Genomic DNA, 42,294 nt, shown 5'->3' with positions numbered 1-42,294 from the left:
CCACCCCGCACCCAGCCCGACGCCCCGCCGCCACCGCCGGAAGCCGTGTTGCCACCGAAAGTGGCGGAGCTGACCACCATTCCCGCCGAAGACAAGGTCTCGCGCATGGTGCAATCGTGGGAGCTGGACCGTTCGGCCAAGCGCGGCGTGTTCAATTTCCGTCCGCACCGCGACAGCTACCTGCTGCTGGCCAACTACAGCAGCGGCAATAACGACCAGCCGTTCCAGGAATTCTCGCCTGATGGCCTGAAGGCGCAGCACGTGGAACTGATGTACCAGATCAGCTTCAAGATGAAAATGATCGAGCAGGCGTTCGGCTATCCGATCGATTTATGGTTCGGCTATACGCAGGAAAGCTTCTGGCAGGCCTATAACCGGTCCGAGTCGAGCCCGTTCCGTGAAACCAATTACCAGCCCGAACTGATGGTCACCACGCCGCTGGCGCTCAATCTCGGCGGCGTCGATGTGCGTTTCCTGACCCTGGGCATGGTGCACCAGTCCAACGGCCAGACGTCCACGCTGTCGCGCAGCTGGAACCGGATTTACGCCCAGATCGGCGCAGAAAAAGGCAACTTCGCGGTCAACTTCCGCCTGTGGAAGCGTCTCGACAACTCCCGCTCTGACAATGACAACATCGACATCACCGACTACCTCGGCCATGGCGACATCAATGCCAGCTACCGCTGGGACGGCCACGAGATTTCGGTACTGGCGCGCCGCAACCTGCACACCAACCACGGCGCGCTGCAAGTGGGCTGGGCGTTCCCGGTCGCCGCCAACCTGAAGGGCTATGTGCAGGGCTTCAGCGGCTACGGCCAGAGCCTGATCGACTACAACTACGCGCAGAAGTCGATCGGCGCAGGCGTCAAGGTCGATTTCTAGGCTAGCGGCGCACGCCGCCACCGAGGATGCGCGCCGGCAGCATGACCACGGCGCGCAGCAGCTCGAACACGCCCTCCACGCCGATGCCGATCAGGCGAAATGGCAGCGTGAGCAGCCAGCACAGCGGATAGGCTACCAGCGCCAGCAAGGCGAGCGGCCAGCAGACCAGCAGCAAGACCAGCCACAGCAAAAAGGTGAACATGTAAAACTCCCGGATCGGTGTCGATGGTGACACTGTAGTGACCGGGAGTTTTTGCTGCAACGATGGTGCGACCAGTTGCAGTCAGGCGGGGATAAAACGGGGAAAACGACGGACAAGCGGCAAATAAAGAGCCAAATCGTCGGCAGACAGATTACTGGCCGACACAGATGATCTTGGTGATGTACTCGTGCGCATTCGGCTTTTTCTTGGCCGACCACGCAATCGCCTCGTTGGCCTGGTCGATGGTCAGCACCGAGGCCTTTTCCTTCGATTTGATGAACGAGACGCCCTCGAAGGCGCCTTCCTTGCTGCGCATCACCTTGGCAAACACCGGCGGCTTGGTGTCGCCGTCGGCGATCTTGTTTTGCTGGACGAGGTAGCGCTGGTCGATCTGTTCCATCTTCTTCAACTTAAAAATGTAAAAGCGGCAGTATACGCTGTTCCCGCCCAGGGAACACTACGACATCAGGCAAATGCCGGCATCTTGACCAGCGGCTGCGCCGCCGCCTCAAAAACCAGCTCGGCCTTGAGCGACGCTTCCAGCGACGGAATCGACCCGCCGGCGCGGTACTGGAAGCTCACTTCCAGCACATCGCCCTCGCGAACCTTGACCGGCACCGCCAGCGGCAAGGTCATGTAGTGATTGAGCCAGTCGATCGTGGTGCCCCGTTCCTGCACCACGGCCAGCACGTTCTTGGTGACAAAGCGCATGGCGTTGATCTCGCCGGTACGCTCCACCACGAACTTGCCCTGCCATGCGTACGACAACTGGCAGGGCTGGCTGAAGTCGATGATGTTGTACACGGCCGGGTGGGCCATTTCCACCGTGCCCGGGTACACCGCCTGGGTTTCCTGGAATTGCACGATCGGCGCATAAAAGCCTTCGAAATCGTATTCCTGCTGCAACGGCTGCACCGCCATGATCACTGCCTCGGGCAGGAACACCGGCAGCGGGCCGCCGAAGCGCTCCAGGTAGCGGCGCTTGAACGATTCGATCACTTCCACCTGTTTTTCACGCAGCATGGCCACGTGGATCATTTCGCAGATCACCACATCGACCGGCTCGGGCGGCAGGTATTCGAAGGCGTCGGCATGGATCACTTCCACCTTCTCGCCATTGGGGTTGAGCGCCAGCATCTTGCGGGCCTCGCGCACCATGTCCGGATTGAACTCGACGCAATACACCTTGGCTGCCTTGGCTGCCGCAAACCACGACAGCACGCCGGTGCCGCCACCGAGCTCGAGCACCTTGGCGCCAGGCCGGACCGCGTAATCGATCGCCGACTTGAAGCCATGCATGCGGTTTTGGTCCATCAGCATATTGTGATGGTAGTGAACTGGTATGAATTGCCCCAGGTAGCAGCTTTCGATCTCGCGTTCGTTCAGCATGGATGTCCTCTTGGCTATAAATCGCACTGTCTCTGGATGCAATGCGCATGGGCTCATTATCAAGAATTTCTCTTCGACATGATGTTAAGAGATGGACAGGAAATACCCGTCAATTCTCCCCATCGAGCTCGGGTTTAAATCACGTGCCAACTTACTTTTTAGTCACCATTACCGTATACTTTGCTCTGCTTCCAGGGAGATCGTCATGTCGGTGCAGCAACGCAACAACGTCCATTGCCACGGTGATGGGGACCACACCATCATGTTTGTGCACGGCTATGGCTGCGACCAGACCATGTGGCGTTTTATCCACCCCGCTTACAGCCGCCGTTACAGGATCATCCTGCTGGACCTGACCGGCAGCGGCGCATCGGACTTGTCTGCCTACGACCGCGCCAAGTATGCCGACCTGCACGGTCATGCCGAAGACATGCTTGAGATTATCGAACTCTACGCGAAAGGCAAGGTGATTTTCGTCGGCCACTCGGTGAGCGCCATGATCGGCCTGCTGGCATCGATCCAGCGCCCGGAATGCTTTGCCGCCCAGGTGATGGTCGGGCCGTCGCCCAGCTTTATCAACGATGGCGATTACGTCGGCGGTTTCAACGCGGAAGACATCGACCAGCTGCTCAAGCTCATCGACGACAATTACCTGGCCTGGACCCGGCACATGGCGCCGGCCATCATGGGCGCGCCCAACCAGCCGCATCTCACGCGCGAGCTGCTCACCCGCTTCGAGCAGAACGATCCCGAGATCGCCCGCCACTTCGCCCGCGTGACGTTTACCGCCAACCACCGCGACGACCTGGCCAAATCGACGATACCGTCACTGGTCCTGCAATGCAGCGACGACCTGGTGGCGCCGCGCGAGGTGGGCGATTACTTGCGCCACCACCTGCCACACGCCACCGTGAAGGTGATCGGCAATGTCGGCCACTGCCCGCACCTGAGCTCGCCCGAAGACAGTTCGGGCTACATCGATGCGTTCCTGCAGCAGATCGGCTATTGACGTTTGCTTTGGGCAGCCAGGTGGGCGTCGATGGCCTTGGCGATCCACGGCTTGTCGGCCTTGAGCGCAAAGCCCGAGGCAGTCATGTGGAAGCCGCCATCCTTGAGCGCGGCATTGGCGCCGCGTGCGAGCAGCACTTTTACGGCATCTTCCTGGCCTTCGCGCGCGGCCATCATCAACGGCGTCATGCCCGATGGCGATTCGGCGTCGATGGCGGCCTTGTGGTCGAGCAGAAAGTTGGTGACCTCCACGCTGCCGCCCGCCGCCGCGTAGTGCAAGGCGCTCCAGCCGGGCTGATTGATCCTGGCGCCACGCCGTATGATGTCTGCCACCAGCGCCAAGTTCTTGCGGTACGCCGCCATCATCAGGGCCGTGTTGCCGTTGGGTGCCTTGGCTTCGAGGTCGATGCCTTTCTGGTCCATCAATATCGCGGCGGCAGCGTTGGCATCATTGCGGATCGCCACGATCAATGCTGTTTCGCCACCCAGGTCGCGGGCGTTGGGATTGACGCCGGCCGCCAGCGATTTCTTGACGCTGGCCGCGCGGTCCTGCTCTACCGCGCGGAACAGGTCAACTTCCGCCGGCGGCAAGGCTGCAGCCAGCGCAGCGCCGGAAAGCATCAAGGCCAGGCTGGCTATCAGCCATTGGTGACGTAATGGTTTCATCAGGCGGCTTTCTCGACGTTGAACAGTTTGAAGAAATTGGCCGAGGTCTGTGCTGCCACTTCCTCCACCGGAATGCCTTTGAGCCTGGCGATGTATTCGCCCACGTGGGCGACATAACCCGGCTCGTTGGTGCGGCCGCGGAAAGGCACCGGCGCCAAATACGGCGAGTCGGTCTCGATCAGCATGCGTTCGAGCGGCACCTCCAGCGCCACGGCCTGCAACTCCTTGGCGCTTTTGAAGGTGACGATGCCCGAGAACGAAATATAAAAGCCCAGCTCGATGGCTGCGCGCGCCACTTCCAGCGACTCGGTAAAGCAGTGCATCACGCCGGCCACGCCGCCGGCTTCCGGTGCGGCGCCCTCCTCGCGCAGGATGCGGATGGTGTCTTCGCTGGCGCTGCGGGTGTGGATGATCAGGGGCTTGCGGGTAATGCGCGAGGCGCGGATATGGGTGCGGAAGCGCTCGCGCTGCCATTCCAGGTCGCCTTCCAGGCGATAGTAGTCGAGGCCGGTCTCGCCGATGGCGATGATCTTCGGATCGTCGGCCAGTTCGACCAGCTGTTCGACGGTCGGTTCGGGCGTGTCTTCATAGTCGGGATGGACGCCGACCGACGCATAGATGTGCGGATACTGGTGGGCCAGCGCCAGCACTTGCGGAAAGTCCGGCAGGTCGACCGACACGCACAAGGCGTGCGTAACATTGTTCTCCGCCATCTTGGCGAGAATCTCGGGCATTCGAGCAGCCAGCTCGGGGAAATTGATGTGGCAGTGGGAATCGATATACATGGTGCGATTGTAACGCTTATACCGCTACCGCCGCTACAAGGTGTGGGTGGCGCGGGCCGAGCGCAGCGCCGGCCCCAGGATATCTTCGATGCGCTGGCGCAGCTTCTGGCCGCCTTCGTCGTCGGGAAAGTGGATGCCCACGCCTTGCGCCTTGTCGTGGTGGGCGCCCGCCGGCGTGATCCAGGCGACACGGCCGGCCACCTGGTATTTGTCGGGCTCGTCCATGAGGGTCAGCAGCAGGAACAGCTCGTCGCCGAGCTTGTACTGCTGCCGGGTGGCGATGAACAGGCCGCCATGCTTGAGGAAAGGCATGTAGGCGGCGTACAGCGCAGCCTTCTCGCGGATCGCCAGCGACACGACCGTCGGCCGGCCGGGCAAGCTTGGCGCGGCGGTGGTGTCGAAATGGCTGTCAGCGGACATGTATGACCTCGGGTTGGGGTATCAATTGGTGCAGGCAGCGGTATAGTCGAGCAACATATCCTCCAAAAACAGCTTGGGCGACAACGGGTGGTCCGAGGTGGCGCGGCGGTCGTTGACCGCCTTGATCAACGCCAGCAGCCGGCTGATGTGGATCTTGTCGGCCAGGCTGCCCAGTTCGCGCTGGTAGCGTGGATAGTAACGCACCTTGCCCGCAAGCTTGAGCGCACACACATCATACAACCAGCGCTGCAACCACGATACCTGCGCCGTGAGCGGCACTTTCTGCAGCTTGTCGGCCACCTTCAGGGCGCCTTCCACGCTGGGGCGCGCCAGCAGCTGCAGCAGGATTTCGAGGTCGTCGCGGTTGCCCGACTCGGCCTGGGCCATGGCCGCCAGCGGCGCACCGCCCTGTTCGCGCAGCCAGCTGTCGGCGTCGGGCACGCTCTGCTGCTTGAGCCAGGCCAGCGCCTGCTCGTGCGACGGCATCGGCATCGCAAACTTGCGGCAGCGCGACAGGATGGTTGGCAACAGGCGGTCGAGACTGTTGGACGCCAGCAAGAACACGGTGCCCGGCGGCGGCTCTTCCAGGGTTTTCAGCAACGCATTCGAGGCTGGCATGTTGAGCGCTTCGGCCGGGTACAGCACCACCACGCGCAGGCCGGCGCGGTGGGTGGAGACGTTCATGAAGTCGGCCAGGTTGCGGATCTGCTCGATCTTGATTTCTTTTGATGGCGTCTTGCTGGACTTGGCAGCTTTCTTGCCATCGCCCTCGCCTTCTTCGCCTTCGGACGGTTCGTCTTCCAGCGCTTCGGGCCGCACCCGGCGGTAATCGGGATGGTTGCCCTGGGCGAACCAGCCGCACGAGGCGCACTGTCCGCAGGCGTGGCCGTCCGGGCGCACCGCCTCGCACAGCAAGCCCTGGGCGAAACGCTCGATGAAGTCGGCCTTGCCGATGCCGGCCGCGCCATGGAACAGGATCGCGTGCGGCAGGCGCTGGCGCAATTGCTGTAATTGTTGCCAGGATTCTTGCTGCCAGGGATAAATGGAGTCGCTCATTCTTAGTATTGTGTTTTAAATCGTCAGCGATTGTAAACCACGGCCAGCCGAATTCTTACTTTCTCATAGGCAAAATGGTATTCTATGCATGATTCCGGCCGCCCTGCGCCGACGCCTCACGAATGGAGCACATGAAATTCCGCCACCTTGGTCCACGTATTGGTATGAGCCGCCACCCCGGCCACTCCCGCTTTTCCCGTCGTTCGCTGAGCATTACCGGGCTGGTGCTGTCGGTGCTGCTGCTGGCGGCGCTGTTCTACTTCAAGATCCCCACCCTGGCGTTCGACTTCGCCGGCATGTACGTGGTGCTGCTGGTGGCGGCGATCCCGGCGGTGGCGCTGACTGGACGGGTGGGACTGATGGCGGCGTACACGGCGCTGACCTTGCTGTTCGGCGCGGTGGTGTTCTTCTCCAGCGCACCGATCGTCCGCGCAGACGCCTATTACAAGATGCTGGGCGCCGAGCATCAATCCAACTTCCACGAGGCCCTGCCGCCGATCGATATCACCCAGGCGCCGCTGGTGTCGCAAGACATGGCCTTGCAGGCGATGCAGAAGCGCCTGTCGGAAATTGCCTCGCTCGGCTCTCAGGTGCGGGTGGGCACGCCGGTCAAGCAACTGGTGCGCGACAAGCTGGTGTGGGTGGCGTTTCTCGAGCATAGCGGCTTTTTCAAATGGTATGTCGATGGCGCCACGCCCGGCTACCTTACCGTCTCCGCGCACGACCCGGCGGACGTGCAACTGGTGCTGGAACTTAATGGCAAGCCGCTCAAGCTGCGCTACCTGCTGTCGGCTTACTTCAATGACCACGTCGAGCGCCACGCCTACCTGGCGGGCCAGACCACGGTGGGCCTGACCGATTTCGAGCCGGAAATCGACGACGATGGCGTGCCGTATTTCGTCGGCACCACGTACGAGCACAAGGTGGGCTTCTCCGGCAGCGAATCGACCGGCATCGTCACGGTCAATGCCGTTACCGGGGCCGTGGTGCGCTACAAGCTGGGCACGGAGCCGAAATGGGTCGACCGCATCCAGGCCGAGGAATTCATCCTCGAGCAGATGCAGGATCGGGGCGAATACATCCACGGCTACTTCAACCTCAACAACGAAGGCCGTTTGCGCGTCGACGGCTACCTCGACCTGGTGTACGGCTCGGACCAGCGCCCGTACTGGGTGGGCGGCATGACCTCCAAGGGCAACAACAACGGCCTGTCCGGCTTTTACTTTGTCGATTCGCGGACCAAGGCGGTGCGCTGGTTCAAGGTGCCGTCGGTATCGCAATACACGGCCGCCCACGCGGCCGAGAACGTCAACCCGGAAAAGCGCTACCAGGCCACCAACCCGCTACCGTTCCTGGTCGGCGGCGCCCCGACCTACGTGATGGCGCTGCGCGACGCCCAAGGCGTCTCGCGCGCCTTCGGCATGGTGGACATGCGCAACAACCAGATCATCGGCGTGGCCGATACCTTGTCCGCCACGCTGCGCAGCTACCAGTCGAAACGCTCGACCAACCGCGTGGCCGCCGACATCGGCGCCGAGGCGCGCGACGTCGAACTGTCGGGCACGGTGGTGCGCATCTCGTCGGAGTTCCGCAACAACCAGACCATGTACTACATCACCCTGGCCACCGGCGGCAAAACCCTGGGCACGATCTTTACCGGCAGCTCAGACCTGTCGGAAGAGCTGGTGTTGACCAAGCCGGACGACCAGGTGACGTTATCGTATTCGGATAGCAATACCCGGGTGGTGGGGATGAGCAAGTTTCATAACGTCGATATTCCGGGGTTGTGATGTCTTTCAAAGCGCAGGTGCGGAGCTGACACGGCAGATGCAGGACGAATCTGCGGAACAGAGACTTTGCTTCAGCCTCGGCTAACGACGCTAGAGAAAGGAGCCAGGGAAATTGATTGCCAAGGAAACGGCCGAATTTTTTTACAGATTTTTCTCAGCATATTCCCGCATTTATCCCTTGGTGCGTCTGAGCTGCCGTTTTCTGCCTACCTCGGTAGCGCCAGGCTGTAAAACCGGTCCGCGCCACTTTCTGGTAGCGGGTCGGGGCCGCGTATCCATCCCAGGGACTCGTACAAGTGAACCGCAGCACCCATATTGCCCCACGTCTCGAGTTCCAGTTGAACAACATCATGGGTAACGGCCTGTGCTATTCCTTCAGCCAGCAGCGCGCGGCCGATACCCCGTCCCTGCATGCTCGCGTCAACGTGGAAGCCGAACAGCTTGGCGACATTCCCTTCCTTACGCTGAATTGCGAGGCAGCCGACCAGTTTGCCATCGACTTCCGCCACTAATTCGATTGCGTTAGGGCTATTGACCAGGCCCAGCGCGCCAATGGCAGCATCCAGGGTGTCAAAATCCGCGAGCAAACCGAAAGAAGCTAAAGATTTCTGCACTACAGCCTTGGCCCCGAAATTATCGGAAGCAAGAGCTTTACGAATCGACATTACTACCTCTCAACTGATTCAGAGCAATGATTCCAGATGTTATGCGACGACTTCCTTTTGGCGGGATTGCCATGGTCCTGATTCCTTTTCTAACAGTCGCTACTCCAGCAAAATATCAAGCATCCGCTTCGGATTGACCACGAAGTCATGCATGACCTGGAAGTGCTCGGTTTCCTCGTACGTTACCTGGTGAATGCCGGTGTCCGTGCACTGGTAGATCACGGCGTCGGGATAGGCCATCAGGATAGGCGAATGGGTGGTGATGACGAATTGCGACTGGTCTTTCACCAGGTCGTGAATGCGGGTCAGCAGCGACAACTGGCGCTGCGGCGAGAGCGCCGCTTCCGGTTCGTCGAGAACGTAGAACCCCTTGCCGCCGAAGCGGTGCATCACCAGTGAAAAGAACGATTCCCCGTGCGACTGCTCGTGCAGCGATTTGCCGCCGTAAGAATTGATGATCGGTGGCGCCGGCGCAGGCTCCGCATCGAGCTTTTCGATCTCGGTGGCCAGGTTGAAGAAGCTTTCAGCGCGCAGGAAAAAGCCGTCGCGCGGCTGGCGTATCCCCTTCGACAGCCGCAGGTACTTGTGCAGCACAGAATGCGATGCGCGCGTGCCGAAGCCGAAATTGCGGGTGCCGCCCTCGGCATTGAAGCCGAACGATACGGCGATCGCCTCCATCAGCGTCGACTTGCCGGAGCCGTTCTCGCCGACGATGAAGGTCACCTTCGGATGCAGGTCGAGTACGTCGAGATGACGCACGGCTGGCAGTGAGAATGGGTACCGGTCGAATCCCGGCACGTCCGCCACTCTTAACCGGACTTGCGACACATACTGGGTAGAGATCATGGTGCGGTCCGTGTTGAGTCAGCGCAAGCTGCGGCTAGTGCGACGCCAGCAACTGGTCGAGTATGCTGGCCAGTTCCACCTCGATCTCGGCAATCGTGCGGGTGGAATCGATCAGCCGGAAGCGCTGCGGAAACTGCCCGGCGCGGCGCAGGTATTCATTGCGGGTGGCGGCGAAAAAATCGGTCTTTTCCTGCTCGAACTTGTCGAGCGTGCGGGTGGCGTCCAGGCGCGCGCGCGCCACGTCCAGCGGGACGTCGAACAGCAGGGTCAAATCCGGTTGCAGATGCGGATGTACCCATTGTTCCAGCGCATCCAGCTTGGCCAGGTCCATGCCACGGCCGCCGCCCTGGTAGGCGAAGCTGGCGTCGGTAAATCGGTCGGAAATCACCCAGGCGCCGCGTGCAAGAGCGGGCGCGATCACCTGCGCGATGTGCTCGCGGCGGCTGGCAAACATCAGGAGTGCTTCGGTTTCCAGGTGCATGGTTTCGTGCAGCACCAGTTCGCGCAGCTTTTCGCCGAGCTGGGTGCCGCCCGGTTCGCGCGAACTGACCAGGTCGATGCCGCGGTCTTGCAGGTACTTGCTGACGAAAGCGATGTGTGTGGACTTGCCGGCGCCGTCGATGCCTTCGAAGGTGAGGAATTTTGGATCGGTCATTATTTCTTATCGTTGATACTGGTTCACTGCCCGGTTATGGTCGGGCAGGTTGTCTGAGAATTTACTGGTGCCATTGCCGCGCGCAACGAAATACAGGGCGGAAGATTTGGCGGGCGCCATGGCGGCGGCCAGCGATTCCACGCCGGGCAGCGAAATCGGCGTCGGCGGCAGGCCGGTGCGGGTGTAGGTATTGAACGGCGTGTCGGTTTCCAGGTCGCGCTTGCGGATATTGCCCTCGTATTTCAGGCCCATGCCATAGATCACGGTCGGATCGGTCTGCAACATCATGCCCAGCCGCAGGCGGTTGACGAATACCGCGGCAATCATGTTGCGCTCGGACTTTTGCCCGGTTTCCTTTTCCACGATGGACGCCATAGTCAGCGCTTCGTACGGGGTTTTATATGGCAGGCCGGCGTCGCGCTTGGCCCAGGCCGCGTCGAGCCGCTTGATCATCATCGCGTGGGCCTGGCGATAGATCTGCAGTTCGCTCGAACCCTTTGCGAACAAATACGTATCGGGGAAGAACAGGCCTTCCGGACGCTCGTACCCGGAGCCGATGGCTTTCATCAGTTCGGTATCACTGAGGGTGATGGTGTCGTGCTTGAGGCCGGGATGGGCGTCGATGGCGGCGCGCATCTGGCGAAAGCTCCAGCCTTCGATGATGGTCAGCTGCTCCTGCGCGAACTCGCCGCGCGCCAGCTGGTTGATCAGCTGGGTGGGCGTGGTGCCGGGTTTGAGTTCGTACGAACCGGCCTTGATGCGGCTGCTCTTGCCGGTACCGCGTGCCAGCAGGTTGAACAGCAGCGGCTGGATCGGCACGCCCGCTTCGGCGATTTGCTGGCCGGCAGCGTGGGCGCCACTGCCGGGCACGATGGTGAAGTCTATCGGCGCGGTATCGCCGGTGAGGATAGGCGATTGCTGCCAGTAAATAAAGTAACCGCCAGCCGTCAGCGCGACCAGGATGCAGAGTGTGATTATTTTTTTAATAAAAGCCATTTCTACGCCATATTTGAATCAATCGACCAGCTTGCCACTTCCAGCAGCGATGCGCCAGCATTACGAGCGGTTTTGCACCGTTGCCGACGCGATCGACGCGACATCACTATAATGAGCCCGTAATGATAATGCGTAATCGTCACCTACACCGTCATATGCGACGCTAAATATTGGAAATTATGTCATCCTGGACCGAACTGTTATCCGCCGCCGCGCCGGCAAGCCCGCTGACCACCGCCGCGCTTGCCGCCGGCTTTGTCGCACCGATCACCGGCCAGGGCATCATTGCCCTCGATGGCGAAGAGTCGGCGAAGTTCCTGCATAGCCAACTGACCAACGATGTTGAGCACCTGGGCGCCGATGATGTGCGCCTGGCCGGCTATTGCTCGCCCAAGGGCCGCCTGCTGGCCTCGTTCCTGATGTGGCGCAGCGCCACCACCATCTTTTTGCAACTGCCGCGCGAGATCCAGGCGCCGGTGCAAAAGCGCCTGTCGATGTTCGTGCTGCGCGCCAAGACCAAGCTCACCGACGCCACCGAATTGCCTGGCATGGAAGTGGTGCTGGGCTTTGGCGGCGACAAGGCCGAAGTCGTGCTGCAAAACTGGTTCGACGCCCTGCCCGCCAAGCCGTTCACCCGGGTGGAACATCCACTGGGAACGCTGTTGCGCGTGGCCGATGCTTTCGGTTTCGCACGCTACCAGTGGCTGATGTCGGCCGCCACTGCCGACACCATTGCCGCCGAACTCGCTGATAAATTGGTGGTGGGCGGCGCCCAGGCCTGGCGCCTGGCGGAAATCCACTCGGGCGTGCCGCAGATCGACAAGACCACGCAAGAGCAGTTCGTACCGCAGATGGTCAATTTTGAATTGCTGGGCGCGGTCAATTTCAAGAAGGGCTGCTACCCGGGCCAGGAAATCGTCGCCCGCAGCCAGTATCTTGGCAAGCTCAAGCGTCGTACCACGCTGGTCAGCATCGCCGACCCGGCTGCCGCTGCTGGCGCCGAGGTATTTGCCACGGCCGATCCGGCCCAGCCTTGCGGCATGATCGTCAACGCTGCACCGAACGGCAACGGCGGCGTCGATGCGCTGGTGGAAATGAAACTGGCCGCGATCGAAGCGGCGTCGGTGCGCCTGGGCTCGGCCGAAGGTCCAGCATTGACCTTCCTCGCGCTGCCGTACGTGCTGGAACCGCTCGACCTCTAGCATGGATCTCTATATTTATTACAAGGTCAGGGACGCCGACGCGGCATCCCTGCAGGCGGCGGTTGCCGCCATGCAGGCGCAATTCGCCGCACAGTTCGCCATTAAAGGCGAACTCAAGCGCCGTCCCGAGTCGAATGATGATATCCAGACCTGGATGGAAGTCTATCCGGCAGCGCCCGGCAACTTCGCCGCCACGCTGGCCGACGCAGTAGAGCGCGCCGGCCTGGCGCAGTGGATCGTCGGCGCGCGCCACGTGGAAGCGTTCATGGATGTCGTGCCATGTGCCTGATCGTCTTCGCCTGGAAAGTATTGCCGACAGTGCCCCTGGTGGCTGCCGCCAATCGTGACGAGTTCTACCAGCGCGCCACTGCGCCGGCCGCACCGTGGCCCGAGCATCCGCAAGTGTTTGCCGGCCGCGACCTGCAAGCGGGCGGCAGCTGGATGGGTATCACCCACCCGAACGAATGCGGCAACGGCGCACGGTTCGCCGCGATCACCAACATCCGCGCGCCGGCCGAACACCGCGACGACGCCCCGTCACGCGGCCAACTGGTGGCCGACTACCTGGCCGGCTGCATGAGTCCGCAGGAATACATCGATGCACTGCGCCAGCGCGCCGATCGATACAACGGCTTCAATCTGGTCATCGGCGACCGTGACACCCTGATCTGGTACTCCAACCGGGGTGACGCCGACCCGCGCAACGGCCAGCCGCTCGAACCGGGCGTGTACGGCGTCTCCAATGCGCTGCTCGACGCCCCGTGGCCGAAAGTGCTCAAAACCAAGGCCCAATTTGCCAGCCTGCTCTGCCTGGGCGCGCCGGACGACGCCTTCTTCGAAATGCTGTCCGACACCACCCCCGCCCCTGACCAGCGCCTGCCGGAAACTGGCGTTCCGCTCGAGGTTGAACGCGTGCTGTCGTCAGTAAAAATCGAAAGCCCCGGCTACGGCACCCGCACCTCCACGGTGGTCAAACTCTACGCCGACGCCACCGCCACCCTGCAGGAAGAACTCATCCATTAACTTCGGGGTCAGTGCCGACATCTGGACACGAGCCCAACAGCCGTATGGCCCAGTTCGTGTCTGAATGTCGGCACTGACCCCGAACTTAGAACTTGTGGTTCATATTGATGTGGCGGATGCCTGCTTCGTAGAACTCTTCGCCTTCGATGGCGAAGCCGTGGCGCTGGTAGAAGGCGGCGGCGTGCGATTGGGCGCTCAGCGCGACCAGGCTTTCGCCGCGTGCGCGGGCTTGCGCCATCAGGCCTTGCAACAAGGCGCCGCCCACGCCGGTGCCGCGGCCGGACTTGCGCACGGCCATGCGGCCGATGTGGCCGTCGGGCAGCAGGCGGCCGGTGCCGATCGGTTCACCGGCGGCGTCGTACGCCACCGCGTGCAGGCACAGCACATCCATATTGTCCATTTCCAGTTCGGCAGGCACGCCCTGCTCTTCGACAAATACTTCGGTGCGTATCAGTTTGGCTTCAGCAGACATGGTGGCCCAGTCGCCGTAGCGGATCGTGTGGTGGACGGTGTCGTTCATGGCGTCGATTTGCTTAAGGAAAACGATGATTGTCGCACGCAAGGTACCGTTCGAGGAAGTCCACGCACACCCGCACTTTTGCAGAGCTTGCCAAGCGTTGCGGATACACGGCCCAGACATTGGCTTCCTGGGTGTAACCGGGTAGCACCTGCACAAGTGTGCCCCGCTCAAGGTGCGGTTGGGCGTCCCACAACGAGCGCAGCACGATGCCGGCGCCAGCCACCGCCCATTGCAGCGCGATTTCGCCATGGTTGGTCGATAGCGGCCCGGTCACTTTCACCACCACGTCACCATCGGCGCCGTGGCGCAGCCGCCACACGCCGAACGGCAGGTCGCGTTCCTTGATGGGCAGGCAATCGTGGCCGGACAGTTCGGCCACCGTGCGCGGCGTGCCGCGCCGGACCAGGTAGGCCGGCGCTGCGCACAGGATGCGGTGGTTGCTCATGAGCTTGCGGGCGATCAGGTTGGGTTCAATGTCCTCTCCCACCCGGATATCGAGGTCGAACCCTTCCGCCATGATATCGACCAGCCGGTCGAGCACCTCGAAGCGCACTTGCAGCGCCGGGTGTGCAGCGACCAGTTGCGCAATGGCCGGTGCCAACACGTTGCGCCCAAAACCGAAGCTGCTGCTCACCCGCAACTGGCCGCGCGGCACACCCTGGCGTTCGGCCACTTCGTCAAACAGGCTGTCGAGGCTGTCCAGGATGGTCAATGCCCGCGCATACACCTGCTCGCCATCGGCGCTGACCACCACCTTGCGCGTGCTGCGATGAAACAAGCGAACACCGAGCGCGGCCTCCAGCACGGCGATGCGCTTGCTGACGAAAGCGGGCGACATGCCCAGCTCGGCAGCCGCACCGGCAAAGCTGGCCTTGCGCACCACGGCGGCAAACACGCGCAGGTCGCTGTTTTGAATATCATTATTCACGTTCCGTGATCCATGCGGTGACGAAATGTCATATTCTAAACGCAATGGAATCGCGCTATGCTCGATCATCACCCAAGGAGATCGCCATGCACACGCATAAAATCGCAGTCATCGCCGGCGACGGCATCGGCAAGGAAGTCATGCCCGAGGGCATACGCGTGGTGGACGCAGCCGCGCGCCGCTTCGAGATCGGCATCGAATGGACCACCTTCGAGTGGGCCAGCTGCGACTACTACGCCGAGCACGGCAAGATGATGCCGGACGACTGGTTCGAGCAACTCAAGGGCTTCGACGCCATCTTCTTCGGCGCCGTAGGCTGGCCGGCGCTGGTGCCTGATCACGTATCGCTGTGGGGCTCGCTGCTGAAATTCCGCCGCCAGTTCGACCAGTACGTCAATCTGCGCCCGGTGCGCCTGATGCCCGGCGTGCCGTGTCCGCTTGCCAACAAGCAGCCCGGCGACATCGATTTTTACATCGTGCGTGAAAACACCGAGGGCGAGTATTCGTCCGTGGGCGGCAAGATGTTCGAAGGCACCGACCGCGAGTTCGTGTTGCAGGAGTCGGTCTTCACCCGCACCGGCGTCGATCGCGTGCTGCAATACGCGTTCGAACTGGCGCAGTCGCGACCCAAAAAGCACCTGACCTCGGCGACCAAGTCGAACGGCATCTCGATCAGCATGCCGTACTGGGACGAACGTTTCGCGTTGATGGGCCGGCAGTACCAGGACGTGCGCTGCGACCAGTACCACATCGACATCCTGGCGGCGCGTTTCGTGCTGTCGCCGGAGCGCTTCGACGTGGTGGTGGCATCCAATCTGTTCGGTGACATCCTGTCGGACCTGGGGCCGGCGTGCACCGGCACCATCGGCATCGCGCCGTCGGCCAACCTCAATCCCGAACGTACCTGGCCGTCGCTGTTCGAGCCGGTGCATGGCTCCGCGCCCGACATCTACGGCCAAAACATCGCCAACCCGGTGGCGATGATCTGGTCGGGGGCGATGATGCTGGACTTTTTGGGCAAGGGCGACGCCAATTACCGGGCCGCGCATGATGCGATCCTGGCGGCGATCGAGGCCAGCATTGCGAATGGGGTGCGCACCCCGGACCTGGGCGGCGCGGCAAGTACGACCGAGGCGGGCGCGGCGATTGCGGCCCTGCTGGGATAGGCCACAGCCCGCACGACTGTTCCAGATAATGCAGCTTGCGTGGCGTGGGGAAGGACCCGTACCGGGTCCGTCCCCTGCTTGCCGTGCGGGGTTACTTGGACGCAGTAATCACACCACAGGCCAGCCGGCCGCCCGCATTGCCGGTCGGCTGCGTCTTCAGGTCGTCCGGCGCGGTGTGCACGATCACGCCGCGGTTGAGCGCGTTGACCGGGCTGCCTTCGGTGAGCGTCAGCTGCGACAGCGGCACTTTCACGTCCAGCATGGCCACGCCCTTGGCATCGGCCGTGATGTTGCCGAAATCGCCGCTGTGCTTGCTGGTGTGGGCCGGATCGCCGTGCGGCGCGCTGGTCGGATTGAAGTGGCCGCCGGCGCTGCTGCCGTCCGGCGCCGAGCAATCACCTTTTTCGTGGATGTGGAAGCCGTGCAGGCCGGGCGTCAGTCCCTCCACCTTGGCTTTGACGTGCACGCCATCGGCGGTTTGCTCGAAGGTAACCAGGCCCGAGGTTTTGCTGTTGGCGGTAGGCGCCAGCTTGGCCTCGGCGGTGACGTTGGCGGCGTTGGCAACACCAGCGGCCTGGATGGCGGCCAGCGCCAGGATGCAGCTGAGTACGGCTGTTTTCATTGTGTGGTTCCTTGTAGACGTCATCGAACGAAATGTGCCGCTCTATTGATGCGGCACAACGCGATCAAATCATATCAACTTTACCAATTGCTTGCCAAAATTGAACCCCTGCAGTAAACCGATGAACGCGTCGGGCGCCGCAGCGAGCCCGTGCGCCACGGTTTCGCGGTATTTGACCTGCCCGCTCGCCACGAGTTCGGCCAATTGCGCCAGGCCCTGGTCCCACAGATCCATGTGCTCGGTCACGATGAAGCCCTGCACCGTCAGGCGGTTGATCAGCAGCAAGCGGGCGTTGTGGATCGCCATGTCGGCGCCGCCGAAGCCGCCGATCAGGCCGCACAGCGCCACCCGGCCGAAAGCGTTGCTCCGCGCCAGCGCCGCGTCGAGCGTGGCGCCACCGACGTTTTCGAAGATGCCGTCGATGCCGTCCGGGGTGGCGGCGGCCAGGTCGGCCTCGAGCTTGCCGGCCTTGTAGTCGATGCAGGCATCGAAACCGAGTTCATCGACCACGTAAGCGCACTTGGCCGGCCCCCCGGCAATACCGACCACGCGGCAGCCCTGCAGCCGGGCCAACTGCCCGACCACGCTGCCCACCGCGCCGCTGGCAGCCGACACCACCACGGTTTCGCCCACCTTGGGCGCGATGATCCGGTTCAGGCCATACCAGGCAGCCATGCCCGGCATGCCCACCGCACCCAGGTAGGCCGACAAGGGCAGCTTGCTCGCATCGACCTTGCGCAACTGGGCGCCGTCGGTCACCGCCATCTCTGCCCAGCCCAGCACGCCAACCACCGCATCGCCCACTGCAAAGCCGGCATGGCGCGACGCCACCACCTCGCCGACAGTGCCGCCGATCATGGTCTGGTCGAGCGCCTGCGACGCCGCATAGCTTTTCGCCGCGCTCATGCGCCCGCGCATGTACGGATCGAGCGACAGGTAATGGTTGCGCACCAGCAGCTCGCCGTCCTGCAGGGCCGGTACGGTCACGGTTTCGAGCCGGAAGTTAGCCGGCGTCACGGCGCCGCGCGGACGGCTGGCCAGAACCATGCGTTGGTAGCTGCCCGGCACCATCACACCTCGTAGTCCATGCACTGGCGCTCGCTGCGCACGGCCGCAACGAACGGCTTGATGGCCACGTGGGCAGGATGCTCGAGGTAGGCGTTCAGCGCCTCCTTGCCGGTGAATTCGGAATACAGCACCACGTCGTAAGTCGCTTCCAGGCCGGGCTGGGCCAGCACCGCCTCGAAAGCAAGGATGCCCGGCACGATGTTGGCGCAACCATCCAACAAGGCTTTCATCCTGATGGCGTTGGCGGCCCGATCGGCGCCTTCCGCATGGTCCTTGAGTTTCCACATCACGATGTGTTTCAACATGAATTTCTCCAACCGCCATTGCAAATAAAGGGTGGCAAGAATAGCACAATGCAAGCTGCGGCCACCCGCTCCGCCTTGTTTTTGCTTGTAAGTTTGGCGCAAGGTTCGGCGCTCACACTCGCTGCCAAGCTGTCGATCTGGAAACTGTCGAGCTTGTCTTCTGCATGTTTGCTCAACCGGTTTTGCTGGTCTGCCGCGAAAAAAACTCTAATAAGCAACTCTAAAAAAGGAGACAAACATGGCAACACCGTCGGGTACCGCCGATCCGCGCAACCAGCCCAAGGGCGCGCCGATCACACCAGAGGAACGCAAGGTCATCTTCGCCTCATCGCTGGGCACCGTGTTCGAATGGTACGACTTCTACCTGTATGGCGCGCTGGCGCCGATTATCGCCAAGCAGTTCTTCATCGGCGAACCCACCACCACTTTCATTTTCGCGCTGCTGGCCTTTGCCGCCGGTTTCATCGTGCGTCCGTTCGGCGCGCTGGTGTTCGGCCGCCTGGGCGACATGATCGGCCGTAAATATACCTTCCTGGTCACCATCCTGATCATGGGCGCGTCCACCTTCATCGTCGGGCTGTTGCCTGGGTACGCCGCCATCGGCATCGCGGCGCCGATCGCGCTGGTGTTCCTACGCATCCTGCAGGGCCTGGCGCTGGGCGGCGAGTACGGTGGCGCCGCCACCTACGTGGCCGAACACGCGCCGCCGGGCAAGCGCGGCGCGTTTACAGCCTGGATCCAGACCACGGCCACGCTGGGACTGTTCCTCTCCTTGCTGGTGATCCTGGGCACGCGCACGGCGATCGGCGAGGACGAGTTCCAGGCCTGGGGCTGGCGCGTGCCGTTCCTGGTGTCGATCCTGCTGCTGGGCGTGTCGGTGTGGATCCGCATGTCGATGCACGAATCGCCGGCGTTTGCCAAGATGAAGGCAGAGGGCAAGACCTCCAAGGCGCCGCTGAGCGAAGCCTTCGGCCAATGGCGCAACCTGAAAGTGGTGATCCTGGCCCTGATCGGACTGACCATGGGCCAGGCGGTGGTGTGGTACACGGGCCAGTTCTATGCCCTGTTCTTCATGACCGAAACGCTAAAGATCGACGGCGCCACCGCCAACATCATGACCGCCACGTCGCTGGCGCTGGCCACGCCGTTCTTCATCATCTTTGGCGTGCTGTCGGACAAGATCGGCCGCAAGTGGATCATCCTCGGCGGCTGCATCATCGCGGCGGCCACCTACTTCCCGCTGTTCAAGGCGCTCACGCACTACGGCAATCCGGCGCTGGAAATGGCGCTGAAAAACTCGCCGGTGGTGCTGGTGGCCGATCCAGCATCGTGCAACTTCCAGTTCAACCCGACCGGCCAGCGCAAGTTCCCGTCGTCATGCGACATCGCCGCCGGCATCCTGTCGCGCGCCTCGGTGGCCTACACCCACGAGGACGCGCCGGCCGGATCGATTGCCAAGGTGCGCATCGGCGAGAAGGAAATCACCTCGTTCAACGCGGTCATGACGCCGGATAACCTCAACTTCAGCGCCGAGAGCAAGAAGACCGAAGCCGCGCTCAAGAAAGACGTGGTGGACGCGATCAAGGTGGCGGGCTACCCCACCAAGGCCGATGACGCCCAGATCAACAAGCCGATGGTGGTGCTGATCCTGTTCATCCTGGTGCTGTATGTGACCATGGTGTACGGGCCGATTGCTGCGATGCTGGTGGAAATGTTCCCCACCCGCATACGCTACACGTCGATGTCGCTGCCGTATCACATCGGCAACGGCTGGTTCGGCGGCCTGCTGCCCACCATCTCGTTCGCGCTGGTGGCGTTCAAGGGCGATATCTATTACGGCTTGTGGTACCCGATCATCATTGCCATCATCACGGTCGTGATTGGCGCCTTGTTTGTCGGTGAAACCAAGGATAACGACATCTACGCCAACGACTGATCTTTCAGAACGACAATCCGGGTGGCCGGTTCCGTGCGAGCGGGACCGGCCATTTTTTTTCAGGCGCTAAACGTCTTGCCTTCCGCCGCCAGCCGCACCAGCAGCGGTGCCGGTGTCCAGGCGTCGCCATGGCGGCCGGCCGCGTAGTGTTCGACGGCGGCCAGCACCGCTGGCAACCCCACCGTATCGGCATAAAACATCGGGCCGCCGCGGTACGGCGGGAAGCCGTAGCCGGTCAGGTACACCATGTCGATATCGGACGCGCGCGAGGCGATACCTTCCGCCAGGATGCGCGCGCCCTCGTTGACCAGCGCATACACCAGCCGCTCGACGATTTCGTTGTCGCTGATAACGCGGCGCTCCAGGCCCAGTTGTGCCGAGTGGGCGACAATCATCGCATCGACCTCGGCATTCGGATGGGGCGTGCGCTCGCCTGCACGATAGTCATACCAGCCGGCGCCGGTCTTCTGGCCCAGCCGGCCCATCGCACATAGCAGGTCGGCAGTTCTGGAATAGGCCAGGTCCGGCCGTTCCACCGCCCGGCGCTGGCGGATCGCCTGGCCGATGTCGTTGCCGGCCAGGTCAGCCATGCGGAACGGTCCCATGGCAAAGCCGAAGCGCTCGACAGCCGCATCCACCTGCGCCGGCAAGGCGCCCTCTTCCAGCAAAAATCCGGCCTGGCGGCTGTACTGCTCGATCATGCGGTTGCCGATGAAGCCGTCGCACACGCGCGCGACCACGCCGGTCTTGCGCAGTTTTTTCGACAGCGCCAGCGCGGTGGCCAGCACGTCGATGGCGGTGTGCTGTCCGCGCACGATTTCCAGCAGTTTCATCACGTGCGCCGGGCTGAAGAAGTGCAAGCCCAGCACATCCTGTGGGCGGCCCGTCACCGCGGCGATCGCATCGACGTCGAGGGTGGACGTGTTGGTGGCCAGGATGGCGCCCGGCTTGACCACCACGTCGAGTGCGCGGAACACGGCCTGCTTGACCGCCAGGTCTTCGAACACGGCTTCCACCACGATATCGGCCTGCGCCACGTCGGCGTGGTCCAGCGTACCGTGCACCAGCGCCAGGCGCTGCTGCAATTGCTCAGGCTTGAGTTTGCCCTTGGCGACGGCGTTGTCGTACAGCTTGCGCAGCGCTGCCAGGCCCTGGTCCAGCGCTGGCTGCGAGGTTTCCAGTATCACTACCGGGATGCTGGCGTTGAGGAAATTCATGGCGATGCCCACGCCCATCATACCGGCGCCGATGACCGCCGCCGAGCTGATCGTGCGCAGCAGCGTATCGGCCGGCACATCGGGCACCTTGCCGGCCACGCGTTCGGCAAAAAACGCATGGCGCAGCGCTTTCGATTCGGTGCTCTGGATCAAGTGCATGAAACGCTCGCGTTCGAACTTCATGCCGTCCTCGAACGGCATCGTCACCGAGGCGCCCACGGTAGCGATGCACTCGAGCGGCGCCGGGTAGCCGGGCGCCTTGGCGGCGGCCTGCTCGCGCGCAGTTTGCAGCACTGCTTGCGCATGCGGATGGTCGACCGTCCGGTCGCGCACCTTGGGCAGCGGCCGGATGTCGGCGATGCCCTCGGCAAACGCTACCGCCTCGGCGATCAAGTCGGCGCCGGGCGCGAACACGCGGTCGAACAGCGGCGTGTCGGCCAGTTTTTCGGACAGCACCGGCTCACCGGTGACGATCATGGTCAGGGCCTGCTCCAGGCCCAGCACGCGTGGCAGGCGCTGGGTGCCGCCGGCGCCCGGCAGCAGGCCCAGCTTCACTTCCGGCAGCGCGATCCTGGCGCCAGGCAGCGCCACGCGGTAATGGCAGCCGAGCGATAGCTCCAGCCCCCCGCCCATGCAGATCGTGTGAATGGCAGCGACGACCGGCTTGGTGGAACCCTCGGCGGTGGCGATAAACGTGTGCAGCGACGGCTCGGCCAGCGCCTTGGGCGAATTGAATTCGCGGATATCGGCGCCGCCCGAGAACGCCTTGCCGGCGCCGGTGATGACAATCGCAGTAACGGCAGCGTCGGCCAGCGCGCGCTCGATGCCGGCGACGGCAGCGGTGCGCGTGGCCAGTCCCATGCCGTTGACCGGCGGATTGTTCAGTGTGATGACGGCAACGGCGCCGTGAACCTGGTATTGGGCAGTCATGTGTAGTCCCTTGATGGCCTGCGGGCCCGGACCGTGATCGTACCTGAAAACTTGATCAAACCGCCACCCGCTTTTGAATGCGGAGAGCGCGCTTTGCCTGCAAGAGAATAAGAAATCCAGTTTTATTCAAATATTAATTCCCAGTGGAAAATAAAATACATTACACTGCGATATTAATCAAACATGCTTGAATTTTCGGGGGCGGACCTGAATAATGAAACGCTGCCGCATATTGGCGTCACGCGATGATTTTACAATATTTACCTTGAAATAATTCTCTCCAAATATAACAGGACAATTATGGACGCGCATACCCAGGTCATTCATTCCCGCGAGCAGGATTTGCAAGCCATTAATACCGCGCTCAACCGGGTGCAAGCCTTGATCGAGTTTGACCTGGACGGCACCATCCTGCACGCCAACGAGAATTTCCTGGCCACCGTGGGCTACGCACTGGACGAAGTGCAGGGCAAGCACCACGCCATGTTCTGCGCGCCGGAATTCGTTCAGTCCGGCGCCTACAAGGCGTTCTGGGACAAGTTGGCGCGAGGCGAATTCGACCGTGGCGACTACAAGCGCATCGGCAAGGACGGCCGCGAAATCTGGATCAATGCCTCGTACAACCCCATCATCGATGACCAGGGCCAGCCCTACAAGGTGATCAAGTTCGCCACCGTGATCACCGACAGCAAGCTCAAGAACGCAGAGTACGAAAGCAAGGTCGCCGCCATCGGCAAAGCCCAGGCCGTGATCGAATTCGACATGAGCGGCCATGTCCTCAGTGCCAACGACAATTTTCTCGCGGTGATGGGTTACGAGATCGACGATATTCGCGGCGAACACCACCGCATGTTTTGCGACCTGGAATATGCCACCAGCAGCGACTACAAGCGTTTCTGGCAAAAACTGGGCCGTGGCGAATTCGACACCGGCCGTTATAAACGCATTGGCAACCATGGCAAAACAGTATGGATACAAGCGACTTATAATCCGGTACTCGATTTGAATGGCAAACCTTACAAAGTGGTTAAATTTGCCAGCGATATTACCGCACAGGTAGAACTGGAAACATCGGTGGTCGCCAAGGCGCAATCGGATAGCACCAAGATCCATAGCCTGCTGCTTTCGGTCGAGCGCGCCGCTCAGGGCGACCTCACCAGCCAGATCGACATCTCCGGCGACGAACCGCTCGACCAGCTGGCCGAAGGCATCAGCAAGATGATTGCCGACCTGCGCAAGGTGATCGCCGACGTGGTAGCCTCGGCCAACGGCCTGTCCGACACATCCACCACCATTGCCGAGCGCTCCAACGCGGTGGCGGTCGGCACCCAGGCGCTGGGCGCCACGGTCGAGCAAATGAATGCGTCGATCGATGGCCTGAGCAGCTCGATCAACATCATCGCCGGCAATAGCAACAATGCCGACGCGCTGGCCAAGGATACCCAGCGCGAAGCCGAGATCGGCGCCAAGGCGGTCGCCAAGTCGATCGAAGCGATGGACCTGATCAACCGTTCGTCCGAAGACATCGGCGAAATCGTCAAGGTCATCAGCGAAATTGCCACCCAGACCAATATGCTGGCCTTTAACGCCGCCATCGAGGCCGCGCGCGCAGGCGAGCACGGCCTGGGCTTCTCGGTGGTGGCCGACGAAGTGCGCAAGCTGGCCGAGCGCTCGTCGCAGGCGACCAAGGAAATTTCCAAGCTGATCAACGAATCGGTCAAGCGCGTCTCGGCTGGCAGCGATATTTCGCGCCAGGCCAGCGAAGCATTCGACAAGATCGTCGCCGGCGTCGCCAAGACCACGGCCGCCATTTCCGACATCTCGATGGCCACCAACGAACAGCAGCTGACCGCGCGCGAAGTCGCTACCGCCGTGCAATACATTGCCGAAGAAGCGGAAAAATCGGCCGCTGCCTGTGACAGCATCGCCCGCTCGACCGAGGGGCTGAACCAGCGCGCCGGCGACCTCAACAAAACCGTGTCCGGCTTCGTGGTGTAAGCGGGAGTAGCGCGATGAAGCTCGCTGCCGGCATTCAGCCCGAAACGCTGACCGCGCTGATCGCGCTGGTGCGCGAGCACACCGGCATTGCCATGTCCGAACGCAAGAGCGTACTGCTCGAAGGCCGGCTGCGGCCGCGGATGCAGGCGCTCGAGATCGCCAGCTACCAGGCCTACCTCGACAAAGTGGTCAAAGACCGTAACGAAGTACCGCACTTCATCGACCTGGTGACCACCAACGACACCGTGTTTTTCCGCACCCCCCAGGTGTGGGATTACGTGGAGCAAGAATTCCTGCCGCAGTGGCAGCGCGACCACGCCGGCAACACCCTCAAAGTGTGGTCGGCCGCAGCTTCGAGCGGCGAGGAACTGTATTCGATGGCCATCCTGTGCGAAGAATTCAAGGCCGTCACGCCGGCTTTCACTTACCAGATCTATGCCACCGATATCTCGCAGCAGATTCTCGCGCAGGCGCGCGCAGGCCGCTACGCGGGCCGCTCGGTCGAAAGAATCCGTGCCAGCCACCCGGAATGGGTAAAGAAATATTTCCAGGCCAGCACGCACGGCCTGCAAATTGTCGATGCACTCAAGAAACACGTGGAACTGGCCCAACACAACCTGCTCACGCCACTGAAACAACCCAAACAGTTCGATCTTGTGTTCCTGCGTAATGTCCTGATCTACTTCGACCAGGAACACCAGCAGACCGTGCTGCAGCAAGTCCGCCACAGTATGGCGCCCCATGCCCGGCTGATCCTGGGTGAATCCGAATCGATTTCTGGCCTCGACACCGCCTGCCATTTCGATCGGCCGATGATTTATCGCTTGGAAAAATGACCGGCGCCGCCATGCATGCACACCACTCCCTATTCTCCGCCACGGCCACGCCGTGGTTCGACGCCGACGCCACCCCCATCGCTGCGACAGGCAAGCAGCGCTGCTACCACGTCAACATCGGCGAACTGCGCGTGGGCGCCCGCACCGACCAGTTGCAAGCCCTGCTGGGCTCGTGCGTAGGCATCGCCCTGCTGTGGAAAAAACGCGGCCGCTGCGGCCTGGCCCATTGCCTGCTGCCCGAGTCGCCAGTACCGCCGACCGAGCTGGGCGCCCGCTACGTCAGCCAGGCCGTGCCGTCGCTGCTGCGCCTGATGGGCGCCTGCGTGGCCGATTACGCCGACATCGACGTCGTGGTGGCAGGCGGCGGCAATATGCTCTCGGCCTGCTCGGCGCGTTTCCAGGTCGGTCAGCAAAACATCGACGCCGCCCAGAAACACCTGCGCCTGCATGGCCTGAACGTGCGCTTTGCCGAAGTGGGCGGCAAGTGCGGCCGTACCCTGACCGTCGATTGCGCCACCCAGGAAGTCCGCGTGAGCGCCATCGCACAATCTGCCCAGGCGGTACACCATGCCTGACACCGTGGACAGCAGCATGGCTGCCAGCAGGGCAGCAGTAGAGTTGTTCGGCTCGTTCCTGCTGGGCCCGGACGAGTTCGCCCTGCCCGCCAGTTGCATCCGCGAGGTGGTCAATTACCCCGACAAGATGACGGTCGTGCCACTGTCGCCGCCCTTCCTCGACGGCATGTTCAACCTGCGCGGCACGGTGATCCCGGTGGTCAACCTCAGCCGCGTGTTCGATCCGGCCGCGCCTGCCGCCGAGCGCAGCCACAAGATCGCCATCCTCGACTACCAGGGCGTGCTGGTCGGCATCCTGTTCCACGCCACCGGCGAGATCCTGCGCGTGCGGCCCGAGCAGCGCAGCACGCTCAGCTACGCGCCCGGCGCCGAGCACGCAGTGATCGCCGGCACCATCCTGCTGGCCGACGGCGCCCGCTTGCTGCAAGTGCTCGATCCGGCCGCGCTGGTGCGCATCGAAAACGTGCCGCAAGTGCTGGCGCTGCAAAGCGCCGGGCGGCAGGCGGCGCGGCGCCACCAGGGCGAGCGCCGCCAGTGCGTGAGTTTCCATGCGGCCGGGTCGAAATTTGCGTTCGACATGGCCGCGATCCAGGAAATCATCCGCGTGCCGGACATCCAGCCGTCCATCCTCAACAGCGCGCTGTGCCTGGGCCGCATCAATTTTCGCGGCAGCCCGGTGGCCATCGTGTGTTTCAGCACCCTGCTGACCTCGCCCGGTGCAAGCAAGGCAAGCGCGAATGCCAGCTGCGCCGCGCGCCAGTTCCTGCCCGACCAGCGCATCGTGATCGCCCGCATCGACGACGCCACCATCGGCTTCCTGGTCGATTCGGTGGACAGCATCGTCAATTACTATGCCGAAGACCTGATGGCGATCCCGCTGCTCAGCCGCGCCCGCGCCGGCATGTTTGCCGGCTGCATCACCTGCCCGGCGCAAACCGACGTGATCGTGCTCGATCACCGGCAAATCCTGTCGAGTGCGGAAATCGTCGAGATGCGCACCGGCCACGCCCGCCTGTACCCCACCGACGACACCGCGGCAGCCACCGTGGCGGCGCGCGAAGCGCGGCGCAGCCAGCGACAGGTCTATCTCACCTTTGCGCTCGACAATATCTACGCGGTCGAGATCAAGCAGGTGCGCGAAATCATCGACTTTTCCGATGACATCGCGCGCCCGCCCGGCATGCCGGACTTCATGCGCGGCATGCTCAACCTGCGCCAGCAGATGATCAGCGTGATCGACCTGCGCAGCCTGTACGGCATGGCGCCGATACAGGCCACGGCGCAGACCAGGATCCTGGTGGTCGAGCGCGCCGGGGCGCAGGGCATGGAAAAATTCGGCTTGATGGTCGATGCCGTGCAAAACATCATGACCATCGAAGACAGCCGCCGCTTCGCAGCGCCTCGCATCATGCGCAGCACCGACCCCGCCAGCGCCGGACCCAGCGGCGACATGCCGGACGTGATCGACATCGAGGGCGAAGGTGACGCCCACCAGACCCTGAGCGTGTTCGAATGCGACCGCCTGCTGGGACGGCTGGCACAGGAGCTGCCCGCACTGGCGGCGTGAGCGCCGCTGGTTTACAGTAGCGCGATACCGGCGATGCTTGCCGGCGCCGCACACTGAAAGGCCGTCCATGTTTCCGTTCCCATCCGCTTCGCCATCGAGGTCCGTCTTCGCCACCGGCCGCGCCCTGCTGCCGCTCAGCGTGCTGCCACTCTGCTTGCTGACCGCCAGCGCCTTCGCGCTGTCGCTATCCGACCTGAGCAACAAGGACGCAGCCGGCGGCGTCAAGGCTGCGTTGGAGACAGGCGCAACCCTGGCCGTGGCCAAGCTGGGCGTCGAAAACGGCTTCCTCAACAACGATCGCGTGCGCATCCCATTGCCAAAAATCCTCGAGCAAGCGCGGCCGTTGCTCAAGCTGACCGGCAAGGGCCAGCAGCTCGACGACCTGGTGATCCAGATGAACCACGCGGCCGAAGCGGCGGTGCCGATGGCCAAGCCGCTGCTGCTCGACGCCGTCAAGTCGATGAGCATTACCGACGCCAAGAACATCCTGACCGGCGGCGACACGTCGGTCACCGACTTCTTCCGCGAAAAAACCTCGTCCAGGCTGGCCGTGCAATTCCTGCCGATCGTCAAAAAGGTGACCGACCGCTCCAGCCTGTCCACCAGGTACAACAGCACCATGGCCATGGCGCCCAAGATGGGCCTGGTGACCAGGGAACAAGCCACCGTGGAAGGCTACGTCACCCAGCGCACCCTCGACGGCCTGTACACGATGATCGGCGAAGAAGAAAAAGCCATCCGCGCCGATCCGATCGGCACCGGCAGCAAGTTGCTGGGCAAGGTGTTTGGGGCGCTCAAGTAAGCGTCCCTCTCCAAAGTCCAGGTCCTGCCTCTGCCATCAGCCAGCCGCCGTGCCGGCTGAACGGCAGCGCGCTCTTTTGCCTGGTTGAGCCCGCTTCTTATCGGAAACAATAAGACAACAAAGCAAACTGTCGCTGCCGTGTCATCTTCCTGTATTATTTGCCGTCGCCGCGACCCGGGACACGGGGTGCAATCCCGCCACCATAAAAATATCTGGAGCTTAATTTGAGCCTATTTAGAACGAAGAATCTCGACGATATGATTGCCGGCGCCAACAAGCCCGGTGGACTGGCCAAAGTACTCGGGCCATTCGATTTGATACTGATGGGCATAGGCGCGATTGTCGGCACCGGCATTTTCGTGTTGACCGGTACCGGCGCCGTCACTGCCGGCCCTGCACTCACCCTCTCTTTCGTGGTCGCCGCCATCGCCTGCGGCTTTGCTGCGCTCTGTTACGCCGAGTTCGCCTCTTCGGTCCCCGTGGCCGGCTCCATCTACACCTACACCTACGCTACCCTCGGTGAACTGGCGGCCTGGATGATCGGCTGGGACTTGCTGCTCGAGTACGGACTGGCTTCGGCGGCCGTGTCGGTGGGCTGGTCCGGTTATTTGCAGTCGCTGCTGGCCAGTTACGGCTACCAATTGCCGCTGGTACTCACTGCTGCCCCCGGCGCCGTTCCTGGCGTGACCACCATCGTCAACCTGCCGGCGCTGCTGATCATGCTGGTGCTGACCGCCATGCTTGGCTGGGGTGTGCGCGAATCGGCCCGCATGAACAACATCATGGTGGCGATCAAGATCGGCGTGGTGCTGCTGTTTATCTTCGTGGGCGCACCGCACGTCAAGCCCGATAACTGGCAGCCCTTCATGCCTTATGGCTACAACGGCATGTTGAGCGCGGCGGCGCTGGTGTTCTTTGCCTTTATCGGTTTCGACGCCGTGACCTCGGCCGCCGAAGAAGTGAAGCGCCCGGAACGTGACCTGCCGATCGGCATTATCGGATCGCTGGCCGTCTGCACCATCCTGTACGTGATCGTGGCCGGCATCATGACCGGCATCGTGCCGTACAAGGAATTCCTCGGCGTCGATCACCCGGTCACGCTGGCGCTGCAATATGCGGGCGAAAACTGGATGGCGCGGGTGGTGGACGCCGGCGCCATCCTCGGCATGACCACCGTGATCCTGGTAATGGCCTACGGCCAGACCCGCATCATCTACGCCATGTCGCGCGACGGCCTGCTGCCGAAGAAGCTGTCGAGCGTGCACCCTAAATACCAGACGCCGTTCTTTGCGACCTGGATGGTGGGCCTGTTCTTCGGCGTGGTGGCAGCGTTTGTGCCCTTGAACATCTTGACCGAGCTGATCAACATTGGCACACTGGCTGCCTTCAGCCTGGTGTCGATCGCCGTGGTCATCATGCGCAAGAAGCGCCCTGATTTGAAGCGCACCTTCCGCGTGCCCTTCGTGCCGGTGATCCCGGCACTGGCCGTGATCTTCTGCGTGATGCTGATGACCTACCTGAGCTGGCACACCTGGGTGGCGTTCGCCATCTGGATCGCGCTGGGCCTGATCGTGTATTTCACCTACTCGCGCAAGCGTTCGTTGCTGAACTAATCTTGTCACTACCGGCAAGCCTGCAAGGCTTGCCGGCACCCCTGCTTGCACCCTTGCTTAATTCACACTGATTTTCCCCGTCCCCGCATTATTCAACACCGACTGCTTGACCGAACTGGCCGCTGCCGGACTGGCGGAGTACGGCGGCGTCCATCCCACCGCGCTGCTGAAGCTGCACTTGCCGGCCAGGTTCAGCGCCGCGCCGTTGAGCAGCGAGCCGGCGTCGGTGATCGCGCCCGACTTGCTGGCCGAACCAGGATTGTTGACCATGTCCGTGCACGAGCTGGCGCCAGCCACCTCGAAGGCATTGTTCTGCATGATGATCTTGGCCTTGTAACCCACACCGACGCTGTACTTGTGCGGATAAACCTTGTGCGCCCGGTTGCCTTCGAAGTAGTTATTGAAAATGTGGACCTTGCCGAAGCGCACGCGCGGCGCCCGTTCCGAAATGTGCAGGAAGTGGTTGTTGTTGAAGGTAACAGTCAGGTGGCCATCGTCCGAGGTCGTGCTGTCGGAAGAGCCGATCAGGTTGTTCTTCTGGTGCAACTCGAAACGGTTGTTGGACACCGTGACGAAGTCCGAGCCATTCTTGACGTCGAGCGCGGCGTCGTGGCATTGCTTGAGGCGGCCATTGGCGGTAGGCAGCTGGTCGTCGGTCTTGGGCGCGTCGGTAAACACGTTGTGGTCCACCCAGATATTCTTCGAGTTCGAGATGTTGATGCCGTCGTACTCGGAATTCCAGTTGCCGGCGCTGCCATCTTCCGGGTCCCAGATCGGGTTGATATCGCACGGGTTGACGATATTGAGGTTGCGGATGATGACGTTCTGGATGCCGTTCAGGACCAGGCCGGCATTGACCAGCTTGGTATCGGATCCCATGCCGATCAGCGTGGTGTTACTGGTCAGGCGGATTTGCAGGCGCGTCTTCTGGTCGGCGGCGTCCTTGTAGGGGCCGCCGTTGTCGGCCGTGGTCGGGTCGATGGTGCCGTACAGCTTGATGATTTTCGGCTTGTCGCCCTGCGCCTTGATGGCAGCGAGCAATTGCGCGGCCGAGTTGACCTTGTAGGTTGCCGCCGACGAGGCGCCGGCGCCGCCCTTGGTGCCGCCGTTCTGGCCGGCCCAGCCGTTGGAAGGCGCGGTTTGCAGGGTGTCGTCGGCGTGGGCCGGAGCGGCAGCGAAAGCCACCAGGACAGCCAGGGCGGCGCCCGTCATGTTGATGCGTGTAGTCATTATTGTCTTCTCCGTTATTGTTTTCCAGGGATAATTCCCTGCGGAAACGTTAGCAGAAAAAACAACTGAAATTACTGTAATTTCCGTTTAGAAATAGATATCTATTAAATAATCAACCAATTGATTGAAAGCTATTCTAAATAACAACGCTAAATGACAACAAAGTCCAGCGCCCGCAGGAAGCTGGCGGCCTGCGCGTGCGAGATCACCGCCCCCTTGAACACCGCCGCGTCCGACAATTTCAGGCCTTCGATGTCGGCCCCGCGCAGGTCCGCACCCTGGAATTTGGCCAGCTTGAGGGTGGCGTTGCGCAAGCTGCCGCCTTCGAAGACGGCGTCGCGAAAGTCGCAGCCGGCCAGGTAAGCGTCGGCGAAATCGAGCGCCTTCAAGCTTGCTTTTTTAAACGAAAAGCCGCGCAGGTCGGCGCCGACCAGCAGGCATTCCTCGAACAGCAGGCCCAGGTGCGCCACCTCCTCGAACGCGGCGCCGGTCAGCTTGCAGCCGCGGTAGCTGACCGACGCCAGCTTGGCGCGCCGCCACTTGGTGTTGTTCAGGTCGCAGCTATCGAAGCGGGCATCGACCGCATCGACCGATTCGAAATCGGCGCCGCCGGCGCGGCAGCGCTGCCAGACCGTGCGCGCCAGTTTGGCGGCAAACAGGTTGGCGCCGCCGAAGGTGCAGCGGTCAAAAGTACAGCCCTGCAGGTCGAGCCGCGCCAGGTCCTCGTCATCGAACATGCAGTGTTCGAAGTGACGGATGCCTTGCGCGAGGTGGTGTTCGAGTTCGGAGCGGTCCAGCGCGATGCCAGAGACGGTGGGGAGATTTGATGCCATCGGATGAGTCCTCAATGGCCGGCAGACGCATGGCGAAAATACCACCACGCATCCCCGGACGTTAGTCAAGATCGGCGCCGTGGGTCCGCTGTGCGGGAGCATGTCACTTGGCGTGACACTTGCCGGGTTACCAACCGGCTTGCTCATTTTCGACTCGGCGCTATTTTAACCGCATCGGGTGTGCGTGTGTGACCAGTCCTGCGCGGGCTGTCCTACAATGCCTTCAAATTAACCCGGGGGAATACTCGTGGAACATGAAGTCGATATCATCCGCCAGCTCGACGACCAGGAAGAAGTGCTCCAACGCGCCCGCCTGCGTACCATGCAGCTGGTCGCCGTCGGCCTGCTGTTGCTGGCTGCCCTGCTGTTCGCGCTGGCCCGCTGGCAGCGCCACGCCCATCCGGCCTGGGGCTACCTCGAAGCGTTTTCGGAAGCGGCCATGATCGGCGCGATCGCCGACTGGTTCGCGGTGGTGGCGCTGTTTCGCCATCCGCTCGGGATTCCGCTGTGGCACACGGCCATCATCCCCAACAGCAAGGAACGCATCGGCAAAAGCCTGGGCAAGTTCGTGGAAAACCATTTCATTACCGAAGCGGCCATCAACGCCCGCCTGCGCGAGGTCGATATTGCCGGCAAGGCGGGCCGCTACATGCAGGTGCCGGCCAACGCCGCGCGCCTGTCGCAGTGGACCGGCCCGGCGCTGGAAAAGCTGCTGCACGCCCTCGATCAGGACAAGATGCGGCGCATGGTGTGCGACACCGCCACCCGCGAACTGGCGCGGCTGGACCTGGCCAGCCTGGCCGGCGACTGCATCGATGCGCTGATCGCCGAAGACCAGCCGCAGCACCTGGTCGATTTGCTGCTCGACCAGCTGGGCGAGTACCTGTCGCACGAGGAGAACCACGAAACCATCGGTAACATGGTGCAAAGTGCGGTCAATACCGACAGCTCGGTGGTCGAATACGCGCTGCATAAAGCCATGCCGCGCCTGATCCGCTCCACCATCCGCAAGGTGGCCGACGTGCGGGTGGACCGCAACCACCCGCTGCGCGCGCGCCTGGGCGCGTGGATCGCCGAGAGCGCGCTGCGCCTGAAGGCCGACCCGCAGTGGCAAGACGCCATCGGCCGATACCAGCACGACGCGCTGGCCAGCGACAAGATCCAGCACATGCTTGCCGGCCTGTGGGACGCGCTGCGCGCCCGCGTACTGGCCGACCTGCACACCGATAACCCGGGCGTGCCGGCGGGCGTGCAAAAGCTGGTGGAAAAAGCCGGCCATATGCTGACCGAAAACGACGACCTGCGCGCAGGCCTGAACCGCCTGCTGGAGGCGGGCAGCGCGCAACTGGTGCGCAATTATCGCGGCGAAGTGGGCCTGTTCATCGAAACCCAGCTGGCCAGGTGGACCCGCGACGAAATGAGCAAGCGCATCGAACTGGCCATCGGCCGCGATTTACAGTTCATCCGCATCAATGGCACGGTGGTTGGCGGCCTGGCGGGCGTGGTGATTCATGTGATACTGCAGGTCACCAGCTAAAGGCTGGCAGCGTGCGCCAACATGCTTTACCATGCGGGGTCTTCCATCCCTCCATGCTCAATGAGACCAGCTGACGATAGGTTCTTCACCCGCCGCCTGATTGCGGCCGCCCTGCTGGCATTGCCGCTGGCGGCCCTGGCCGATCCCGGCCACGTCCACGAGCTCACGCCCGCCAGCGCGGATACGCTGACCGTGGTCGGTCCGTGGGAACTGACCGGCATCGAACCCTCGCGCAGCGGGTTCATGTTCACCCGCATGGAGGTGACGCAAACCCTGCTCGACGTCGATGACGCCGGCCATTTGCGCGCTGGCGCCGCCAGCAGCTGGGAAGTGTCGAGCGACCAGCGCGAATGGCGCTTCTTCATCCGCCAGGGCAACCGCTTCCACGACGGCTCTCCCCTCACCGCCAATACGGCGCTGGTGTCGTTGCGGCGGGCCCTGAAAACGCCGGGGGTGCTGCAACTGGCCGGTATCACCGACCTGTACGCGGAGCGCGGCGCCGTCGTGGTGCGGCTGCGTAAGCCATTTGCGCCGCTGCCGTTCCTGTTCACCCAGTACAGCACGCAGTTGCTGGCGCCGTCCTCGTTCAACGCGACCGGGCGGGTGACCGCCATCGTCGGCAGCGGTCCGTATCGGATCAAGTCGATCACGCTGCCGCAGATGTTCGAAACCGAATTCGCCGACACCTGGAACGGTGACGCTCCGGCCGTGCGGCGCGCGCGCTACATCAGCGTGTCGCGCGCGGAGACGCGGGCGCTGATGGCGCAAAGCCGCCAGGCCGATCTCGCTTTTACGCTCGACCCACCCAGCATCCGCCGCCTGCAACGCCAACAGGGCGTGTCGCTGGTGGCGCAGAATCTGCCGCGCACCACGTTCCTGAAACTGAACGCCGCTCACCCATTCCTGCGCGATGAACGTGTGCGCCAGGCGATCAGCCTGGGCGTGGAGCGCGACGGCATCGCCCGCGCGCTGCTGCGCGACGCCGACCTGGGCGCCACCCAGCTGTTCCCGCCCGCGCTGGCGCAGTGGCACCAGACAACGATGGCGCCGTTGCGCACCGATCCCGCCGCCGCCCGCGCGCTGTTACAGCAAGCCGGCTTCGCGCCCGGCGCCGACGGCATTCTTTGGCGCGACGGGCGGCGTTTCGCCATCACGCTGTACACCTTTGTCGATCGCCCCGAGCTGCCGCTGATCGCGTCCGCGATCCAGGAAGAGATGCGCCAGATCGGCATCGCCGTGCGGGTGGTCGTCGGCAATTCGAGCGACATCCCGGCCGGCCACCGCAGCGGCTCGCTGGAAATGGGACTGGTAGCCCGCAACTTCGGCACCACGCCCGATCCCACCGCCACCATGGTCGGCGACTACACCAACGGTGGCGGCGACTGGGGCGCCATGAACTGGCACGATGCCGCGCTCGACGCGGCCCTGGCGCGCCTGTCCACCGGCGAAGCGCCGGGCGCGCAGAACGCCGACCGCGCCGCCGTCGCCGCGCGCCTGCAGGCGTCGCTGCCGGTAATCCCGGTAGTCTGGTACCGCCAAACCATCGCCGTCTCGAGCCGCGTACGCAACGTGAGCATCGACGCCTTCGAACGCAGTTACCGCATATCGGACATCAAATGGCATCCCTGACACCCTGGCTAGATACCGCGCGGCGCTGGTCGCCGCTGCTGGGCCGGCGCCTGCTGCAAGCGTTGCTGGTGGCCCTGCTGGTCGGCACGCTGTGCTTTTTCATGACGCGCTGGCTGCCCGGCGACACCGCGTTCCGCATCGCCGCCGGCCGCTACGGCTACGACATGGTCGATGCCGCCGCCGCCGAAGCGGTGCGGGCGGAACTGGGCCTGAACCGGCCCGCGCTGGCGGCGCTGGCCGACTGGTGGGGCAAACTGGTGCGCCTCGACCTGGGCCTCTCGCTGGTGACGGCGCAGCCGGTGATCACCGAAATCGGCCACCAGCTGGGGCAAACCCTGCGCCTGTCGTTCTGGGCGGTGCTGCTGTCGGTGCTGCTGGGACCCATCCCCGGCGTGCTGGCGGGCTTGCGCCCGGGCGGCTGGTTCGACCGCGCCACGCTGGCGCTGTCGGTGCTGTTGCGGGCGATGCCGCCGTTCGTGCTGGGACTGGTGCTGGTGCTGGTGTTTTCGGTGGAACTGAACGCGCTGCCGGCCGCCGGCCACATGGACCAGGGCAGCGTAGCGCTGCCGGCGCTGACATTGGCGATCGGCCTGGCTGCAGTGTCATCGCGGGTGGCGCGCGACGCCATGGTGGCCGTGCGCGGCAGCGCCTATTATGCTTTCGCACTGACCAAGGGCCTGTCGCCGTGGCAGGCGCTCACGCGCCACGGCGTGCGCAACGTCGGCGCGCCGGTGGTGGCCTACGTCGCGGTACAGCTGGTGTACCTGGTGGAAGGGGTGGTGCTGGTGGAAACCATCTTCGCCTGGCCCGGCATCGGCCACGCGCTGGTGCACGCCATCTTCGGGCGCGACGTGCCCATGATCCAGGGCACGGCGCTGGTGCTGGGCCTGATGTTCGTGCTGTTTAACGCGCTGGTGGACGTCGCGTGCGCCGCCATCGACCCGCGCCGCCGTCCGCAATGAGTGCCATGACCAACCAAGAGACTCCCGACCTGCACGACGCCCTGCTGGCAGCGAGCCCGCCACGGCGCCGGTCCGCCGCGCGCGTGCTTGGCGCCGTCATGCTGATCGCGATTGCGGCATTTGCACTGCTGGGCCCCTGGCTGATCGGCGCCGATCCGGCGCGGCAAACGCTGGCGCGCTTCCTGGAGGCGCCCAGCCTGGCGCACCCGCTGGGACTCGATCACCTGGGCCGCAGCATGCTGGCGCGCCTGGCCGAGGCCTCGCGCCTGTCGCTGTCGATGGCGCTGCTGAGCGTTATGAGCGCGGCCATTCCCGGCACCGCGCTGGGCCTGCTGGCGGCCTGGCGCGGCGGCTGGGCCGAGCGCATGCTGACGGCCTTTGCGGACGCCATCCTGGCCCTGCCCGGCCTGCTGCTGGTGCTGCTGCTGGCCGCCTTTGCGCCGGGCCAGTTCTGGCCGCTGTACGTGGGCATCTCGCTGGCGCTGTGGGTGGAATACTTCCGCGTGGTGCGGGCCGCAGCCACCATCATGCTGGCCAGCCCGCAGGTGGAGGCTTCGCGCCTGCTGGGCTTCGACGCTTTGTACATCGTGCGCCGCCACCTGCTGCCGGAACTGTTGCCGCGCCTGTGGACCTTGATGCGTTTCGGTTACGCCGGCGCCGTGCTGGCCATGGCGGCGCTGGGCTTCATCGGCGTAGGCCTGCAACCACCGACGGCGGAACTGGGCGTGATGATGATCGAACTGCTGCCGTATTACAGCGAGGCGCCGTGGCTGGTCGGCGCCCCCATTTTCATTTTGTTCGCGACCTTGCTGGGCATGATCCTGCTTGGCAGCGGAAAAGACACATGACCGATACCCTCTCGAATTCCGCGCACCTGGCCGTGCACGGCCTGGCGGTCGGCGCTGTTGGCCAGGCGCTGGTGCAAGCCATTGACCTGCACATTCCCGCCGGCGGCGTGCTCACCCTGCTCGGTGAAAGCGGCTCCGGCAAGTCGCTGCTGGCGCAAGCCATCATGGGCAACCTGCCGGCTAACCTCACCTGCAGCGGCACGGTGGAAGTGGGCGCGCATCGGTCAAACGCAGCGGACCTGAAGGCACGGCGCGCGCTGTGGGGCCGGCAACTGGCGCTGCTGCCGCAGGAGCCATGGCTGGCGCTCGATCCGACCATGCGCGTGGCGCGGCAGATCGCCGAGGTGCACGAACTGGTGGCGGGCATGGCGCCCGAGGTGGCGGCGCCCACCGCCCAGGCCGGGCTCGATGGCCTGGGCATGGGTGGCGCCGGCAACAAGTATCCGTTCCAGATCTCGGGCGGCATGGCCCAGCGCGCGGCTTTCCTGGCCACCCACGCCGCCGGCGCGCCGGTGATGATCATCGACGAACCGACCAAGGGCCTGGACGCCGACCGCCGCGCCGACGTGCTGGCCGTGCTGCGTGCGGCCATCGCCGACGGCCTCACGCTGCTCACCATCACCCACGATGTCTGGCTGGCGCGCCAGTTGGGCGGCCAGGTGGCGGTGATGCTGGGCGGCGCGATCGTCGAACAGGGCGACGCCGCCACCGTGCTGGCGGCGCCCGGCCACGCCTACACGCGGCGCCTGCTGGCAGCCGAACCGGCAGCCTGGCCGCGCCTGGCGCCGGTCAAAGCCATCGACGGCCAGGTACTGGTGGAGATCGAGAGCGTGGCCAAGCGCTTCGGCGCCCAGCACCTGTTTGCCGGTGTAACGGCGCAGATCCGGCGCGGCGAATTCATCGCCGTGACTGGCCCCAGCGGCTCCGGCAAAACCACGTTCGGCAATATCGTGCTGGGCCTGCTGCGGCCCGACAGCGGCACGGTGACCCGAGGCGCGGGCCTGGCGCGCACGGCGTTCCAGAAGATCTACCAGGACCCGGCGGCAGCATTCGCGCCAGCGGTCACCTTGCGGCAGTCGCTGCAGGATGTGATCGCGCTGCACAATCTGTCGTGGGCCGAGCTGGACACCTTACTGGCGCGGCTGCGCTTGCGCCCCGCGCTGCTCGACCGCCTGCCGTCGCAGGTCTCGGGCGGCGAGTTGCAGCGCTTTGCGCTGGCGCGGGTTCTGCTGCTGCGCCCTGCCCTGATCTTCGCGGATGAACCGACCTCGCGGCTCGACCCGGTCACCCAGCAGGAAACCCTGGCGCTGCTGGCCGAACACGCGCAGGAATTTGGCTGCGCGGTGTTGCTGGTCACCCACGACGCCGGTATTTCGGCCCGCATGGCCACCAGGGTGATAGGCTTGTCGCATTCTCCTTGATCCCCCACGCTCATGCCAGCCATCCTGCTCGAAGTCTGTGTCGATCAACTTGCCGGTCTGGCCGCCGCCGTCGCCGGGGGGGCCGACCGCATCGAATTGTGTTCGTGGCTGGCACTGGGCGGTCTCTCGCCCAAACAGGAGCTGCTGCAACTGGCCGGCGCCAGCCCGGTGCCGGTGGTGGCGCGGATCCGCCCGCGCGGCGGCGACTTCTGCTTCGATGCGGTCGAGGTGCAGCTCATGCTCAACGATATCGACGCGGCCGCGCACGCCGGTTTGCAAGGCGTCTCGCTCGGCGCCACGCTGCGCGACGGCCGGCTCGACCAGGCTACGCTGGCGCGCCTGGTAGCGCGGGCCCGCGACCACGGCCTGGCGTGCACCCTGCACCGCGCCATCGACATCAACCCCGACCTGGCGCAGGCCACCCGGCTGGCGATCGATCTCGGTTTCGAACGCATCCTCACGTCCGGCGGTGCGCCGGCCGCCGGCCAGGGTATCAATGGCCTGCTGCGTTGCTTCGATGCGGCGGCGGGCCGCATTGCCATCATGCCCGGCGCCGGCATCGACGCCGCCAACATCGCCCGCCTGCGTGAAAAATTGCCGCTCACCGAGGTGCACGCGTCCTGTTCGCTGCCGGCGCCAGGCACCGCCGAGGGGCGCGCCACCAGCATCGCCAAGGTGGCGGCGCTGGTGCAGGCATTGCGCTGATCGGTTGCCTGCCCCACAGACAAATCCTGCGCCGACGCCTAATATTGCCAGAGGCGGTGCGCTCCGTCACCATCGCACCGCATCGGAGAAACCGGCATGCAATCGACCCACTGGTTCATCCTCATCGGCTTGCTGATGCTGGCGCGCGGCATGGCCGCCACCACCATCTCGCGCTCGCCGTTCACATCCGCCATCGTCTATCTTGGCGTGGGCCTGGTGCTTGGCCCAACGGTCCTGAACCTGTTTCACTTCGAGCCATCCGACGAATCGGGCCTGCTGGAAGTGCTGACCGAAGTCGCCATCTTGGTCTCGCTGTTCTCTGCCGGGATCAAGATGCCGGTGCCGTTCAGGCGCGCCAACTGGGATGCGCCGCTGCGCCTGGCCTGGATCTCGATGATCTTCACGGTGGTGCTGGTGGCTGCGTTTGGTTTCTTCGTGCTGGGACTGCCCGTGGGTGCTGCGATTCTTTTGGGCGGCATCCTGGCGCCGACCGACCCGGTGCTGGCCACCGACGTGCAGATCCGCCACGCCGGCGACACCGACCGCCTGCGCTTTACCCTTACCTGCGAGGCCGGCATGAACGACGGCAGCGCTGCGCCGTTCGTTTTCCTCGGCCTGGGCGTGCTGGGGCTGGACGAAACGGCCGGACAGCCCTGGCGCTGGCTGTTCGTCGATGTGTTCTGGGCCGCGCTCGCTGCGGTGGCGATCGGGGTGTTCTTCGGCGCCGTCACCGCGCGCCTGACCTGGCGCCTGCGCATGATCAAGCCGCGCCACGACATCATGGACGACCTGGTGGGGCTGGGGCTGATCGCGGTGGCCTACGGCGTCGCCACGCTGGTGCACGCGTGGGGCTTCCTGGCGGTGTTCTTTGCCGCCGTGGCGCTGCGCCAGACCGAGTTGATGATGGCCGGCGCACCCAAAGACCAGGAAGGATTGCTGGAGCCAGATACCGGCAAGTCGCAGGTGGCCCTCGACAGTGACAGCAACGAAGCGCCAATGACTGTCAGCACCGAATCGCTGGTCTTCAAGGAACACCTGGAACGGCTGTCGGAACTGACTTTGGTGGTGCTGCTCGGCGGGATGATTTCGCTGCAGGAGATCAGCTGGCAGGCCGTGTTCATGGCCGCCTTCCTGTTCTTCATCGCGCGGCCGGTGGCCGTGTTCCTGGGACTGGCCGGCAGCGCCGCGCCGCTGCGGCTCAAGGCGATGACCGCGTGGTTCGGCATCCGCGGCATCGGTTCGATCTACTACCTGGTGTTCGCCATCGAGGCGGGCCTGGCGCCCGACCTGGCCGCGCAACTGACCAACATCGTGCTGTTTACGATCATGCTTTCCATCGTGGTGCACGGCTTGAGCGTCAAGCCGCTGATGAATACCGTGTGGCGGGAGTAATAATCAAATGCCTTCAAGGCTGAGCGCGCGGACCGCACTCCTGAGCGACACGTAGAGCTGCGTGCGTTGTTCCGGCGTCATGTCGGGGAACATGCGCAGTTCCACCGCGCGTACCTTGCCGTCGCACTGCCCCAGGATCGCGTGGCCCGCCGGCGTGAGCTGGATCTGGATGATGCGGCCATGCGAAGGATCGGGCGAGCGCTCGATCCAGCCTTTCGCCTCCATCTGCTTGACCATTTCGTTGGCCGACTGCGGCGACACCATGGTGCGCGTGGCCAGTTGCGCGTTCGAGAGCGCGCCCTGGGCCCGGAATACCGATAGCGCGGTGTACTGCGGCACCGTCACGCCAGCCGGCGCGCAGCAGTCGCGCAGGCGTTTGCCCAGCACGTGATCGAGCCGGCCCACCAGGTAGGCAAGGCCCAGCGGCCTGGAATCGTCGGAAGGGTTCGGAGCGTGTTCAACCATGGCGATAAAATTTTCTTGTAATTCGGAAGACGTGAGTATAGTATAAGTTCCATATCAGGTAGCCTGATACTGCAACATTAAACCTACATTGGAGAACAACATGTCGAAATACGCAGCGCGCTGGGAAACCGTCAAAGTGGACGTGGAGGCCGGCATCGGCTGGATCACCCTCAATCGCCCCGACAAGCGCAATGCCATGAGCCCCACGCTCAACCGCGAAATGATCGACGTCCTCGAGACGCTGGAACTGGACGAGGATGCGCAAGTGATCGTGCTGACCGGCGCCGGCGACGCCTGGACCGCCGGCATGGACCTCAAGGAGTACTTCCGCGAAAACGACGGCAAGCCCGAAATTTTCCAGGAGCGCCTGCGCCGCGATTGCTCGCAGTGGCAATGGAAGCTGCTGCGCATGTACGCCAAGCCCACCATCGCCATGGTCAACGGCTGGTGCTTCGGCGGCGCATTCTCGCCGCTGGTCGCCTGCGACCTGGCCATTGCCGCTGACGAAGCAGTGTTCGGCCTGTCCGAAATCAACTGGGGCATCCCGCCCGGTAACCTGGTCAGCAAGGCCGTTGCCGACACCATGGGCCACCGCCAGGCGCTCCACTACATCATGACCGGCGACACCTTCACCGGCCAGGAAGCGGCGGCCATGGGCCTGATCAACAAGAGCGTGCCACGCGCCCAGCTGCGCGACGAAGTGACTGCGCTGGCCAACAAGCTGCTGGAAAAAGCGCCGGTGGTGCTGCGCATCGCCAAGAACGGCTTCAAGCGCTGCCGGGAACTCAATTGGGACCAGAACGAGGACTACCTGTACGCCAAGGTCGACCAGTCGAACTACCGCGACCCGGAAAAAGGCCGCGCCCAGGGCCTCAAGCAGTTCCTCGACGATAAGACCATCAAGCCAGGTCTGCAAACGTTCAAACGTGGTTAAATTCTAAAAAAATAACAAAGGAGACAACCATGTTTGATATCGACCTGCTCATCGGCGGCAGCACCCACGCCGCCCAGGACAACGCCACCTTCGAGCGCCGCAACCCGGCCAGCGGCGAAGTTGTTACCCGCGCCGCTGCCGCCCAATTGGCTGACGTGGACAAGGCCGTCAAGGCGGCCAGCGACGCCTTCCCCGCCTGGTCTGCGCTCAACCCCGGCGCGCGCCGCACGCTGCTGCTCAAGGCCGCCGATGCCATGGAAAACCTGCGCGCCGAGTTCGTCGCGCGCGCCGTGGCCGAAGCGGGCGGCAGCCCGATGTGGTACCAGTTCAATGTGACGCTGGCCGCCAACATGCTGCGCGAAGCAGCATCCATGACTACCCAGATCAGCGGCGAAATCATTCCGTCCGACGTGCCAGGCTCCCTGGCCATGGGCGTGCGCCAGGCTGCCGGCGTGGTGGTGGGCATCGCGCCGTGGAATGCACCGATTATCCTCGGCACCCGCTCGATCGCCATGCCGCTCGCCTGCGGCAACACGGTGATCTTCAAGGCGTCGGAACTGTGCCCCGGCCTGCACCGCCTGATCGGCACGGTGTTCGAGCAGGCCGGGTTCCCGGCGGGCGTGGTCAACGTGATCACCAATGCCCCGGCCGACGCGCCGGCCGTGGTCGA

General features: G+C 63.5%; 43 protein-coding genes (1 of these 43 cut by a window edge). 23 read left to right on the top strand and 20 right to left on the bottom strand.

What is annotated here, in order from left to right; genetic code table 11:
• Positions 1–882: phospholipase A (locus DUPY_RS06095; RefSeq protein ID WP_070246938.1), on the top strand; the 882-nt coding region annotated here is incomplete at its 5' end.
• A gap of 1 nt (position 883) precedes the next feature.
• Here the strand turns inward: DUPY_RS06095 and DUPY_RS06090 are convergent.
• From DUPY_RS06090 to DUPY_RS06080, 3 genes are all read right to left on the bottom strand, one after another.
• Positions 884–1,084 carry a hypothetical protein gene (locus DUPY_RS06090; RefSeq protein ID WP_070246937.1) on the bottom strand — a complete coding sequence of 67 codons (201 nt, stop codon included), beginning with the start codon at positions 1,082–1,084 and terminating at the stop codon, positions 884–886.
• A gap of 151 nt (positions 1,085–1,235) precedes the next feature.
• Positions 1,236–1,484, bottom strand: coding sequence for a hypothetical protein (locus DUPY_RS06085; protein ID WP_070246936.1), 249 nt, complete (start codon positions 1,482–1,484; stop codon positions 1,236–1,238).
• A 65-nt stretch (positions 1,485–1,549) separates the two neighbouring features.
• Entirely contained in the window at positions 1,550–2,473 is a 924-nt protein-coding gene (locus tag DUPY_RS06080) for a class I SAM-dependent methyltransferase (RefSeq protein WP_070246935.1), read from the bottom strand.
• A 205-nt stretch (positions 2,474–2,678) separates the two neighbouring features.
• Between DUPY_RS06080 and DUPY_RS06075 the strand changes: the two genes are divergently transcribed.
• Complete coding sequence (locus tag DUPY_RS06075; protein ID WP_070246934.1) at positions 2,679–3,482, top strand: alpha/beta fold hydrolase; 804 nt, start codon at positions 2,679–2,681, stop codon at positions 3,480–3,482.
• Here DUPY_RS06075 and DUPY_RS06070 read toward each other — a convergent pair.
• The 4 genes from DUPY_RS06070 to DUPY_RS06055 are packed head-to-tail and all read right to left on the bottom strand — an operon-like array spanning position 3,476 to position 6,408.
• Positions 3,476–4,147 (bottom strand): ankyrin repeat domain-containing protein, encoded by a 672-nt coding sequence (locus DUPY_RS06070; protein ID WP_070246933.1) that lies wholly within the window; start codon positions 4,145–4,147, stop codon positions 3,476–3,478. The genes DUPY_RS06075 and DUPY_RS06070 overlap by 7 nt on opposite strands.
• Positions 4,147–4,932 (bottom strand): TatD family hydrolase, encoded by a 786-nt coding sequence (locus DUPY_RS06065; protein WP_070246932.1) that lies wholly within the window; start codon positions 4,930–4,932, stop codon positions 4,147–4,149. The genes DUPY_RS06070 and DUPY_RS06065 overlap by 1 nt, the downstream gene beginning before the upstream one ends.
• 33 nt (positions 4,933–4,965) lie before the next feature.
• Entirely contained in the window at positions 4,966–5,352 is a 387-nt protein-coding gene (locus DUPY_RS06060) for a PilZ domain-containing protein (RefSeq protein WP_070246931.1), read from the bottom strand.
• Between the two features lie 21 nt (positions 5,353–5,373).
• Positions 5,374–6,408, bottom strand: coding sequence for a DNA polymerase III subunit delta' (locus DUPY_RS06055; RefSeq protein WP_070246930.1), 1,035 nt, complete (start codon positions 6,406–6,408; stop codon positions 5,374–5,376).
• A 164-nt stretch (positions 6,409–6,572) separates the two neighbouring features.
• Between DUPY_RS06055 and DUPY_RS06050 the strand changes: the two genes are divergently transcribed.
• Positions 6,573–8,198 carry a hypothetical protein gene (locus tag DUPY_RS06050; RefSeq protein ID WP_070246929.1) on the top strand — a complete coding sequence of 542 codons (1,626 nt, stop codon included), beginning with the start codon at positions 6,573–6,575 and terminating at the stop codon, positions 8,196–8,198.
• Positions 8,199–8,404: 206 nt separating this feature from the next.
• Here DUPY_RS06050 and DUPY_RS06045 read toward each other — a convergent pair whose 3' ends face one another.
• The 4 genes from DUPY_RS06045 to mltG all read right to left on the bottom strand — a co-directional run bounded on the left by DUPY_RS06045 (position 8,405) and on the right by mltG (position 11,360).
• Entirely contained in the window at positions 8,405–8,863 is a 459-nt protein-coding gene (locus DUPY_RS06045; RefSeq protein WP_070246928.1) for a GNAT family N-acetyltransferase, read from the bottom strand.
• Positions 8,864–8,962: 99 nt separating this feature from the next.
• Positions 8,963–9,709: an AAA family ATPase gene (locus tag DUPY_RS06040; protein WP_070246927.1), complete on the bottom strand. Its 747-nt coding sequence runs from the start codon at positions 9,707–9,709 to the stop codon at positions 8,963–8,965.
• A gap of 34 nt (positions 9,710–9,743) precedes the next feature.
• Positions 9,744–10,364, bottom strand: a complete 621-nt coding sequence (tmk, locus tag DUPY_RS06035) for a dTMP kinase (RefSeq protein WP_070246926.1) — start codon at positions 10,362–10,364, stop codon at positions 9,744–9,746.
• A gap of 6 nt (positions 10,365–10,370) precedes the next feature.
• The gene (gene mltG / locus DUPY_RS06030; RefSeq protein WP_070246925.1) at positions 10,371–11,360 is read right to left on the bottom strand and encodes an endolytic transglycosylase MltG; all 990 of its coding nucleotides are present in this window, start codon (positions 11,358–11,360) and stop codon (positions 10,371–10,373) included.
• A gap of 179 nt (positions 11,361–11,539) precedes the next feature.
• On the opposite strand from mltG, the gene ygfZ reads away from it, so the two are divergent.
• The 3 genes from ygfZ to DUPY_RS06015 are packed head-to-tail and all read left to right on the top strand — an operon-like array spanning position 11,540 to position 13,585.
• Complete coding sequence (gene ygfZ / locus DUPY_RS06025) at positions 11,540–12,562, top strand: CAF17-like 4Fe-4S cluster assembly/insertion protein YgfZ (RefSeq protein WP_070246924.1); 1,023 nt, start codon at positions 11,540–11,542, stop codon at positions 12,560–12,562.
• A 1-nt stretch (position 12,563) separates the two neighbouring features.
• Positions 12,564–12,851, top strand: coding sequence for a DUF4936 family protein (locus DUPY_RS06020; protein ID WP_070246923.1), 288 nt, complete (start codon positions 12,564–12,566; stop codon positions 12,849–12,851).
• On the top strand, positions 12,842–13,585 hold the full coding sequence (locus DUPY_RS06015) for an NRDE family protein (protein ID WP_070246922.1): 744 nt from the start codon (positions 12,842–12,844) through the stop codon (positions 13,583–13,585). The genes DUPY_RS06020 and DUPY_RS06015 overlap by 10 nt, the downstream gene beginning before the upstream one ends.
• 85 nt (positions 13,586–13,670) lie before the next feature.
• Here the strand turns inward: DUPY_RS06015 and DUPY_RS06010 are convergent, their stop codons facing one another.
• Both DUPY_RS06010 and DUPY_RS06005 read right to left on the bottom strand, forming a co-directional pair.
• Positions 13,671–14,105 (bottom strand): GNAT family N-acetyltransferase, encoded by a 435-nt coding sequence (locus DUPY_RS06010; protein ID WP_070246921.1) that lies wholly within the window; start codon positions 14,103–14,105, stop codon positions 13,671–13,673.
• 13 nt (positions 14,106–14,118) lie between these two features.
• Entirely contained in the window at positions 14,119–15,033 is a 915-nt protein-coding gene (locus DUPY_RS06005) for a LysR substrate-binding domain-containing protein (RefSeq protein ID WP_070246920.1), read from the bottom strand.
• 86 nt (positions 15,034–15,119) lie between these two features.
• Between DUPY_RS06005 and DUPY_RS06000 the strand changes: the two genes are divergently transcribed.
• Entirely contained in the window at positions 15,120–16,199 is a 1,080-nt protein-coding gene (locus DUPY_RS06000) for a tartrate dehydrogenase (RefSeq protein ID WP_070246919.1), read from the top strand.
• A gap of 91 nt (positions 16,200–16,290) precedes the next feature.
• Here the strand turns inward: DUPY_RS06000 and DUPY_RS05995 are convergent, their stop codons facing one another.
• The 3 genes from DUPY_RS05995 to DUPY_RS05985 form a co-directional block, all read right to left on the bottom strand.
• Positions 16,291–16,821, bottom strand: coding sequence for a superoxide dismutase family protein (locus DUPY_RS05995; protein ID WP_070246918.1), 531 nt, complete (start codon positions 16,819–16,821; stop codon positions 16,291–16,293).
• A 69-nt stretch (positions 16,822–16,890) separates the two neighbouring features.
• Positions 16,891–17,889 carry an NADP-dependent oxidoreductase gene (locus DUPY_RS05990; protein WP_141749439.1) on the bottom strand — a complete coding sequence of 333 codons (999 nt, stop codon included), beginning with the start codon at positions 17,887–17,889 and terminating at the stop codon, positions 16,891–16,893.
• A gap of 2 nt (positions 17,890–17,891) precedes the next feature.
• The gene (locus DUPY_RS05985; protein ID WP_070246945.1) at positions 17,892–18,194 is read right to left on the bottom strand and encodes a Dabb family protein; all 303 of its coding nucleotides are present in this window, start codon (positions 18,192–18,194) and stop codon (positions 17,892–17,894) included.
• 238 nt (positions 18,195–18,432) lie between these two features.
• Here DUPY_RS05985 and DUPY_RS05980 point away from each other — a divergent pair, with 238 nt between their 5' ends.
• A complete protein-coding gene (locus DUPY_RS05980) occupies positions 18,433–20,130 on the top strand; it encodes an MFS transporter (protein WP_070246916.1) in 1,698 nt (565 codons plus the stop codon).
• Positions 20,131–20,189: 59 nt separating this feature from the next.
• Here the strand turns inward: DUPY_RS05980 and DUPY_RS05975 are convergent, their stop codons facing one another.
• Positions 20,190–22,277 (bottom strand): 3-hydroxyacyl-CoA dehydrogenase NAD-binding domain-containing protein, encoded by a 2,088-nt coding sequence (locus DUPY_RS05975; protein ID WP_070246915.1) that lies wholly within the window; start codon positions 22,275–22,277, stop codon positions 20,190–20,192.
• 300 nt (positions 22,278–22,577) lie between these two features.
• Between DUPY_RS05975 and DUPY_RS05970 the strand changes: the two genes are divergently transcribed.
• The 6 genes from DUPY_RS05970 to bcaP all read left to right on the top strand — a co-directional run bounded on the left by DUPY_RS05970 (position 22,578) and on the right by bcaP (position 29,668).
• Entirely contained in the window at positions 22,578–24,275 is a 1,698-nt protein-coding gene (locus DUPY_RS05970) for a methyl-accepting chemotaxis protein (protein ID WP_070246914.1), read from the top strand.
• Between the two features lie 14 nt (positions 24,276–24,289).
• Entirely contained in the window at positions 24,290–25,111 is an 822-nt protein-coding gene (locus DUPY_RS05965) for a CheR family methyltransferase (RefSeq protein WP_070246913.1), read from the top strand.
• A gap of 11 nt (positions 25,112–25,122) precedes the next feature.
• Positions 25,123–25,686 carry a chemotaxis protein CheD gene (locus DUPY_RS05960; RefSeq protein ID WP_084640566.1) on the top strand — a complete coding sequence of 188 codons (564 nt, stop codon included), beginning with the start codon at positions 25,123–25,125 and terminating at the stop codon, positions 25,684–25,686.
• The gene (locus tag DUPY_RS05955) at positions 25,679–27,253 is read left to right on the top strand and encodes a chemotaxis protein CheW (RefSeq protein WP_070246912.1); all 1,575 of its coding nucleotides are present in this window, start codon (positions 25,679–25,681) and stop codon (positions 27,251–27,253) included. Before DUPY_RS05960 ends, DUPY_RS05955 begins: the two co-directional genes overlap by 8 nt.
• Positions 27,254–27,320: 67 nt before the next feature.
• The gene (locus tag DUPY_RS05950; RefSeq protein WP_084640562.1) at positions 27,321–28,055 is read left to right on the top strand and encodes a DUF4197 domain-containing protein; all 735 of its coding nucleotides are present in this window, start codon (positions 27,321–27,323) and stop codon (positions 28,053–28,055) included.
• Positions 28,056–28,279: 224 nt separating this feature from the next.
• On the top strand, positions 28,280–29,668 hold the full coding sequence (gene bcaP / locus DUPY_RS05945) for a branched-chain amino acid transporter BcaP (protein WP_071651588.1): 1,389 nt from the start codon (positions 28,280–28,282) through the stop codon (positions 29,666–29,668).
• A gap of 57 nt (positions 29,669–29,725) precedes the next feature.
• On the opposite strand, the gene DUPY_RS05940 is transcribed toward bcaP, so the two are convergent.
• Both DUPY_RS05940 and DUPY_RS05935 read right to left on the bottom strand, forming a co-directional pair.
• Positions 29,726–30,898, bottom strand: a complete 1,173-nt coding sequence (locus DUPY_RS05940; RefSeq protein ID WP_070246910.1) for a pectate lyase family protein — start codon at positions 30,896–30,898, stop codon at positions 29,726–29,728.
• Positions 30,899–31,047: 149 nt separating this feature from the next.
• The gene (locus tag DUPY_RS05935; RefSeq protein ID WP_070246909.1) at positions 31,048–31,731 is read right to left on the bottom strand and encodes a pentapeptide repeat-containing protein; all 684 of its coding nucleotides are present in this window, start codon (positions 31,729–31,731) and stop codon (positions 31,048–31,050) included.
• Between the two features lie 247 nt (positions 31,732–31,978).
• On the opposite strand from DUPY_RS05935, the gene DUPY_RS05930 reads away from it, so the two are divergent.
• From DUPY_RS05930 to DUPY_RS05900, 7 genes are all read left to right on the top strand, one after another.
• A complete protein-coding gene (locus DUPY_RS05930) occupies positions 31,979–33,268 on the top strand; it encodes a DUF445 domain-containing protein (RefSeq protein ID WP_070246908.1) in 1,290 nt (429 codons plus the stop codon).
• A 60-nt stretch (positions 33,269–33,328) separates the two neighbouring features.
• The gene (locus DUPY_RS05925) at positions 33,329–34,897 is read left to right on the top strand and encodes an ABC transporter substrate-binding protein (protein ID WP_070246907.1); all 1,569 of its coding nucleotides are present in this window, start codon (positions 33,329–33,331) and stop codon (positions 34,895–34,897) included.
• Positions 34,885–35,859, top strand: coding sequence for an ABC transporter permease (locus DUPY_RS05920; RefSeq protein ID WP_070246906.1), 975 nt, complete (start codon positions 34,885–34,887; stop codon positions 35,857–35,859). The genes DUPY_RS05925 and DUPY_RS05920 overlap by 13 nt, the downstream gene beginning before the upstream one ends.
• A gap of 5 nt (positions 35,860–35,864) precedes the next feature.
• Complete coding sequence (locus DUPY_RS05915; protein ID WP_070246905.1) at positions 35,865–36,707, top strand: ABC transporter permease; 843 nt, start codon at positions 35,865–35,867, stop codon at positions 36,705–36,707.
• Entirely contained in the window at positions 36,704–38,128 is a 1,425-nt protein-coding gene (locus DUPY_RS05910) for an ABC transporter ATP-binding protein (protein WP_070246904.1), read from the top strand. The genes DUPY_RS05915 and DUPY_RS05910 overlap by 4 nt, the downstream gene beginning before the upstream one ends.
• Positions 38,129–38,140: 12 nt before the next feature.
• The gene (locus tag DUPY_RS05905; RefSeq protein WP_070246903.1) at positions 38,141–38,833 is read left to right on the top strand and encodes a copper homeostasis protein CutC; all 693 of its coding nucleotides are present in this window, start codon (positions 38,141–38,143) and stop codon (positions 38,831–38,833) included.
• A 96-nt stretch (positions 38,834–38,929) separates the two neighbouring features.
• Positions 38,930–40,225, top strand: coding sequence for a cation:proton antiporter (locus DUPY_RS05900; RefSeq protein WP_070246902.1), 1,296 nt, complete (start codon positions 38,930–38,932; stop codon positions 40,223–40,225).
• A 3-nt stretch (positions 40,226–40,228) separates the two neighbouring features.
• Here the strand turns inward: DUPY_RS05900 and DUPY_RS05895 are convergent, their stop codons facing one another.
• Positions 40,229–40,690, bottom strand: a complete 462-nt coding sequence (locus tag DUPY_RS05895; RefSeq protein WP_070246901.1) for a MarR family winged helix-turn-helix transcriptional regulator — start codon at positions 40,688–40,690, stop codon at positions 40,229–40,231.
• 100 nt (positions 40,691–40,790) lie between these two features.
• Between DUPY_RS05895 and DUPY_RS05890 the strand changes: the two genes are divergently transcribed.
• Complete coding sequence (locus DUPY_RS05890) at positions 40,791–41,624, top strand: p-hydroxycinnamoyl CoA hydratase/lyase (protein ID WP_070246900.1); 834 nt, start codon at positions 40,791–40,793, stop codon at positions 41,622–41,624.
• A 29-nt stretch (positions 41,625–41,653) separates the two neighbouring features.
• Positions 41,654–42,294, top strand: the start of a protein-coding gene (locus DUPY_RS05885; RefSeq protein ID WP_070246899.1) for an aldehyde dehydrogenase. It continues 805 nt past the right edge of the window; 641 of the gene's 1,446 nt are visible here — the first part of the coding sequence; its start codon is at positions 41,654–41,656; the stop codon falls past the right edge of the window.

Origin of the sequence: Duganella phyllosphaerae, assembly GCF_001758785.1 — a bacterium.
Classification (GTDB): Bacteria; Pseudomonadota; Gammaproteobacteria; order Burkholderiales; family Burkholderiaceae_D; genus Rugamonas; species Rugamonas phyllosphaerae.
The sequence above is the reverse complement of the archived record's forward strand: the minus strand, read 5'-3'. Positions and strand labels throughout refer to the sequence as shown.

What these genes read in the sequence shown, in the direction of transcription:
- DUPY_RS06090 (WP_070246937.1), bottom strand. Translation starts at nt 1,084, where the DNA reads ATGTTCACCTTTTTGCTGTGGCTGGTCTTGCTGCTGGTCTGCTGGCCG.
- DUPY_RS06085 (WP_070246936.1), bottom strand. Translation starts at nt 1,484, where the DNA reads ATGGAACAGATCGACCAGCGCTACCTCGTCCAGCAAAACAAGATCGCC.
- DUPY_RS06080 (WP_070246935.1), bottom strand. Translation starts at nt 2,473, where the DNA reads ATGCTGAACGAACGCGAGATCGAAAGCTGCTACCTGGGGCAATTCATA.
- DUPY_RS06075 (WP_070246934.1), top strand. Translation starts at nt 2,679, where the DNA reads ATGTCGGTGCAGCAACGCAACAACGTCCATTGCCACGGTGATGGGGAC.
- DUPY_RS06070 (WP_070246933.1), bottom strand. Translation starts at nt 4,147, where the DNA reads ATGAAACCATTACGTCACCAATGGCTGATAGCCAGCCTGGCCTTGATG.
- DUPY_RS06065 (WP_070246932.1), bottom strand. Translation starts at nt 4,932, where the DNA reads ATGTATATCGATTCCCACTGCCACATCAATTTCCCCGAGCTGGCTGCT.
- DUPY_RS06060 (WP_070246931.1), bottom strand. Translation starts at nt 5,352, where the DNA reads ATGTCCGCTGACAGCCATTTCGACACCACCGCCGCGCCAAGCTTGCCC.
- DUPY_RS06055 (WP_070246930.1), bottom strand. Translation starts at nt 6,408, where the DNA reads ATGAGCGACTCCATTTATCCCTGGCAGCAAGAATCCTGGCAACAATTA.
- DUPY_RS06050 (WP_070246929.1), top strand. Translation starts at nt 6,573, where the DNA reads ATGAGCCGCCACCCCGGCCACTCCCGCTTTTCCCGTCGTTCGCTGAGC.
- DUPY_RS06045 (WP_070246928.1), bottom strand. Translation starts at nt 8,863, where the DNA reads ATGTCGATTCGTAAAGCTCTTGCTTCCGATAATTTCGGGGCCAAGGCT.
- DUPY_RS06040 (WP_070246927.1), bottom strand. Translation starts at nt 9,709, where the DNA reads ATGATCTCTACCCAGTATGTGTCGCAAGTCCGGTTAAGAGTGGCGGAC.
- tmk (WP_070246926.1), bottom strand. Translation starts at nt 10,364, where the DNA reads ATGACCGATCCAAAATTCCTCACCTTCGAAGGCATCGACGGCGCCGGC.
- mltG (WP_070246925.1), bottom strand. Translation starts at nt 11,360, where the DNA reads ATGGCTTTTATTAAAAAAATAATCACACTCTGCATCCTGGTCGCGCTG.
- ygfZ (WP_070246924.1), top strand. Translation starts at nt 11,540, where the DNA reads ATGTCATCCTGGACCGAACTGTTATCCGCCGCCGCGCCGGCAAGCCCG.
- DUPY_RS06020 (WP_070246923.1), top strand. Translation starts at nt 12,564, where the DNA reads ATGGATCTCTATATTTATTACAAGGTCAGGGACGCCGACGCGGCATCC.
- DUPY_RS06015 (WP_070246922.1), top strand. Translation starts at nt 12,842, where the DNA reads ATGTGCCTGATCGTCTTCGCCTGGAAAGTATTGCCGACAGTGCCCCTG.
- DUPY_RS06010 (WP_070246921.1), bottom strand. Translation starts at nt 14,105, where the DNA reads ATGAACGACACCGTCCACCACACGATCCGCTACGGCGACTGGGCCACC.
- DUPY_RS06000 (WP_070246919.1), top strand. Translation starts at nt 15,120, where the DNA reads ATGCACACGCATAAAATCGCAGTCATCGCCGGCGACGGCATCGGCAAG.
- DUPY_RS05995 (WP_070246918.1), bottom strand. Translation starts at nt 16,821, where the DNA reads ATGAAAACAGCCGTACTCAGCTGCATCCTGGCGCTGGCCGCCATCCAG.
- DUPY_RS05985 (WP_070246945.1), bottom strand. Translation starts at nt 18,194, where the DNA reads ATGTTGAAACACATCGTGATGTGGAAACTCAAGGACCATGCGGAAGGC.
- DUPY_RS05980 (WP_070246916.1), top strand. Translation starts at nt 18,433, where the DNA reads ATGGCAACACCGTCGGGTACCGCCGATCCGCGCAACCAGCCCAAGGGC.
- DUPY_RS05975 (WP_070246915.1), bottom strand. Translation starts at nt 22,277, where the DNA reads ATGACTGCCCAATACCAGGTTCACGGCGCCGTTGCCGTCATCACACTG.
- DUPY_RS05970 (WP_070246914.1), top strand. Translation starts at nt 22,578, where the DNA reads ATGGACGCGCATACCCAGGTCATTCATTCCCGCGAGCAGGATTTGCAA.
- DUPY_RS05965 (WP_070246913.1), top strand. Translation starts at nt 24,290, where the DNA reads ATGAAGCTCGCTGCCGGCATTCAGCCCGAAACGCTGACCGCGCTGATC.
- DUPY_RS05960 (WP_084640566.1), top strand. Translation starts at nt 25,123, where the DNA reads ATGCATGCACACCACTCCCTATTCTCCGCCACGGCCACGCCGTGGTTC.
- DUPY_RS05955 (WP_070246912.1), top strand. Translation starts at nt 25,679, where the DNA reads ATGCCTGACACCGTGGACAGCAGCATGGCTGCCAGCAGGGCAGCAGTA.
- DUPY_RS05950 (WP_084640562.1), top strand. Translation starts at nt 27,321, where the DNA reads ATGTTTCCGTTCCCATCCGCTTCGCCATCGAGGTCCGTCTTCGCCACC.
- DUPY_RS05940 (WP_070246910.1), bottom strand. Translation starts at nt 30,898, where the DNA reads ATGACTACACGCATCAACATGACGGGCGCCGCCCTGGCTGTCCTGGTG.
- DUPY_RS05935 (WP_070246909.1), bottom strand. Translation starts at nt 31,731, where the DNA reads ATGGCATCAAATCTCCCCACCGTCTCTGGCATCGCGCTGGACCGCTCC.
- DUPY_RS05925 (WP_070246907.1), top strand. Translation starts at nt 33,329, where the DNA reads ATGAGACCAGCTGACGATAGGTTCTTCACCCGCCGCCTGATTGCGGCC.
- DUPY_RS05920 (WP_070246906.1), top strand. Translation starts at nt 34,885, where the DNA reads ATGGCATCCCTGACACCCTGGCTAGATACCGCGCGGCGCTGGTCGCCG.
- DUPY_RS05915 (WP_070246905.1), top strand. Translation starts at nt 35,865, where the DNA reads ATGACCAACCAAGAGACTCCCGACCTGCACGACGCCCTGCTGGCAGCG.
- DUPY_RS05910 (WP_070246904.1), top strand. Translation starts at nt 36,704, where the DNA reads ATGACCGATACCCTCTCGAATTCCGCGCACCTGGCCGTGCACGGCCTG.
- DUPY_RS05905 (WP_070246903.1), top strand. Translation starts at nt 38,141, where the DNA reads ATGCCAGCCATCCTGCTCGAAGTCTGTGTCGATCAACTTGCCGGTCTG.
- DUPY_RS05900 (WP_070246902.1), top strand. Translation starts at nt 38,930, where the DNA reads ATGCAATCGACCCACTGGTTCATCCTCATCGGCTTGCTGATGCTGGCG.
- DUPY_RS05895 (WP_070246901.1), bottom strand. Translation starts at nt 40,690, where the DNA reads ATGGTTGAACACGCTCCGAACCCTTCCGACGATTCCAGGCCGCTGGGC.
- DUPY_RS05890 (WP_070246900.1), top strand. Translation starts at nt 40,791, where the DNA reads ATGTCGAAATACGCAGCGCGCTGGGAAACCGTCAAAGTGGACGTGGAG.